General features: G+C 48.4%; 57 protein-coding genes and 1 pseudogene (1 of these 58 cut by a window edge). 32 read left to right on the forward strand and 26 right to left on the reverse strand.

Going from position 1 to position 56950, the window contains the following annotated elements; all coding sequences use genetic code 11:
• The 4 genes and pseudogenes from H6F93_RS23600 to H6F93_RS23615 all read left to right on the forward strand — a co-directional run.
• Positions 1–132: pseudogene (locus tag H6F93_RS23600) on the forward strand (IS1 family transposase); the annotation flags it as partial.
• Between the two features lie 85 nt (positions 133–217).
• Positions 218–481, forward strand: coding sequence for a hypothetical protein (locus H6F93_RS23605; RefSeq protein WP_190686186.1), 264 nt, complete (start codon positions 218–220; stop codon positions 479–481).
• Between the two features lie 252 nt (positions 482–733).
• Positions 734–1486, forward strand: a complete 753-nt coding sequence (locus H6F93_RS23610) for a glucose 1-dehydrogenase (protein WP_190686189.1) — start codon at positions 734–736, stop codon at positions 1484–1486.
• 134 nt (positions 1487–1620) lie between these two features.
• The gene (locus tag H6F93_RS23615) at positions 1621–2130 is read left to right on the forward strand and encodes a hypothetical protein (protein WP_190686192.1); all 510 of its coding nucleotides are present in this window, start codon (positions 1621–1623) and stop codon (positions 2128–2130) included.
• A gap of 24 nt (positions 2131–2154) precedes the next feature.
• Here the strand turns inward: H6F93_RS23615 and H6F93_RS23620 are convergent, their stop codons facing one another.
• Positions 2155–3294 carry a cytochrome P450 gene (locus tag H6F93_RS23620; RefSeq protein ID WP_190686195.1) on the reverse strand — a complete coding sequence of 380 codons (1140 nt, stop codon included), beginning with the start codon at positions 3292–3294 and terminating at the stop codon, positions 2155–2157.
• A gap of 109 nt (positions 3295–3403) precedes the next feature.
• Positions 3404–3982, reverse strand: coding sequence for a TetR/AcrR family transcriptional regulator (locus tag H6F93_RS23625; protein ID WP_190686198.1), 579 nt, complete (start codon positions 3980–3982; stop codon positions 3404–3406).
• A 396-nt stretch (positions 3983–4378) separates the two neighbouring features.
• Here H6F93_RS23625 and H6F93_RS23630 point away from each other — a divergent pair, with 396 nt between their 5' ends.
• Positions 4379–5464: a PLP-dependent cysteine synthase family protein gene (locus tag H6F93_RS23630; RefSeq protein ID WP_190686201.1), complete on the forward strand. Its 1086-nt coding sequence runs from the start codon at positions 4379–4381 to the stop codon at positions 5462–5464.
• A 196-nt stretch (positions 5465–5660) separates the two neighbouring features.
• Here the strand turns inward: H6F93_RS23630 and H6F93_RS23635 are convergent, their stop codons facing one another.
• A complete protein-coding gene (locus H6F93_RS23635) occupies positions 5661–7202 on the reverse strand; it encodes an alanine/glycine:cation symporter family protein (protein WP_190686204.1) in 1542 nt (513 codons plus the stop codon).
• Positions 7203–7641: 439 nt separating this feature from the next.
• On the opposite strand from H6F93_RS23635, the gene H6F93_RS23640 reads away from it, so the two are divergent.
• Positions 7642–8541, forward strand: a complete 900-nt coding sequence (locus H6F93_RS23640; RefSeq protein WP_190686207.1) for an AraC family transcriptional regulator — start codon at positions 7642–7644, stop codon at positions 8539–8541.
• Positions 8542–8576: 35 nt separating this feature from the next.
• Here the strand turns inward: H6F93_RS23640 and menH are convergent, their stop codons facing one another.
• The 5 genes from menH to H6F93_RS23665 all read right to left on the reverse strand — a co-directional run bounded on the left by menH (position 8577) and on the right by H6F93_RS23665 (position 12791).
• Positions 8577–9392, reverse strand: coding sequence for a 2-succinyl-6-hydroxy-2,4-cyclohexadiene-1-carboxylate synthase (gene menH, locus H6F93_RS23645; RefSeq protein WP_190686210.1), 816 nt, complete (start codon positions 9390–9392; stop codon positions 8577–8579).
• 64 nt (positions 9393–9456) lie between these two features.
• Positions 9457–10170 carry a carbonic anhydrase gene (locus H6F93_RS23650; protein ID WP_190686213.1) on the reverse strand — a complete coding sequence of 238 codons (714 nt, stop codon included), beginning with the start codon at positions 10168–10170 and terminating at the stop codon, positions 9457–9459.
• Positions 10171–10176: 6 nt separating this feature from the next.
• On the reverse strand, positions 10177–10488 hold the full coding sequence (locus H6F93_RS23655; RefSeq protein ID WP_190643670.1) for a P-II family nitrogen regulator: 312 nt from the start codon (positions 10486–10488) through the stop codon (positions 10177–10179).
• 4 nt (positions 10489–10492) lie between these two features.
• On the reverse strand, positions 10493–11461 hold the full coding sequence (locus tag H6F93_RS23660; protein WP_190643671.1) for a sodium-dependent bicarbonate transport family permease: 969 nt from the start codon (positions 11459–11461) through the stop codon (positions 10493–10495).
• Positions 11462–11957: 496 nt separating this feature from the next.
• Positions 11958–12791 carry an ABC transporter ATP-binding protein gene (locus tag H6F93_RS23665; protein WP_190686217.1) on the reverse strand — a complete coding sequence of 278 codons (834 nt, stop codon included), beginning with the start codon at positions 12789–12791 and terminating at the stop codon, positions 11958–11960.
• Between the two features lie 283 nt (positions 12792–13074).
• Between H6F93_RS23665 and H6F93_RS23670 the strand changes: the two genes are divergently transcribed.
• The 7 genes from H6F93_RS23670 to H6F93_RS23700 all read left to right on the forward strand — a co-directional run bounded on the left by H6F93_RS23670 (position 13075) and on the right by H6F93_RS23700 (position 19812).
• A complete protein-coding gene (locus H6F93_RS23670) occupies positions 13075–14232 on the forward strand; it encodes an SRPBCC family protein (RefSeq protein ID WP_190686220.1) in 1158 nt (385 codons plus the stop codon).
• 38 nt (positions 14233–14270) lie between these two features.
• A complete protein-coding gene (locus H6F93_RS23675) occupies positions 14271–15062 on the forward strand; it encodes a creatininase family protein (RefSeq protein WP_190686223.1) in 792 nt (263 codons plus the stop codon).
• A 131-nt stretch (positions 15063–15193) separates the two neighbouring features.
• On the forward strand, positions 15194–16555 hold the full coding sequence (glnT, locus tag H6F93_RS23680) for a type III glutamate--ammonia ligase (RefSeq protein WP_190686226.1): 1362 nt from the start codon (positions 15194–15196) through the stop codon (positions 16553–16555).
• A 12-nt stretch (positions 16556–16567) separates the two neighbouring features.
• Entirely contained in the window at positions 16568–17518 is a 951-nt protein-coding gene (locus tag H6F93_RS23685; RefSeq protein WP_190686230.1) for an EamA family transporter, read from the forward strand.
• A gap of 9 nt (positions 17519–17527) precedes the next feature.
• Positions 17528–18265, forward strand: coding sequence for an SDR family NAD(P)-dependent oxidoreductase (locus H6F93_RS23690; protein ID WP_190686234.1), 738 nt, complete (start codon positions 17528–17530; stop codon positions 18263–18265).
• Positions 18252–19109 carry an ABC transporter permease gene (locus H6F93_RS34785; protein WP_347277351.1) on the forward strand — a complete coding sequence of 286 codons (858 nt, stop codon included), beginning with the start codon at positions 18252–18254 and terminating at the stop codon, positions 19107–19109. Before H6F93_RS23690 ends, H6F93_RS34785 begins: the two co-directional genes overlap by 14 nt.
• An 88-nt stretch (positions 19110–19197) precedes the next feature.
• Positions 19198–19812, forward strand: a complete 615-nt coding sequence (locus tag H6F93_RS23700) for a cysteine hydrolase family protein (protein ID WP_190686241.1) — start codon at positions 19198–19200, stop codon at positions 19810–19812.
• Positions 19813–19992: 180 nt separating this feature from the next.
• On the opposite strand, the gene H6F93_RS23705 is transcribed toward H6F93_RS23700, so the two are convergent.
• Entirely contained in the window at positions 19993–20517 is a 525-nt protein-coding gene (locus H6F93_RS23705; protein ID WP_524538003.1) for a sterol desaturase family protein, read from the reverse strand.
• 489 nt (positions 20518–21006) lie between these two features.
• Between H6F93_RS23705 and thrC the strand changes: the two genes are divergently transcribed.
• Positions 21007–22314: a threonine synthase gene (thrC, locus tag H6F93_RS23710; RefSeq protein ID WP_190643680.1), complete on the forward strand. Its 1308-nt coding sequence runs from the start codon at positions 21007–21009 to the stop codon at positions 22312–22314.
• A 139-nt stretch (positions 22315–22453) separates the two neighbouring features.
• Positions 22454–22729, forward strand: coding sequence for a MoaD/ThiS family protein (locus H6F93_RS23715; RefSeq protein ID WP_190643681.1), 276 nt, complete (start codon positions 22454–22456; stop codon positions 22727–22729).
• 5 nt (positions 22730–22734) lie between these two features.
• On the opposite strand, the gene H6F93_RS23720 is transcribed toward H6F93_RS23715, so the two are convergent.
• Together H6F93_RS23720 and H6F93_RS23725 are read right to left on the reverse strand one after the other, a co-directional pair.
• Positions 22735–25068, reverse strand: coding sequence for a ComEC/Rec2 family competence protein (locus tag H6F93_RS23720; protein WP_190686247.1), 2334 nt, complete (start codon positions 25066–25068; stop codon positions 22735–22737).
• A 58-nt stretch (positions 25069–25126) separates the two neighbouring features.
• Positions 25127–25603: a DUF4079 domain-containing protein gene (locus tag H6F93_RS23725; RefSeq protein WP_190686250.1), complete on the reverse strand. Its 477-nt coding sequence runs from the start codon at positions 25601–25603 to the stop codon at positions 25127–25129.
• Between the two features lie 279 nt (positions 25604–25882).
• On the opposite strand from H6F93_RS23725, the gene H6F93_RS23730 reads away from it, so the two are divergent.
• The 3 genes from H6F93_RS23730 to H6F93_RS23740 all read left to right on the forward strand — a co-directional run bounded on the left by H6F93_RS23730 (position 25883) and on the right by H6F93_RS23740 (position 29306).
• The gene (locus H6F93_RS23730; RefSeq protein WP_190686253.1) at positions 25883–26224 is read left to right on the forward strand and encodes a hypothetical protein; all 342 of its coding nucleotides are present in this window, start codon (positions 25883–25885) and stop codon (positions 26222–26224) included.
• Positions 26225–26471: 247 nt separating this feature from the next.
• Positions 26472–27869, forward strand: a complete 1398-nt coding sequence (locus H6F93_RS23735) for a TldD/PmbA family protein (protein ID WP_190686256.1) — start codon at positions 26472–26474, stop codon at positions 27867–27869.
• Positions 27870–28214: 345 nt separating this feature from the next.
• Positions 28215–29306, forward strand: a complete 1092-nt coding sequence (locus tag H6F93_RS23740; protein ID WP_190686261.1) for a polysaccharide pyruvyl transferase family protein — start codon at positions 28215–28217, stop codon at positions 29304–29306.
• A 114-nt stretch (positions 29307–29420) separates the two neighbouring features.
• Here H6F93_RS23740 and H6F93_RS23745 read toward each other — a convergent pair whose 3' ends face one another.
• Positions 29421–30086 (reverse strand): HupE/UreJ family protein, encoded by a 666-nt coding sequence (locus H6F93_RS23745; RefSeq protein WP_190686264.1) that lies wholly within the window; start codon positions 30084–30086, stop codon positions 29421–29423.
• 37 nt (positions 30087–30123) lie between these two features.
• Between H6F93_RS23745 and H6F93_RS23750 the strand changes: the two genes are divergently transcribed.
• Positions 30124–30267: a hypothetical protein gene (locus tag H6F93_RS23750; RefSeq protein ID WP_190643688.1), complete on the forward strand. Its 144-nt coding sequence runs from the start codon at positions 30124–30126 to the stop codon at positions 30265–30267.
• Between the two features lie 191 nt (positions 30268–30458).
• Here the strand turns inward: H6F93_RS23750 and H6F93_RS23755 are convergent, their stop codons facing one another.
• Positions 30459–32207 carry an ABC transporter ATP-binding protein gene (locus H6F93_RS23755; RefSeq protein WP_190643689.1) on the reverse strand — a complete coding sequence of 583 codons (1749 nt, stop codon included), beginning with the start codon at positions 32205–32207 and terminating at the stop codon, positions 30459–30461.
• Positions 32208–32288: 81 nt separating this feature from the next.
• Entirely contained in the window at positions 32289–33296 is a 1008-nt protein-coding gene (locus H6F93_RS23760) for a YdcF family protein (RefSeq protein ID WP_190643690.1), read from the reverse strand.
• Between the two features lie 540 nt (positions 33297–33836).
• On the opposite strand from H6F93_RS23760, the gene H6F93_RS23765 reads away from it, so the two are divergent.
• On the forward strand, positions 33837–34298 hold the full coding sequence (locus H6F93_RS23765; RefSeq protein WP_190686267.1) for a hypothetical protein: 462 nt from the start codon (positions 33837–33839) through the stop codon (positions 34296–34298).
• A gap of 173 nt (positions 34299–34471) precedes the next feature.
• Here the strand turns inward: H6F93_RS23765 and H6F93_RS23770 are convergent, their stop codons facing one another.
• From H6F93_RS23770 to H6F93_RS23780, 3 genes are read right to left on the reverse strand one after another with little or no spacing between them, the layout of a single operon-like run.
• A complete protein-coding gene (locus H6F93_RS23770) occupies positions 34472–35569 on the reverse strand; it encodes a tetratricopeptide repeat protein (RefSeq protein ID WP_190686271.1) in 1098 nt (365 codons plus the stop codon).
• A 57-nt stretch (positions 35570–35626) separates the two neighbouring features.
• Positions 35627–36391 (reverse strand): 16S rRNA (uracil(1498)-N(3))-methyltransferase, encoded by a 765-nt coding sequence (locus H6F93_RS23775; RefSeq protein WP_190686274.1) that lies wholly within the window; start codon positions 36389–36391, stop codon positions 35627–35629.
• Entirely contained in the window at positions 36321–36524 is a 204-nt protein-coding gene (locus H6F93_RS23780) for a hypothetical protein (protein ID WP_190686278.1), read from the reverse strand. The genes H6F93_RS23775 and H6F93_RS23780 overlap by 71 nt, the downstream gene beginning before the upstream one ends.
• 108 nt (positions 36525–36632) lie before the next feature.
• Between H6F93_RS23780 and cobA the strand changes: the two genes are divergently transcribed.
• The 3 genes from cobA (at position 36633) to H6F93_RS23795 (ending at position 39661) form a co-directional block, all read left to right on the forward strand.
• Positions 36633–38219 (forward strand): uroporphyrinogen-III C-methyltransferase, encoded by a 1587-nt coding sequence (gene cobA / locus H6F93_RS23785; RefSeq protein WP_190686282.1) that lies wholly within the window; start codon positions 36633–36635, stop codon positions 38217–38219.
• Between the two features lie 4 nt (positions 38220–38223).
• The gene (gene coaE, locus H6F93_RS23790; protein ID WP_190686286.1) at positions 38224–38886 is read left to right on the forward strand and encodes a dephospho-CoA kinase; all 663 of its coding nucleotides are present in this window, start codon (positions 38224–38226) and stop codon (positions 38884–38886) included.
• A gap of 217 nt (positions 38887–39103) precedes the next feature.
• A complete protein-coding gene (locus H6F93_RS23795; protein ID WP_190643696.1) occupies positions 39104–39661 on the forward strand; it encodes a hypothetical protein in 558 nt (185 codons plus the stop codon).
• Positions 39662–39672: 11 nt separating this feature from the next.
• Here the strand turns inward: H6F93_RS23795 and H6F93_RS23800 are convergent, their stop codons facing one another.
• From H6F93_RS23800 to H6F93_RS23810, 3 genes are all read right to left on the reverse strand, one after another.
• Positions 39673–40707: a hypothetical protein gene (locus tag H6F93_RS23800; protein ID WP_190686289.1), complete on the reverse strand. Its 1035-nt coding sequence runs from the start codon at positions 40705–40707 to the stop codon at positions 39673–39675.
• A 62-nt stretch (positions 40708–40769) separates the two neighbouring features.
• On the reverse strand, positions 40770–41654 hold the full coding sequence (locus H6F93_RS23805) for a hypothetical protein (protein WP_190686293.1): 885 nt from the start codon (positions 41652–41654) through the stop codon (positions 40770–40772).
• Positions 41655–41904: 250 nt separating this feature from the next.
• Complete coding sequence (locus H6F93_RS23810; RefSeq protein ID WP_242043595.1) at positions 41905–42714, reverse strand: TIGR01548 family HAD-type hydrolase; 810 nt, start codon at positions 42712–42714, stop codon at positions 41905–41907.
• Between the two features lie 213 nt (positions 42715–42927).
• Between H6F93_RS23810 and H6F93_RS23815 the strand changes: the two genes are divergently transcribed.
• Positions 42928–43227: a 30S ribosomal protein PSRP-3 gene (locus H6F93_RS23815; protein ID WP_190643700.1), complete on the forward strand. Its 300-nt coding sequence runs from the start codon at positions 42928–42930 to the stop codon at positions 43225–43227.
• Between the two features lie 211 nt (positions 43228–43438).
• Here the strand turns inward: H6F93_RS23815 and H6F93_RS23820 are convergent, their stop codons facing one another.
• From H6F93_RS23820 to atpD, 3 genes are all read right to left on the reverse strand, one after another.
• Complete coding sequence (locus tag H6F93_RS23820; protein WP_199313968.1) at positions 43439–44725, reverse strand: glycosyltransferase family 4 protein; 1287 nt, start codon at positions 44723–44725, stop codon at positions 43439–43441.
• A 253-nt stretch (positions 44726–44978) separates the two neighbouring features.
• Positions 44979–45392, reverse strand: a complete 414-nt coding sequence (gene atpC / locus H6F93_RS23825) for an ATP synthase F1 subunit epsilon (RefSeq protein WP_190643702.1) — start codon at positions 45390–45392, stop codon at positions 44979–44981.
• A 9-nt stretch (positions 45393–45401) separates the two neighbouring features.
• Positions 45402–46859 carry a F0F1 ATP synthase subunit beta gene (atpD, locus tag H6F93_RS23830; protein WP_190643703.1) on the reverse strand — a complete coding sequence of 486 codons (1458 nt, stop codon included), beginning with the start codon at positions 46857–46859 and terminating at the stop codon, positions 45402–45404.
• 270 nt (positions 46860–47129) lie between these two features.
• Here atpD and miaB point away from each other — a divergent pair, with 270 nt between their 5' ends.
• Positions 47130–48494: a tRNA (N6-isopentenyl adenosine(37)-C2)-methylthiotransferase MiaB gene (gene miaB, locus H6F93_RS23835; RefSeq protein ID WP_190686299.1), complete on the forward strand. Its 1365-nt coding sequence runs from the start codon at positions 47130–47132 to the stop codon at positions 48492–48494.
• Between the two features lie 5 nt (positions 48495–48499).
• Here miaB and H6F93_RS23840 read toward each other — a convergent pair whose 3' ends face one another.
• The 3 genes from H6F93_RS23840 to H6F93_RS23850 form a co-directional block, all read right to left on the reverse strand.
• Positions 48500–48784 carry a hypothetical protein gene (locus H6F93_RS23840; RefSeq protein WP_190686302.1) on the reverse strand — a complete coding sequence of 95 codons (285 nt, stop codon included), beginning with the start codon at positions 48782–48784 and terminating at the stop codon, positions 48500–48502.
• Positions 48774–49070 carry a BrnT family toxin gene (locus tag H6F93_RS23845; RefSeq protein WP_190686305.1) on the reverse strand — a complete coding sequence of 99 codons (297 nt, stop codon included), beginning with the start codon at positions 49068–49070 and terminating at the stop codon, positions 48774–48776. Before H6F93_RS23845 ends, H6F93_RS23840 begins: the two co-directional genes overlap by 11 nt.
• 673 nt (positions 49071–49743) lie before the next feature.
• Positions 49744–50625 carry a calcium-binding protein gene (locus H6F93_RS23850; protein ID WP_190686308.1) on the reverse strand — a complete coding sequence of 294 codons (882 nt, stop codon included), beginning with the start codon at positions 50623–50625 and terminating at the stop codon, positions 49744–49746.
• Between the two features lie 292 nt (positions 50626–50917).
• Between H6F93_RS23850 and H6F93_RS33685 the strand changes: the two genes are divergently transcribed.
• The 7 genes from H6F93_RS33685 to H6F93_RS23885 form a co-directional block, all read left to right on the forward strand.
• Positions 50918–51136 (forward strand): hypothetical protein, encoded by a 219-nt coding sequence (locus tag H6F93_RS33685; RefSeq protein ID WP_190643709.1) that lies wholly within the window; start codon positions 50918–50920, stop codon positions 51134–51136.
• 124 nt (positions 51137–51260) lie between these two features.
• Positions 51261–51746 (forward strand): hypothetical protein, encoded by a 486-nt coding sequence (locus H6F93_RS23860; RefSeq protein ID WP_190686314.1) that lies wholly within the window; start codon positions 51261–51263, stop codon positions 51744–51746.
• 210 nt (positions 51747–51956) lie between these two features.
• Positions 51957–52655, forward strand: a complete 699-nt coding sequence (locus tag H6F93_RS23865; protein WP_190686317.1) for a hypothetical protein — start codon at positions 51957–51959, stop codon at positions 52653–52655.
• A gap of 12 nt (positions 52656–52667) precedes the next feature.
• Positions 52668–53342, forward strand: a complete 675-nt coding sequence (locus tag H6F93_RS23870; RefSeq protein ID WP_190686320.1) for a response regulator transcription factor — start codon at positions 52668–52670, stop codon at positions 53340–53342.
• Positions 53343–55253 carry a sensor histidine kinase gene (locus tag H6F93_RS23875; protein WP_190686324.1) on the forward strand — a complete coding sequence of 637 codons (1911 nt, stop codon included), beginning with the start codon at positions 53343–53345 and terminating at the stop codon, positions 55251–55253.
• 62 nt (positions 55254–55315) lie between these two features.
• The gene (locus tag H6F93_RS23880) at positions 55316–56770 is read left to right on the forward strand and encodes an ATP-binding protein (RefSeq protein ID WP_190686327.1); all 1455 of its coding nucleotides are present in this window, start codon (positions 55316–55318) and stop codon (positions 56768–56770) included.
• 5 nt (positions 56771–56775) lie between these two features.
• On the forward strand, positions 56776–56950 hold the beginning of the coding sequence (locus H6F93_RS23885; protein ID WP_190686330.1) for a 2'-5' RNA ligase family protein. The gene runs 335 nt beyond the window's last position; only the first 175 of its 510 coding nucleotides appear in the window; its start codon is at positions 56776–56778; the stop codon falls past the right edge of the window.

Genomic DNA, 56950 nt, shown 5'->3' on the forward strand with positions numbered 1-56950 from the left:
CGTCTACGGCATTACCTAGCACGGCTGCACCGTAAAACCTTGTGCTACTCCAAATCCCTTGAGATGTTGAAATGTTCACTCCGTTTGCTGCTTCACTATTTGAAGTATCGAGCTATTCCTCTACCTACTTAACCATTACGGTTTCAGCAACGCCGGAATTTTTACTCAGAAAGGTCTTGATAGGAACAATCTCCCGCTATCTCTGCTGCTTATTTTTTTGGGAGTTTACGGAGCGATCGGTGTTCGCAAATACCGAGAACGCATTCATTACAGTCTATCAATTATAAAACTTTATCGTGACAAGTTGGATAAGTTATATCCTGACGCACAGATTGAAGCACTGAGGATTCAAGCAAAAGAATTTCATGAAAAGCGTCACCCGTTTATGACAAAAATTTATCCCAATCAGCTTTGGGTGGCGCTTCATACATCAATTGCGATCGCTGGCTGCATTCTTACAATTTTCCTCTTAAGTTTGTGATGAAAAAGCGTAGGAATAATGCTGAAGATTGTTTAAACACCTAACAACCATGCTGCACTGGAATGTATTCAACATAATCAGTTAGGGTGTAAAGGTTATCTACATCCGGTAACCGCGATCGCTCGACCGCTAAATTACTAGTAATGTGCTTTTCAGGGGATATTTATGGAATGCGATCGCAAGAAGTTGATAGACAATCGTGGACATTTCTCCTAGCTTACTCACAAACAGTTGTAACTAGGAGCAAGCAGCATGGGTCTTGGGCTAAGTGGGAAGGTCGCGATCGTCACAGGTGGAAGCTCCGGAATCGGTCGAGCTACTGCGATTGAGTTGGCTAGACAAGGGGCGAAGGTCGTTGTTGCGGCTCGTAGAGAGTCAGAAGGCGAAGAAACAGTTCAGCAGGTCAAAGCGGCTGGCAGTGGTGGTTTTTTTATCAAGACTGACGTAACAAAGGCAGCAGATATTGATGCACTTATTAATCAGACTTTAGAGTCCTACAGTTGTCTCGACTGTGTTTTCAACAACGCTGGATTTGGCAAAGCTACACCACTCGTTGAACTGTCAGAGCCAGAGTGGGACTTAGAATTAAACGTCAACCTGAAAGCAGTGTGGCTATCGATGAAGTATGAGATTCCGGCGATGCTCAAAAGTGGGGGTGGGGCGATCGTCAATATGGCATCTCAAGGAGGTGGTGTAATTGGTGTGCCTAATTTTGGCAGCTACACTGCTGCCAAAGGAGGGGTAGTGGCTCTAACCCGAACTGCTGCAATGGAATACGGGAGACAAGGGATTCGGATCAACTGCGTCAGTCCAGGTTTAATTTTGACTGATTTATTGGCTGAGGTTCCTCAGGATACCTTGCAGCAAATGGAGGCAAGCGTCCCGCTCAAGCGAGGTGGAACGCCAGAGGAGGTTGCTAAAGCAGTTGTTTGGCTATGTTCTGACGATGCTTCTTACATCACTGGGCACAACTTAGTGATTGATGGCGGCTACACGGTACAGTAGGTTGCAGTCAAACATTCGCTTGGAGCGGACTGACGAAAGATTTAGGTGTATCGCAAAGGTTGTCTGCGTCCGCTCAAGTGCACCGTTAGCTAGTACCCATTTATATATTTAAGAAACACGTTTTTTAGGTTCTTATGTTGATTAGCAGTTCGTCCTTCTACTTTAAAAACATACTCTTAGCAAATGCTGGAATTCCACTATTCTCTCAGAGCCTTTTCTATCAGGTTCTCCTGCTAATCCCAATTATTGTGATTGAAGCCTACATTCATAGGAAACTGCTTAAAACTGGTGTTTTCAAAGCAGTTTGGGTTGCTTTTAGCACCAATGTTATATCAACTGTTGTCGGAGGGCTGCTTGTTATATTACCGATTGGAGCATTGACCGGAACCATACTTTTTGGATCGACTGTACCGGTGCAGCCGGGTTCCTTTCCGTTTCTACCACTGGAAATCATCTTCACACTCCTTCCTATGTTTTGGTTTTCTGTGGTTGTGGAATCATTTATAGGTTCTCTTAGCCTTAGAAAAGTTGATTACAGAAAGGTGAAGCAATCATTCTTGGTTGCCAATGTGTATACATACTTAATGCTTGAGATATTGGCTATTACCCAACTTATCAAGGGATACGTTGAAAGGCGCGGCTAATATAACCACCGTATTTTGAAACGTTTACAACAGGACGGGTAAGGATTTAACCCCATGCACTCCAGTCGAGGGAATAAACTCCAATGTGGCGTTTGGATCAATCCGTAAGTTGGACAGGCGTTCTAGCACCGCACTTAGTACAATTTTGCCTTCTAGACGAGCCAGGGGCGCACCCAGACAAAAGTGAATGCCATTGCCAAAGGCTAAGTGTGGATTGGGATCACGATCGACAATGAACTCATCTGGGCGATCGAACTTTGTCTCATCCCGGTTGGCTGACCCCATCCAAACGATGACCATTTGTCCTGCTGGAATGGTCTGTTCCCCCACCTGTACGTCAACTTTGGTAAACCGTTCTATTCCCTGCACCGAGGAGCGATAGCGCAAGACTTCCTCGACTGCCAGCGGCACCAGATCTGGCTCCCGCTTCAGCCGCTCGAAGGCTTCTGGATGTTCCTTGAAACAGAGAACAGCATTTCCCAGTAAGTTTGTTGTGGTTTCATTACCAGCGATTAACAGGATCATGCAGAAATCTACTAGCTCCTGAGCAGTCAGGGTTTCGGCTGCTTCGTGGGCGGCAAGTAAATCACTAATTAAGTCTTTGCCAGGATGCTGTCGCCGCTGTTCTAGCAAATGTCGAAAATAGTCAGCCATTGCTGTTATTGCCGTTGAGTCATACACCACAATTCCATCTGACCACCGCTTAAAGTCTTCGCGATCTGCAATGGGAATACCTAAAATTTCAGCAATCACAATGATAGGTAGGGGAATTGCCAGGTCACGCATAAAGTCAATCCGTTCCTGCCCCTGGACTTGATCAATCAGTTCATGGGTAATTTGAGTAATGCGCGGTGCTAATTCTTCTATCCGACGAGCCGTAAACACCTTTGCAACCAGCGATCGCAGTGATTGATGTTTGGGTGGGTCAGTATAGTTCAAGCTTTGAGTCAAATCAGTTTGCTCAGGTGGATGAGGAATTTTGGACGAAAATGTTTGCCAATCCGAAAATATCCGTTTTACATCCTCATAGCGAAACACCATCCAGACTTGCTGATTTGCGTCATACCACACAGGTGATTCACGGCGCATCTGGGCATACCAAGGATAAGGATTGCCAAATAGTTCGGAATTCAGTGTTGCTATTGATGGTTGATTGGTTTCCATGATGAATCTCGTATGTGAGCAATTATATGTGAGCAAAAATGTGCATTGGCAGGACAAACTAGCTGGATGAACTGGAGTCATCAGCATTCAGACAACAGATTGAGAAATATTAGCTAGCTGATTCGGGCGATCGCGTCATCGCCAGCAGTGTTTCCACCACTTGAGTCAGCTGAGGCTCCTCTAAAGTGCCAACTTGAAACACTTCTGAAAGCCACAAACCATCAGCCGCCAACAGAATAATTGTTGCCTTTATGGGATCAATTCCACTGGTTTCAATTCGCTGCCGTGACTGCTGTTCATAGACTTTGGCAGATTCAAACAAGTCGGGCGAGTTAGCCGCAATTGAAGAAAGACGGGCAACTAATGCCAGTGATTGTTTGCTAAACCGTAGCGTCGCTCGAATATATGCGCGCACCCACTGTCCGGGCGTTCCCGGTGCATCGTCCTGGTCAAACTCAGTCTGCAATACTGCTTCAAAATCTTGAATCAGTTGCTCCACCATGCTTGTCATCAGTGCGTCTTTGTTAGGAAAGTGATAAAGTAACCCTCCTTTACTGACTCCTGCTTGTTGAGCTACAGCATCCAGTGTTAATGCTTCAACTCCTTTGTCAATGACAACTTGACTAGCAGCCCGGAGCAGGGCTTCACGCGTGGCTGATCGAGATTTTGACCGTTTTGTATCAGCCATAGATATCAGCCACAGAAATGACCAGGAAACTATCACGAAATCTGGGGGCATTCGGCGTTTTAGCATCAAGCTTCAACAGGCAAAAGCTCGATTGCCAAACGCTTGTAAGTAACCATAAACTTACTGTACCGTCTGGACGGTTTTAATGTCAATGCCTGCCCTATTTCTATTTTTTGTTCTAATCTTTGAGGTTATAGCCTTTGAGGTTATAGCTACACTACAACCTTTGGCGATCGTTGCAGAGTCAGAGATATGGAGCAGCTACTTTATAAGTTTTGCGAAAAATAACGTTCTTTGACATTTTCGATGTCAACGCAACAATATTGTTCAATCAGAGGCATTAACGCAGTAATAATATGGCACGGACGATTACGGTTGATTGAGGAAAAAAATAACATGACTTCCAACAATTCACGTCAAACCCTTGGTCGTGGCCGTTTATACGAAAGCATTGTAGATACCATTGGAGACACGCCCTGCATTCGGGTCAATACCCTAGCCCCTGATCATGTTCGTCTGTATGTCAAAGCAGAGTTCTTTAATCCTGCCGCTTCGGTTAAAGACCGTCTCGCCATCAGCATTATTGAAGAAGCCGAGCGTCGTGGGGATCTCAAACCGGGTCAAACCGTTGTGGAGGCCACCAGCGGCAACACGGGCATTGGTCTAGCCATGGTTTGTGCGGCGAAGGGTTATCCTTTAGTGGTTACGATGGCGGATAGTTTCTCGATTGAACGACGCAAGCTGATGCGATTTCTCGGCGCTAAGGTGGTGCTCACCCCCCGAGCCGAAAAAGGCTATGGCATGTACCAAAAGGCAAAAGAATTAGCCGATACGAACGGTTGGTTTCTAGCTCATCAGTTTGAGACAGATGACAACGCAAAAATCCACGAAAACACAACCGCCCGTGAGATTCTGGCTGATTTTGCCGGAGAAAAGCTTGACTACTGGGTTACAGGCTATGGCACAGGTGGAACTGTATCGGGTGTAGCTCGGGTGCTGCGTAAAGAACGACCTGAGACAAAAATCATTCTCACCGAGCCCAGTAATGCGCCAGTGGTTGGGTCTAACATTCCTCAGGAACGCAACGCAGACCGTTCTCCTGCCGTGAGCCATCCAGCATTCCAACCTCATCCCATTCAGGGCTGGACTCCTGATTTTGTCCCCTATGTTTTACAAGAAGCCATTGATCACCACTACTTTGATGAGTTTGTTCCAGTCTCTGGAGCAGAGGGTATTGAGTGGTCTAATAAATTAGCTCGTCAAGAAGGAATTATCACCGGAATTTCCGGAGGTGCAACCTTTGCCGTTGCCATGCAGGTCGCTGAGAAGGCTGCTGCTGGCTCTGTCATCCTCTGTATGCTGCCCGATACGGGTGAGCGATATCTATCATCCCCTCTATTTGAAAAGATTGAGGAGTTCATGTCACCAGAGGAACTTGCTTTATCCCATTCGACCCCTCAATTTCAAATGTCTGCTACTTAAAGGCATGAATTCATCAAACTTTCTGCGTGAAGGGTTAGCGCTACCCTTCACGCTTCAAAAGTGATTCATGCAAAAGTTTTATTGATTGAAGGTTCGGAATCGGTGAGGTGAAGCAGGTGAGCCATGAGTTACGCTGCGCTAAGGCATCCTGCATGAGCCAAGTTCTAGGTTTCTGCCGCTACGCATAGTCTAAAGGTTAACGAACGGTAGGTTCTTCCACTCGTCTTACCTCAACCATTTGTCCCGAATTGAGGCGGGTCAAGTAATCTTCCAATGCTTCTACTACTTTGCCTGATAGGAGAAAACAGCCGAGTAAGTTGGGAAATGCCATTGCCAGAATCATCATGTCACCAAAGTTGAGAACAGACTGGAGGTTTACCACCGCTCCAACAAATACAAAGATGACGTAGATGATCTGATAGACCCTTAGCGATCGCTCCCCAAACAAAAATGTCCAGCTTCGTTCGCCATAATAGCCCCAGGAAATAATGGTGGAGAAGGCAAACAAAAAGACTGCAATCCCCAAAATTACAGGAAACCAGGGGATTGAGGTAGAAAAAGCCTCAAAGGTCATCTGAATGCCATCGGGTTCTCCGCCTGTCTGGTTTGCGTAAACTCCGGTGATTACAATAACCAGAGCGGTCATATTGCTGACTACAACGGTGTCAATAAACGGTTCCAGTAGAGCAACAATACCTTCGCGCACAGGTTCATCAGTCCGGGCAGCAGAGTGAGCGATGGGGGCTGAGCCGACTCCAGCTTCGTTGTCAAAAGCAGCCCGTCTCACACCTTGAACTAAGACTGCAACGAGTCCTCCTGTAATCGCTGCTTGAGGTGAAAAGGCTTCACGCACAATGGTGGCAGCGGCGGCTGGAATTTCGGTCAAGTTAGTGACGAGAATCCAAAGTGCTGCGACAAAGTAAGTGAGACACATCGCGGGTACCAGAAACCCGGCTACTGCTCCAATTCGCCGAATCCCACCGATAATAACTAAGCCTACCAGCGCCATGAGAACCAGCCCATAGAGCCAGTTGAAGCCCTCTAAGGCAGGAATAGCGGCAGTTAAGCCAGCAAAAGACTGGTTAACCTGAAACATGTTGCCACCACCAAACGCGCCACCAATACAAAATACACAGAAGACCCCTGCCAAAACTTTACCGAGAGGGCGCAACCCTTTTTCCGCTAAGCCACGGGAGAGATAATACATTGGCCCGCCAGAAACAGTGCCATCAGGACGAATGATGCGATACATCAAGCCCAAGGTACACTCAGCAAACTTGCTAGACATGCCTAGCAGCCCGACGATAGTCATCCAAAAGACGGCTCCGGGTCCACCAAGCTGAATAGCGATCGCCACTCCTGCAATGTTGCCCAGTCCAACGGTGGCAGAGAGCGCAGCAGAAAGTGCCTGAAAGTGAGAGACTTCTCCAGGTTCATCAGGGTTATCATAATTGCCCCTAACCACATCAATCGCATGACGAAACGCCCGAATATTAACAAACTTCATCCGAAACGTGAAGAAGATTGCTCCCGCCAGTAACCACAGGACAACCAGTGGCATACCACCAATACTGAGAAAGATCACTTTTTCTAGAGCTGCTACAACTGCACCAAAAACAGCGTCAATGCCAGCTAAGAACCCATTTGTATTTGCTGTATCAGAGGCTTGAGCGAATCCAGGCGCAGCTAAAACAAGCAAAACCAAAAATGTTAGAGCAATGTTTTTTATAGATCTCATAGAATCTTATTGCGGGAAATTAGTTGGTATTAAGAAATTACAATTTTTGCAGACTATTTTTGTTCTAAAGAAACACTTTCCCCCGGAAAAGCACACTACACAAGTTTTCTGTAGAAACCCGGTTTTCAAGCCCAGTCAAAAGTTTCAGGGTTTGCTCCACTTTAAGGAGTAGAAGAAAGATCTGTCTAATTAAGTAGATGACGTACTAGAAGTTGTAATCAGGAATGAGTGCTTATTCGTCATCAATGAATTTCAGCTTTTACTCACTAGAACCAGAATTTGCACTACTAGCAAAACCTGTAGGGTAATTCTGAATAATTTGTGGAAGTAGAGCGTTGAGCGATCGCCCCGACTCATCTGTAACCCTAGTTTTTGGAATTGGTATGACTTATTTCTCTTTACGTTAAATTATTAGGGTTGACGGCGTAGGTTCTTTGCTATGAGTTCTGTAGATGGGCTGCCGCTGGTTGATCTAACTAAACAGGTTCGTCCTGCGTTGTCCGAGTCGCCGGTCATTTCGAGTCAGCGATCGCAATGGCAAGGGATATTTTTTAACCATTACGATCATCCGGCGCACGAAAGTCCAGAATTTCAATACGTGCAGCACGTTATTGGAATCACGGGCAGCGGGCATCCCATTTCATCAGAGCATCGATTTGAGGGACAGGTGCAGACCTGTTATTGTCAGCCCGGTGAGGTGTTGTTTATTCCTGCTAAAGTCAGGTACTCATCGATTTGGCAGCAACCTGGTGAGTTTTCCTTAATTGGCTTTCTTCCAGCCTTCTTTGAGAAAATCGTCAACGAATCGATTCAGGTCAAGCAGATTGAACTGATTCCCAAAATTGGTGTGGCTGATCCATTCATTCAGCAAGTTGGGCTCGCTCTTAAAGCGGATGTAGAAGCAGACCATCCAGCAGGGCGAATGTTTGGGGAATCGTTAGCGACAGGATTAGCAATCCATTTGATTAAGCATTATTCAACGTGGCAGGTGAAACTGCCGCCGAGAGCATCAGGACATTTATCAAAGTCTCAACTGCAAAAAGTAACGGACTACATCCAAACTCATCTGGATCAGGATGTTTCTCTGGCTGACATGGCAGGGATACTAGGACTGAGCCAGTATCATTTCTGTCGGTTATTCAAGCAATTAACGGGTAAGACTCCCCATCAATATCTCACTCAATGCCGAATCGATAGAGCAGAGCAATTATTGTCAAAATCAGAATTGACGATTACCGAAATTGCCTTTGAAGTTGGCTTCACAAACCACAGTTCTTTTACTCGCCTCTTTCGTCAATATGTGGGTGTAACGCCAAAGATGTTTAGAGAACCCCGTTAAACATTACAGCAAGATCTGCATAGGTTCAGCAGATATCAAACATCTTTGCTTAAAAAAAATTGGATGTGCTCTGCAAAAATATGAGCATTTTCAAAGTGAATGTTATGTCCGCACCGCTCCACAATTCTGAGCTGCATGAGTTTTCCTAGCTGAGACATTTCATGATTGATCTGGACAAATTTAGGGTCTAATTCACCTGTTAGCAGACTGATTGGAACTGTGTTTTGTTGGATTTGTTGCCACAGTGAAGGCTGACAGCCTGTACTCAGATAGCAGAGAGACTTAGCAAGCTGTGCGGGACGATTTTTTAGACGTTGCTTTAGCAATTTCTCAAAGTCTGAGTGGTGTTGAAGTGAGTTAAATAGCGGCTGTTCGTACCATTTTGTTAAGAAGGAAGGAAAATTTGCTTTTAGTTTTTTGGCTAAAGTGAGATCCTGTTGAATTCGCTGCTCCCTCTCGGCTGAAGTCTTAAGCCCTGGAGAAGCAGACTCTAATACTGTTTTTAAGAACTTGTGTGGAAAGTGAAGCGTCAGGTATAGGGCAAGTCGTCCTCCCATCGAATAGCCAACGAGAGAGCAGAATTGAATCTTGAGAGCCTCCAAAAATTGGATTAACCCATGTGCGGTGCTTTCGATGGTATATGCTTGATCGCCAGTTTTGACTTGAGTTTTTCCATGTCCTGGTAGATCGATAGAGAGACAACAGTAGCGATTAGATAGAAGGGCGATCGCCTGGTCAAACTCATGACAATCCCCCATAAACCCGTGCAAAAACAAAATTACGGGATGAGCGGGCTGCCCTACCGCCTGATAGTTGAAACGATACTGATCAACGTTGACAAACTGCTCCATCGTGAACTGTTTGAACTAAGTTCCTCAAAACTCCGCTCAAGTCCAAATTTCGCCAAAGCTCAAGCTAAGCAACCATCGTTACTGTTCCTGTGTCCAGGTCATATCGACCGCCGACGATCTTGAGTTTGCCTAACTGTAATCGCTCTGTTAGGAGGGGCGATCGCTTCAACTGTTCAATCTGGTACTGCACATTCGCAGTTACAGCATTATCGACCGTATCACCTGCCTTGTCTTTGACCCGTTCAACCGCTGGCAAAATGGCTTTGACGAAGCTGCCAATCTCACCGGGTAGAGTCTCGTTTTGCACCGCAGCCGTGACAGCACCACAGCGCTCGTGCCCCAGCACCATTAGCACCGGCGTATCTAGTAAAACAACGGCATATTCAATGCTACCAAGCGCCTCTGGCGTAGCAATATTTCCGGCGATTCGCACGTCAAAAATGTCACCGATGCCCTGGTCAAAAAGGATTTCGGCTGGCACTCGTGAGTCTGCACAACTCAGTACAGTGGCAAAGGGATGCTGCACCTGAGCCACTTCCTGTAACCGTGCTGCTGACTGGTCTGGATATTGCGGCTGATGCTGGACAAACCGTTGATTGCCTTCCATCAGTTTTTGTAGAGCATCATCAGGACTGAGGGAAGGGGCGATCGCAGACAGTTCAGCAGCTTCAGCCTGCTTTACGCGCCCTAAGAAAGTGCCAGCTGCTAAACCCAAGGTTGTGATTGAAGCTCGTTTTAGCAGGTCACGCCGACCAATGAAACTATGGGTATGATTCATAGTGACTCACAATGATGCAATACATTTAACAGAGCGAATTTCCATTACATCTGAGACGTAACAGGTGCCACCAAACTTGTTGAGCAAAGGTCGAACATTTTCGACAACTGTTTTAATTTGCTCAGGCATACAGAAAGCAAGAATGTAAACATTATCTAGCATGGTCATGTCTAGATCTTCAGTGCCGTCTCGCAACCCTGTACCTGCAACATTACGAATTACAGCGTGACCGTGTATACCTGATTTATTTAAGCTATCCAAAATTTTGCCAAGCTCAAATGAATTGGCAATAATTTCTATTTTTTTAACAAGATGCATGAGATTATCTCCACAACAGGTCAATTCCGTACAGATAGAGTGGAATTCCTACAATGATGTTGAATGGGAATGTCACCGCTAGAGCAGTCGAAACATACAGGCTGGGGTTCGCTTCGGGCACCGTTATTCGCATCGCTGCTGGGACAGCAATATAAGAAGCACTTGCACACAAAACGGAGAACAAAAGTGCATCTCCTTGAGGCATGTTAATGAATCTGGCAATAAGCAGCCCAATGCCTGCATTGAGTATAGGAATCAGTATGGCAAACGAGATTAGAAAAAGGCCAGTTTTTTGTAAGTCTTTAAGTCTTCTAGCAGCAACGAGTCCCATGTCTAGCAAGAAGAAGGTCAAAACGCCGTAAAACATTCCCTGAGTAAAGGGTTCTAAGGCGTGCCAACCCCGCTCTCCCGTCAATACGCCGATCAATAAGCTACCTACCAGCAAGAAAACTGAACTGTTAAGAAATGCTTCTTTCAGCACTTCCGACCAGGCAAATTCTCGTGTCTCATCCACGGTAAATAAGTTGACTAAAATCAGACCTACAATAATTGCTGGGGACTCCATTAGGGCAAGAGCCGCAACCATATAGCCATCAAAATCGATGCCAAGTCCAGTCAAAAAAGTACTTGCAGTAATAAAGGTGACAGCGCTAATCGAGCCGTAGGTGGCCGCGATCGCAGCTGAGTCATAGGCATCCAGCTTTATCCTTAGAATAAAAAAGGTATAAAACGGCACAATACATGCCATCAGCATTGCCGCAAGAAGCGTCAACATGACTTCCTGAGTAATGCCACTTTTAACTAGCTCTACCCCTCCCTTAAAGCCGATCGCAAATAGCAGGTAGAGCGAAAAGAGTTTTGGAATAGGAGCAGGAATTTCCAGGTCAGATTTGACTAGAACAGCAGTTATGCCCAAGAAAAAGAACAGAATGGGTGGGTTCAGGATGTTGGATACGATTAAGCTGACATCCATGTCCGTCCCCCTTGCTGCTGATAAAACCGAAAGTTTAGAAAATGTTGCATTGTCAAAAAAGGATGTAACGGTTGAATCATGATTATCGCGTCCTGTCACCCCCTGTCAATGGAATCCTGCAGGACAAAGTCATTTGTACCTGCTAGAAACCGCAAAGATTCCTAAATTTGCTGAATAAACAAGATTTCATTCTTGTGAAACGGAAATTAGCGATCGCCTTAATTCCCTTATTCCCAGTCCTTCTCCCATAAAGCGCAAGGGATTGTTGCTACCGCTTACTCGTGCTGGTTGAGGGGTTGCTTATCGCCTGGACTTTAACCCTGAACCTATATTTCGCTCAGGCTGACACATGGCGAACTCGGCAAATCAAGTTGATTAACCAGGAACTCGACCTGCGAATTTTAGAACAGCAGCGTACTGAAGAAAATTTGCGAAGGAGTGAAGAGTGCTGGCAGCTAGCCCTGGGCGGCAACAATTGCGCGGCAACAATGTTAGCTCAATCTTGGTCTCGTAGAGCGTGCAGAACCTGCCGCTTAATGTCTACAAATTCGGGAGTGAGTTTTATTTCCAGGTCGCGTTGAGCAGGTAGGGTAATAGGTACTTCGAGCTTCAGTTGTCCTGGACAGCGGCTCATGACATAGACTCGCTGCGACAGGAAGATTGCTTCTTCAACATCGTGGGTAATCATCAAGATAGTAGTATGGGTTTGATCCCATAGTCTGAGCAAAAATTGCTGCATTTGCTCCTTGGTTTGGGCATCGAGCGCGCCAAAGGGTTCGTCCATCAGCAAGACTTCGGGTTCGTTGGCAAGGGCACGGGCGATCGCCACTCGCTGTTTCATGCCACCAGAGAGCTGCTTAGGATAAGCTTTGGCAAACTGAGTTAGCCCCACTACGTCCAGATAATAATTCACCCGCTCTTGCTGTTGTGCCCGTGATAGGCGGCGCAGCTTTAACCCAAAGGCAATATTTTCACTGACTGTCAGCCAGGGATAAAGCGTATAGCCCTGAAATACCATACCCCGGTCAGAGCCAGGACCAGCGACCATTTCTCCATCAACTAAAACTTGCCCTGCGGTTGGCGAATCCAGTCCAGCAACAATGTTGAGCAGCGTCGATTTGCCGCAACCGGATGCCCCAACCAGGCAGACAAACTCTCTCGCATGAAGCTGAAAGTTGATATTTTGCAGCACCATCAGCGGTTTGCCCTGAACCTGGAAGGTCTTGAACAGCCCGCGAACTTCCATCTTGGGCTGTGCGGTGGAGGAGGGGCTCACATCGAGTCCGGCTTCTTGTCCTCGCACATCGCTGGATGGGCGGGTGTTCAGCATGATCAAAATTCCTGAGTAGGGGTGGGCATCACTTTTGATATAGGTTTTCTCAGTTAAACCGATGATTGCGAGATGAAAAGTTAACTGAGATACAGTTCATCGCTACTTTCAATCAAAACAGTCCCGTCAGTCAAGATAGCTAGGAGCGGTAAAATCAAGAGGTTGGAAATCAATTGTTCACAACTATTCTCCGTATCTCTGGATACAAAAAGTCAACCGGGAATCTATAGACTGTCTGGAATAAAGCCTTCCACACTCCTCAATTCCAAACAGTACTTCAGCCGTGGTTAACCTGATTGGGACAGAACTAGATCAGAAGTCGAAGCAGCCTGCCTGGTTGCAGTCGTGGCAACCGCGATCGCTCTCCAGTGAAGCGGTTACGCTTCCGGCTGAGATGTACAGTTCACTAGAGATCTATCGCTTGGAACAAGAGCGCATCTTTGGCAAATATTGGTATTACGTGGGGCATGTCAGCCAGCTTGATGGTCCAAACTCTTACTTCACTGTTGAGATTGCCGAGCAGCCTCTGGTCATTCTGCGGAATAAGGCGGGCGAGTTACGCGCCTTTTTCAACATTTGTACCCATCGGGCTGGTCCAGTGGCCGTAGACAGCGGCAAGTGTAACCGTCTTACCTGTCTTTACCATGCCTGGAGCTTTGACTTGGAGGGCAACCTGCGCGGCATTCCTGATATGGAGGAGGCAGAGAATTTTGACCTGGTGGCTTACGGTTTGACGGCGGTGAAGGTGGACACCTGGGGTCCATTCATCTTTGTTAACCTGGACCCTAAATCAGATGCTTTGGCAGTTCAGTTAGGCGAATTGCCGGAGATGTTTAAGCGATACAAGCTAGAAACCTGGGCAAGGGCTCATTATATTGACTATTGGACGGATAGTAACTGGAAGCTGTACGTCGAAAATAATGCAGAAAACTATCACGAGCCAACAGTTCACCCGATTCTGGCCAAGTATTATCAGCACATAAAGGCTGAGGCGAGATATCACTATTACTTGCAATACACCCCTTTTGTGGGTCGAGACGAGTTGCCGTCTGAGAAAGACCCAGCCCTTTACGTTGATGGGCTGAATGAGTACGAGATGGCAGGTATTTCGACAATGAGTTTTTTCCCGAACTTTGCCTGGATTGTGGCACCCAACTGCGCCATCATTTACCTGATTGATCCTCAAGGGCCATGCCGTACCAGAGTTCGGTGGGATTGGCTGGTGCCGAATACGGATGCTGCTAAGTCACCAGCAAATCTGGAGCCGCTGATCGAGTTTTATGACGGCATTCAGCAAGAAGATTTACAGCTCTTGCCTGAAGTTCAAAAGCGAACTCAGTCCTTGGGGTATCGTCAGGGACGCTTATCCCCAACGCGTGAAATGGGCACACACCTGTTTCAAGAGCTGATTATGAGGGCGATCGCCACTCCCGCCAAATAGAAACCATCCTTTTCTCATACCACTACACTCTTCCCTCCATGCCTCTGCCTGCTTCCCTCCCTTCTCAATCCCCTATCCTCTGGGAAGAACTCACCTGGGAGGAAATTACTCACTTGCGCGATCGCGGCATGAATTTGGTAATTCTTCCTGTTGGCGCAACTGAGCAACATGCCCTGCATCTACCCGTTGGAGTTGATACTTTCTCAGCGACCGCAGTGGCTCATGGTGTTTCTGCCCAAACGGGAATTCCTGTTTTGCCGACTTTGCCCTACGGCTGCTCTCTAGGACATTCCAAAAAGTGGGCAGGCACGATTTCGCTGCGTCCCGAAACGCTAGCAACACTGGTGTTAGAAATTGCAGAATGGGTCTGTAGTGCAGGTTTTAGTCGCATTTTGCTGCTCAATGGACATGTCACAAATTGGGCACCTTTGCGCTGTGGTTTAGAAAATGTGCGTCACCAATATCCAGATCTAAGGATTGCACTGCGCTCAGTTTGGGAAATTTCGCCTAAGATCCATGAGTTTTATCACCGTGATGCGGCTAATTTTCACGCCAACTGTGCTGAAACATCGGTGATGTTAGCGCTACGTCCAGATCTAGTGCAGCTTGAGAAAGTCGTAGATGAACCCGATCGCTCCGTCGGTTGTTTCTTTGCCTACACAGTGAACAAAGAGAGCGTTCATGGCACAGTCGGTTCGCCCAGTAAGGCAGATGAAGCGTTTGGCAAACAAATTTTGGAGGTGGCAGTGAGTGAGCTGAGTGAGCAGTTGAAGAGGGCGATCGCCGAAGGAACTCCCCTAGAAGAAATGCCACCTCCTACGGTTTCATAACTCCTTCTAAAGCGTAGAAATACCGTAGGTTGGGTGAAGCAAAGCATAACCCAACAACCAGAATACTATCAAATGTTGGGTTTCGCGATGCTCCACCCAACCTACATTTTTAACTCATACACTTCCTTAAAATGGCTGAAACTCTTACGCCTGAGCTGCAATCTCTCAAAACCTCGCTGCAAGATAAAGGGGTTAAATATGCCCTTGCTAGTTTTGTCGATATTCACGGAATGTGTAAGGCAAAGGCAGTTCCCTTGTCTCACTTTGGGCAAATGATGGCAGGTTCAGAGCTGTTTACTGGAGCAGCTTTGGATGGCGTGCCGCAGGCTGTGAGTGATGAGGAAGTTTCTGCTCGTCCTGATCCCGATTCGGCAACTATTTTGCCCTGGAATTCTGAGATTGCTTGGTTTGCTAGTGATTTATATCTGCAAGGAAAACCCTTTGATGCCTGCTGTCGAAGCATTCTCAAGAAGGTGTTGGCAGAAGCGGCTGAAATGGGTTTCACCTTCAATATGGGGATTGAAACTGAGTTTTTTATCCTGAAGGAAACGGCAGATGGACGGGGGGCACCTGTCAGCGATCGCGACACTCTAGCAAAACCCTGCTACGACCTACCCGGACTGCTCGATAACTTTACCTGGGTGCAAGAGATTGTCGAAGCAATGAATCAGCTTGGTTGGGATGTCTACTCGTTTGACCATGAGGATGGCAACGGGCAGTTTGAGACGGATTTTACTTACTGCGATGCCCTCAAAATGTCCGATCGCCTCACCTTCTTCAAACTTATGGTGAAGGAAATTGCCAAAAAACACGGTTATTTCGCTACCTTCATGCCTAAGCCTTTCGCTGACCGCACAGGCAGTGGCGCACACTACAACATGTCGCTGGCAGATGTCAAAACGGGTGAAAACTTGTTTGTTGATGTTGATGATCCGCGTCGCTGTGGCTTGTCAAAGCTAGGCTATCAGTTCATTTCAGGCGTTCTCAGACATGCTCAGGCAATCTGTGCAGTGATTGCGCCCACCGTTAATAGCTATAAGCGCTTGGTGCCAAAGGGCAGTATGTCAGGCTTTACCTGGGCACCTGTGTACATCTGCTATGGCAATAATAATCGCACTAACATGTTGCGGATTCCGCTGGGTGGCGGGCGGGTGGAATGTCGGGCATCTGACATTTCTAGCAACCTATATTTAGGCGCGGCAATGATTCTGGCGGCAGGGCTGGAGGGAATTCGGGAAGGGCTTGATCCGGGTGAACCGCATACCGAAAACATGTACGAATATTCGCTCAAAGAATTGGAGGAGAAGGGAATTAAGTTTTTGCCACGCACGTTAGGAGGGGCGATCGCCGCCTTTGCCGCCGATCCGCTCAGCAAATTGGTAATGGGTGATCTAATGTATCAAACCTATGTTGACTTCAAAACTCAGGAATGGGAGGAATACCACAGTCACGTTTCTGATTGGGAAATTCAGCGTTACCTGAAATTTTTCTAGAGGAAAAATTGAATGCAGTCTGCTATCTATCCTCAACCCCGTGAAGCAGTTCCCAATCCCCATTTGTCGTCCTTCACTGCATTCATCGCGCAGAAAAACGGACAGTTACAGACGTGGTTTGGTTCAATTCCACCTAGCAGTTTGGTCTTACTTACCAGTTTTGCAGCACAGGCAGGAACGGCGACCTCTAAGCAGCTTTTTGATGTACTCAGTCCGATTGGAGCGGCATTTATCTGTAAGGCGATCGCCGCAGTATTGATGCTGCTCATCTGGCGACCCCGGCTGCAAAATCGAGGATGGGGAGATTATGTTTTGGTTGCAGGGTTGGGAGTGGCGATCGCTGGACTCAGTTTGGCATTTTATGGAGCGATCGCCCGCATTCCTCTAGGCATTGCCTCAGCTTTGGATTTTGTAGGTCCGCTGAGTGTGGCTGTCCTGGGTTCACGCCGCTTGCTCGATCTAGTATGGGTGATTTTAGCAGCAGCGGGAGTCCTGTTGCTCACGCCGCTTAGCGGTGCTTCTCTCGACCCACTGGGCGTTACTTTTGGATTACTCTCAGCTAGTTCTTGGGCTGGCTTTATTCTGCTCTCTGCTCCAGTTGGACGAGCTTTTTCAGGTGGGTCAGGACTATCGCTGGCAATGGCGATCGCCACTCTGCTCATGTTGCCCCTCGGCATTCATGCTGGTGGTAGCGCTCTGCTGAAACCTAGCATTCTCCTGTTGGGTCTTGGCATTGCTGTCCTCGGCGTTATATTGCCCTATTCTTTAGAATACAAAGCGCTCAAATGCTTACCGCCAAGAGTCTACGGCGTTTTGATCAGCATAGAACCTGCCATCGCTGCGTTGGTCGGACTGTTGTTTTTAGGGGAACAGTTGGAGCTTCGGAGTTTGGTGGCGATCGCAATGGTTACAACCGCAGCAATCGGTGTAACGCTGTTTGGCAGAAGTCCCAGGAATTCATAGCTTCCAATCATGGCGAAAGTTGCACTCATTACAGGCGGAAATTCGGGAATCGGCAAAGCAACAGCACTGTTGTTTGCTCAAAAAGGATATGCAGTGGCGATCGCCGCTCGTCGAATTGATTTGTCGGAAAAAGTGCAGCAAGAGATTGAGCTAGATGGGGGAATGGCGAAGGCGATCGCGGCTGATGTCGCCGTTTCCCAGGATGTGAAACAAATGGTAGAAACCGTTCTAGCAGAATGGGGACAAATTGATGTCCTGATACACGCTGCTGGCATCGCCCCCGCTGGTACGATTCTAGAAACCGACGAAGAAACCTGGGATCAGGTGATCAACACCAATCTGAAAGGAACCTTCCTCGTAAATCGACAGGTATTGCAGCACATGAGCGATCGCAGCACAGGTTCAATCGTAAATGTTGCTTCTGATGCCGGAATTTTGGGCTGCCGTGGACTAGCAGCCTACAGCGCCTCTAAAGGCGGAGTCATTCTATTGACCAAATCAACGGCAATGGATCATGCCCGTCAGGGTGTGCGGATTAATGCCCTCTGCCCTGGACCAGTCGATACGCCCTTAACAGCAGACCTTCCCGCAGAAGAAGTTGCACACTGGCAACAGGTGCTACCGATTCCCCGTATGGCAACCGCGCTCGAAGTCGCAGAAACCGCTTACTTTTTAGCCCATGCCGAGTACGCAATGGGCAGTTGTTTAGTTCTCGATGGAGGAAACACAGCCGGTGGCGCAATCTAGTCTTAGTACCCCCAACATTCAACCCTCTGCTGCACCTAGACGGTATCTTAAACCGTCTGTGTTTTGGAGCATTCGCCAGGGTTTTCCGCGTTGGTTAGCAATCTTACTTTCCGCTATTGCTTTAGCAATCCCACTGACTGCTTGGACGGTAATTAGCTATGCGGGATGGGTCACTCCGATCTTTTTGCCAACGCCTACGGCGGTCATTCAATCTGGGATTGCATTGTTCCAGGACGAACTCACTGTTGATGTTTTGGCAAGCTGCGGTCGGGTTGCGGCAGGCTTTCTGGCAGCGGCTGTGATTGGCGTACCGGTTGGAATTGCAATGGGTACTTTCTACAGCATGGAAAGTTTGTTTGCCCCCATTGTTGGCACTGTCCGCTACATGCCCGTCTTAGCATTTGTTCCATTAGTGATTATCTGGTTTGGCCTAGGCGAAACCTCCAAAACAGTCATCATCTTTATGGGAGTAGTGTTTTACAACGCCATCATGGTTGCAGATGCAGTCAAATTCATTCCCAACGAGATGATTAATGTAGCTTACACGTTGGGTGCAAATCGGTTAGATGTGTTGTTTAGAGTGATTGTTCCAGCCGCTTTCCCAAGTGTTTTAGACACGTTACGAGTCAATATTTCTGGGGCCTGGAACTTCTTAGTATATGCAGAATTGGTAGCGGCACAGAACGGTTTAGGCTTCAAAATTCTGCAGGCACAACGGTTTTTGCAAACTGAGAAAGTATTGTTTTGTATTGCCGTTATTGGCTTGATTGGTCTAATCACAGACTATCTGCTCAAGTGGCTCTCAAAGCTTTTAACTCCGTGGGCGGATGCAACTCGGCATTGAGAATTTAGTGAGATTTTTCTTGTGAGATCAATTCATTGTGTCTGTAGAAGTGGGTTGACAGATTAGATTTTTAAGGAGCGATCGCTTTATGACATTAAACTCGAATTTGAACAGCACTGCCTTAATCCTGGTAGACATGCAGGGGGGACCTGTTTTTGGCGACGGTACACTTCCCCATACAAGCACAAAAGAAACTTTGCCCAATGCAAAACAGGTACTAGCAGCGGCTCGTGCAGCCAAACTGCCAATCATTCACTTTAAAGAAGTGCATCGAAAAGAAATGGTGGACTTTGGACGAGAATTAGATGGTGCTGAACCTGTTCACTGCCTGGAAACCTGGGAAAGCACCAATTACTACTGGGAATTAGCACCGATTGACGGTGAGTTTGCCATCTCTAAACGTCGCTATAGTTGCTTCTTTGGCACTGACCTAGAAATTTTGCTGCGTGGCTTAAAGGTCGATACAGTGGTTTTAATGGGCGGCATGACGAATGTATGTGTGCATTACACTGCAGCAGATGCTCATCAGCGTGACTATCACTTTCATGTGATTGAAGACTGCTGCTCTGGCTCCGACTGGGATGCCCACTGGGCTGCCCTCACCGCAATGGAGTACTTGCAAACAGGTGCCCGTATTTTTCACACTGACTTTGTTGAAGCAGTGACGGGAGAGCGATCGCCAGCTTTACAAGAATCTCTCTAACTTTGAAAGTATTTGAAAGGCGATGCGTATTTCCTGTACGGGCGTAGCATTCGGGCAAGGATTTTTGGTTTATGCCAAGGTTTATTTGCCGAATGCTGCGCCCGTACGGGCGTTTGGCTAAAGTTGGCTTCTCAGGACTTTGTGGGTGCGATCGCTCCCTTCATCCCATTACCCAAATCTCTACCACCAGCGCAGTTGCAGATATCCTCGCTCTGGACGGCTCAGTTCTTCTTCAGTCATCCAGTCCACCAGTTTGTAAGTGCCGAAAACATGATCCCACCAATCGACCGCTAAGCCAAAGTTGTGGTGCCACATACCGTACTTGTGGTGGACATAGTGAACGGGCATTTTCATCCAAAAGCACTTTGTAGGGTTCTCGTGCTGGAGTTGGTGAGCATAGGCAGAAAATGCCGCATAAGCCAATGCACCTAAAAGCCAACCTATCCCCGCTTCAAGCGAGAAGAAGAAGAGCAGCAGCATGGCGATCGCGCTCCCCTTTATATAGTCTAAAAATTCCCACACCACGCCCTGCCCCTCATTGCGCTTGTGGTGATCGAGGTGACGCGCACCAATTTTTTGAGGTGAAAGATGCATGATCCGATGCATCCAGTACTCGACAAAGCTAGCAAAGATAAACGCCGCGACGAAAAAAGCGATCGCAACCATAAAACTCCTTTCCTGACACACCAATTCATAATTTGACACAACCTACAGCTAAATTGTGCCATCTCCACCCGAATTGACGCATCCGGACTAAGCAATCCCCTCGCTACTCACCGATGCGAAGCGCGTTACGCCACACATTCACAGTTCCTTGCGGAGGGGGCTTAGGGGACGCGCTTCGTCCTCCAATAGGGTCTGGGGGAAACCCCCAGGACAGACTGGAATTGAGAGACATAAAAATTGAGGATTAGAGATTGGCATCAGCCAAGGAGCAGAATTAAAGATCTACTCCTTGGCTGACTTATTCAGAGCAAAAGATTTCGCCTCGGAAACACAGCAAATTTTTAATGAACAAGCTCAAAGCCTTAAAAATCAAGAGTTTTCTTATACCCGACCTTTTTTGTCGGGTATGTTTGACGGGTTTTGTGGCCCATGTTACTATCAGACCAACATCAGGTGAGGAAAGCCTCTAGCCCTCGCCAGGACCGATTTCTACCGATGTCGAAAACTTGCTGTCGAGGACGCTAACTCATGACCCAGGCAATTCAAACCCAAACTGCTCTATCTTCTGCCGCTACCTTTACCGCTCTGAAGTGTAAAGAATGTGGCGAAGAGTACGAACTTAAGGCTACTCACGTTTGTGAGTTCTGTTTTGGTCCACTCGAAGTCACCTATGACTACAGCAAACTGAGCCAAACTGTTACTCGTGAAACCATTCAGGCGGGGCCAAACTCCATTTGGCGCTATCGTCCCTTCCTCCCGGTTGAAACCGACACCCCCATTGATGTGGGAACCGGGATGACTCCTTTGGTGCAGGCAAACCGCTTAGCCCGTCGCCTCGGTCTAAAGAAACTGTTCATCAAAAACGATGCGGTGAACATGCCCACCCTCAGCTTTAAGGATCGGGTGGTTTCAGTAGCGCTGACCCGTGCCCGCGAACTGGGTTTCTCAACGGTGTCCTGCGCCAGCACTGGAAACTTGGCAAATTCTACAGCGGCGATCGCTGCCCACGCAGGACTAGACTGCTGCGTCTTCATTCCCGCTGACCTGGAAGCCGGTAAAATTCTCGGCACCCTGATTTACGGACCTACTGTGATGGCGGTTCAGGGCAACTACGACCAGGTCAATCGCCTGTGCTGTGAAGTGGCTAACTCTCACGGTTGGGGCTTTGTCAACATCAATTTGCGCCCCTACTACTCTGAAGGTTCCAAGACCTTGGGTTACGAAGTTGCAGAGCAGTTAGGCTGGCAGTTGCCCGACCACATCGTCGCGCCCCTTGCTTCCGGTTCTCTGTTTAGCAAGATCTACAAAGGCTTCCAGGAATTCATCAAAGTCGGTCTGGTAGAAGAAAAAGCCGTTCGCTTTAGTGGTGCACAAGCTGAAGGCTGTTCCCCCATTGCTCAGGCATTCCGGGAAGGTCGGGATTTTGTCACGCCCGTGAAGCCCAACACGATCGCTAAGTCGATTGCGATTGGTAACCCTGCTGATGGCGTTTACGCAGTCGATATTGCTCGCAAAACCAACGGCAACATTGAGTCCGTCAACGACGCTGAAATCATCGAGGGAATTAAGCTACTAGCCGAAACCGAAGGTATCTTCACCGAAACCGCAGGCGGCACCACCATTGCTGTACTGAAGAAGCTGGTCGAAGCAGGCAAAATTGACCCTGAAGAAACTACCGTTACCTACATCACTGGCAACGGACTGAAAACCCAGGAAGCAGTACAGGGTTATATCGGTGAACCGCTCACGATTGAACCTAAGCTGGACAGCTTTGAGCGTGCTCTAGAGCGTTCTCACACGCTAGGTCGGTTGGAATGGCAACAGGTCTTGGTTTAAGCTAATTCCAAGCAAGGAAACTACTTCGTATTAGGGCAAAGCACTCAGCAGGTAGGCTGTTGAATTGAATGCGGAAATTTTCGCCTAATGCTTTGCCCCTATCACTCAATACTCATCATTCAAATCTCCAAATCTCATCATGGCTGTCAAAGTTCTCATCCCTACTCCATTGCAGAAGTTCACCAAAGATCAGGCAGCGATTGAATGCGATGGTGGCACAATCACAGAATTGCTTGATTCTTTAGAACAAAATTTCCCTGGCATCAAAGCACGACTGTGTGACGATCAGGGTGAACTGCGCCGTTTTGTTAATTTCTACGTCAACAGCGAAGACATTCGCTTTTTGGATGGCAAGCAAACTTCCCTAAGCGAAGGGGATGAAGTTAGTATCGTTCCAGCGGTGGCTGGTGGCTGAGACGTTTAGAAGGCAGAAGGGCTGTTCTCCAGGGGACTGAGAAACGGGGTAAAACCCTTTTCAGGTGTCCACTGGATTGCGCCATCATGTCCCGTCCAATAGGTGGCGATCGCCTGTTCGCGTAGTCGCAGTGCCGTATCGGGGTCGATGGAATAAGCAGAGGCGATCGCCACCCGATTATCAATTGCAGACAAAAGGTCAGGGCGCAGAAACTCACCTGACCACCACAAGACTTGTGCTGGAGCCAGAATCTTTTCGGTTAGCAGCCGTTGCTGTTCGGCAGATGGCTCCAGATTTTGCAGCAATAGCCACTGCTGCTCCCCAATATTTAGCTGAAGTGCAACGGGGTCGGCATTGAGCAGCATTGCAGAAACGGAACCCAGTGACACAGCCTGATCAATGGGTAGAGGCAATTTTGGTTGCGAGGTGACAAGACTGGGGGGAGTTTGACCTGCTAACGTTGTGTCTGAGGTTGCAGAGGGCACGCTAGCTGTTGTCTCCGGGCTTTGGTAGAAGTTTTGAATGGGTAGATCAGCTAAAATCCGATCCCACCCTGCTTCACCGGGATTGGGATCAGTTGAGATTGCCCAGTTAATCTGATTAACTCCCTGTTTTCTCAGGAAAGGCAAGACTGTGAAGTTGACGTTCTCCTCATCACCACTATTGATTAGTCCGACAGATCCCCGCTCTTGAACTACTAAGACGGGTGTTCCAGAGGTGGACAAAACAGTGACCTGAAACAGATTGGTATAGCGAAACCAGAGGGGAATCGCGACCAGGCTGAGTCCAAGGAGAAAGGCGATCCACCAAAACTTTTGTCCTCGTCTCCACGCCCAAACTACGACGATCAGGCTGTAAAGAGCGATCGCCTGAATGACTGAAATCGTCCCGGTTGCAAAAGAGTTTCCAGGGAGCTGATTGCAAAATTCTGCCAGAGTAACCAGTGCATGCAGCGGGTAGTAAAGCACTGCACCCAAAGCGCTTCCGGCAGTTGACCAGAATAGAGCAGCTACAGCACTGATCATGCCGCCAATGCTAATCAAGGTAATCAACGGCGTAGCCAGGACGTTCAGCAGAATGCTGTAAGGGGAAACTACGCCAAAAGCATAAAGCTGTAAGGGCAATGTCCAAAGATAGGCAGCAAGTGGAACGGCAATCAGAGTGGCGATCGCAGGTGGCAACCAATCCAGCCTTTGCGTCAGCGGTGGAACGGTAACAATCAGTCCTAGCGTTGCCAAAAAACTCAACTGAAAACCCAAATCCCAAATCCACAGCGGGTTTACTAGCAGCAAAATGGCAGCGGCAAGCAAAATGGAACTCAGCGGTCTGACCTTGCGCTCTGTAGTCAGAGCAATCAAGGCGGCCGTTCCCATTACAGCTGCTCGCAGGACAGAAGGCTGCATTCCGGTGAGTCCGGTATAGAGAATCAGAACTCCGAGTCCAAAGATCAGCCGCGCCCGGTTAGGCAGCTTTTGCGTCAGAGTTAGCATCACTCCGACCAACAGCGACACCTGAAAGCCAGAGGCCGCCAGCGCATGAGCTAGCCCCGCGCGAGAAAACTGATCTTGAACGCTGTAGGGCAAATCTACCCCGTTGCGCCCCATTACCATTGCGCTGAGCAGTGGACCTTCGGGTACACCCAGCCATCGTACCTGTGACTGTACAATTCTTTCGCGGATCAGCCACCATCCCCAGGGCGATCGCCCCTCTCCTTCAGGAAAGTCAATCTGTGTACCAGTCAGTCCAGCAAAGCCGCCCTGTCGTGCCAAATATTGCTCAAAGTTAAAGCCGCCAGGGTTCTCGGCAGGTTTGGGTTTGTACGGAGTGCCCGTAACAGCGACCACCTGTCCCGTCGTTAACCCAGTCCCTTGCAGCAGCGGTACAGTAACGTAAAGTTTTCCTGTAACGGGCTTTCCGGCGTTTGCACTGGTTTCATCGCTAGTAATTTCGCTCACCTGAGTGACGTTTAGCCAAAACCGTACCTTTTGCTTACGGGTGAGTTGAGGTGGCGTATCAATCTTTCCTTGAACGGTGAGAAGTTGGGCAGGAGCCGTAGGGTCAAAGTCGCTGATCTGGTTGCTGATGTCTGACTCTTTCACATCTGGCAAGCGTAACTGAAAGTAAAACGTTGCCAGCAGTCCAACTAGTCCCGCCACTAGCCAGAGCCGCGATCGTGGGCCAGTCTTCCAAAAGCGGGGCAATGTGAATGAGGCGATCGCACCCGTTAAGAGGAGAGCGATCGCCCCTAAAGGAATTCCCCCAAACTGACCCGGTAGTGCAGTTAACAGCAATCCCAGAATGTACGCCAGACTAAGAACAGCACCATTTACAGCAGCCATAGATGCTGACCCCCACAACTCTTCCGCTAGTTAACCCAAAACCATTTGGGAATCTAGCTCAAATGGACAAACCCAACTTTAAGCCAAAAACGGCATGGAGAAACAGCACACAGAGAGCCGCACTGCCCAAGTAGGCATGGAGGGTGCGAAGGGAAGTTTTCTTGGCAAACCCAGTGGCAGCGATCGCCCCATTCAACCCCAACAACAGTACGGCGGCCGAACCAGTCCAAAAATGTGGGCTTTCAAAGATCGGTTGATTCTGCATCACTAAGGACAAAACACCACCTGTGTAGCCTGCCGCAATGAAGGCAAACATCAGCGGAGCCAGCTTACGGTGGTCAGAACGGCTCTTCACGGCTGTAGCTTCATCGGTGGCAGCCCTACCACGCCAACCTGTCAAGCCAACAAAGCTACCCATTACAAATACAACAATCCCCATCATTAAGGGATGCCCCCAATGCACAATCGGCTCAGGCATTCCAAAGTCGCGAAACCAGGCGGCGATCGGCTCTAACAGATCTCTGATACCTGACATCCAGTTCTCCTCTATTGCTCAAACTACGGCTTTAACGAGCATTGCCTTAATATTTCTTAAAGACATTCTATGGGATCTATCTTGTCAGAAGGAAGCTAATTGATAGAGCAATCCAACCTGTAGGAACGTGAAATTTCGCCTGGAAACTCAATAATCCTTACCTTTGTAAAAACTGTGATTTTTGGGTCTTGGGATGCATCTCGTTTTTAGAGCGATCGCCTGTTCAACAGGAGTTCACATCTCCAATCGTGATTCCCAGTTAAAGCCGATGGAGTTCGTTTGTATCATCAAGAAATAGCACTTTTGCAGCAGAGAATTTCTAGCTCTACTACCACGCCTACTTCTAATCGAATAGAAAACAGCGATGACGAAAGTAACTTACCTGACCGTGTGACTCGCTTAGAAACAATAGCTGAAGTGACCCTGCTAGCCGTTCAGCAGCTAGGCATACAGCAGCGTGAAATGCAAAAAACCTTAACAGATAGCATTCAAGATTTACTTGGCATGATGAATGAGCAGCGAGGAGACATCGCTGAAATGCAGTCGAAGATACGAGGTCTACAGCGAGAAAATCGCCACATTCTGGACATTCTGCTAAACCGACAAAATCTTAATGTGTAGTTAGCGATCGCCACAAAATAAATGTCTTCTGTAGGGGCTTAGCATTCGGGCAATAACTTCCGACGCATCCAGCTGACATTTGCCGAATGCTAAGCCCACGAGGAACCGAGCTACAAATCAGACTTCATCAAATCTTCCCTAACACCCTTCATCCAGATTCTCAGTCTCACTCTTTATCGAGCCGTAAACAGGAAAGGTGTTGCACAATAGAAGTCAGCTTCCTCGTTTAATTCATTTAAAAGCTCCTATGTCTACTGCGCTGACTGATGCTCAAAACCTGCTGTCTGATCTGATTGGGCGCTATCGCTCTCAGGTCGATTACTTGTCAGTTCGGTTAGAAGAGGCAGAAGGGACAGATATTCTCCTGCGCGGCGACAAGGTAGAAACGTTGAGCGAAGGAATTTCGGTGGGCGGGCAAGTTCGAGCTTGCTTCAAAGGGGGTTGGGGTTTTGCTAGCTTCAATCAGCTTTCGACTTTGGCAGAGCGCATTGAAGAGGCGATCGCCGCTGCTCGTCTAGTCGGGGATGAAGAAACGCTGCTAGCGCCAATTGAGGCCATTCAAGACACTCGCCAACTACCGCTCACGGGAACCGATCCTCGTCACATTTCATTGGCTCAAAAGAAAGCACTGTGCAATCACTATGCTGAAATTCTCAGAAGCTTTGACAGCCGCATCGCTACCACTTCAGTACGGTATGGAGATAGTGCTCAGCGGGTGATTCTAGCAACTTCAGAAGGCACCCTGATCGAGCAATCTTGGGTTGATTTAGAAATGCGCTTTGCTGCAACTGCCCGGAACGGTGAAACGGTGCAAACGGGGCGTGAAACCACAGGCTCTCGTAAAGCCTATGAAGATCTGGAAAATCTGGACGAGCAGGTTACAAGTGCTGCACAGCGGGCAGTAGATGCATTAGTGTTGCCTGCGGTGAAAGGCAATACTTACACCGTGGTAATTGACCCTATTCTGTCAGGGCTGTTTGTGCATGAAGCCTTTGGACATTTGTCAGAAGCCGATATGGCTTACGAAAATCCTGATCTGCTGGAAGTGATGACGTTGGGACGGCGGTTTGGTCCAGCAGGGCTACAAATTTTCGATGGGGCAGCACCAGGTGGTCATCGGGGCAGCTATTTTTATGATGATGAAGGCGTTCCGGCGACCACAACTCAATTGATTGAGGATGGCGTGTTAGTCGGTCGGCTGCACTCACGAGAAACAGCGGGCAAGCTGGATGAGGCTCCAACAGGTAACGCACGCTGTTTGAGCTATCACTATCCACCCATTGTGCGAATGACGAATACCTGGATTGAGCGAGGTGATACGCCCGTCGCCGATCTATTTAACGGCATTCAAGAAGGCGTGTACGCCCGCAACTGGCTGGGTGGCATGACCAATGGTGAGATGTTTACCTTCACCGCTGGGGAAGCCTGGATGATTCGGAATGGGGCGATCGCCGAACCCGTTCGAGATGTCACGCTTTCTGGCAATGTGTTTAGCACTCTGAGCGATATCGAGGCGATCGGTGACGACTTTTACTGGGATGAGTCGGGTGGCTGCGGCAAAGGTGGACAAAGCGGGCTTGCGGTGGGCTGTGGTGGTCCCAGCCTGCGAATTCGTGATGTTGTGGTAGGTGGCGAAGCAGAATAGCTGGCTACTGCTCTTATTGATAAGTTCTTAAGCTCTACACTTACAGCCATTCTCCGATAGGTGAGCCATAGCGTAGGGGCAGTTCGCGAACTGCCCCTGCAGGGATTTGTGGTTCATCCAAGTGGAAATTGCTGCAAGGTTCAAACTCTTATTTCTAATATTTCTAAACTCTCAGTACTTATTTTTCAGATCTCAGAGCTTAGGTTTAAGTCCTGTACTTCTATTCTTAAGTATCCGGACTTAAATCTAGTACCTGCTCAAAATCTGCTTTTTCCCGGTATATTAAGTTGTTCCTCAAAAGAACGCCTTCTGAAAGAGTAACGGTGTGTTATTAACAAAATACAAATGAAAGTAGGAATTTTAACCTATCATCACACAACAAACTATGGTGCAACTTTACAGGCATACGCTCTGCAAAAGGCTGTTAAAAGTAGGGGACATAGCGGTGAGTTAATCGACTATCGACCCGTTGCCGCCGTTAGGTTTTATCGAAAAGATATTTATCCTATTCGCGCTAGCAAACATTGGCTAAGATGTGTAGCAAAATCTTGGAAGATGGCAAGATTTCTGCGATCTCAAACTCAGTTAAGCAGAGATAAGGCTTACACCAGAGATAATATAAGAGCCAAATTTCAACATTATGATGCTGTCATTGCAGGTAGCGATGAAGTTTGGAAGATCAAATCAGTCCGTGGTTACGATCCCTCATATTTCTTAGATTTTATTTATAAACCAAATACTCTTAAAATCAGCTATGCCCCTAGTTTTGGGAATTTAGATGCGCTAGGTGCAGAACGAGAGGAAATTTGTCGTCTCATTCATGATTTTGACTCACTCTCGGTGCGAGATACAAACAGCTTGCAGTTGCTTAAGAATGAATGTAACAAGCAGGCAACACGAGTGCTTGATCCTACCTTTTTAACCCATTACGAAGACATTCTTCTTAAGCCTCGTCTTAAGAAGGATTATCTGTTGATTTATTATGAAACTAGACTAAAGAAAGAACAGGAAACGTTTATCAAGAAAGTGGCTCGCAACAAGAAGTTGACCATTGTCTCTATCGGGTATTACAACCAGGTTGCTGACATCAATTTGGTTGGTGTTAGCCCGCAGGAGTGGTTAGGTTATTTTGCTAATGCCTCTTACGTCATTACAAACTTCTTCCACGGAACGGTATTCTCTATTATTTTTAGGAAACCGTTCACCGTATTTAGCAATAAATACAAAGTGCGTAAAGTATTGGATTTGTTGAATCACTTAGGGTTGGGCGATCGCATTATTTTGGCTGAAGCCGAGTCTGAACTAGTTCCGGACAATTACTTAGAGATTGATTACTCTCCTATAATCCCTAAGCTGGACTTAGAGATTCAGAAATCTCAAGACTTTTTGTCTACCGCCTTAAGTTCAAACTCTGCATCAACGGTTCAGGAGCTTTGAAGTGCGATCGCCAGCTAACCCTTGTGTGTACTGAATGGAATAGCGGAGCTAGTCTCAGTTCAGAAATATCTGTCGCCGGTGACGCTCACCGTTAGACAGACACTTTTCTGCCTGTTAACCCACGAGCGAGGTTGTCAGAAATACCAGTCCGGCTGCACAGATGGCTAAACCAGAAAAGCGGATGGCTGTCGGTTGACCGGGAGTTCTTTGAAGAATGGCTTTGCCGATTTGCTGAGCAACTGCGGCGATGCCGAACTGAATTAGCGTGAAGCCTACCAGGTAGGACAGGATAGGAGCCATTTCTGCACCGATGACTGCTTCACCGTAGGCATAACCGTGGAAGAGTCCGGCGATCGCCCCTAGTTGCACCATCATCAGCAAATTCAGATTCTTCTCAAATAGCAGCATTGCGCCAAATGCCACGACTGAACCAGCAATCACTAACTCAGAAGCAGGCAGGTTCACTGATGCCAGGTGCAGACTGGTTCCTAGCATTGCAGTAAGCAAAAACGCGGCAACGACAAAAATTCCCCGTGCTTGTCTGGCAGCAATCAAACCAATTGCAATAACAAAAATGAAATGATCCAGCCCAATCACGGGGTGCCCCAGCCCTGAGAGAAATCCTTCTACAAAATTAGTTGGAGCCTTGCCGCCAAAAGGGTGGTGAGCCATTGCCGGAAGCGTTGTGGCTAACCAACTCAACCCGGTGAGTGAAACAACAGCCCACAGACGATTTAAACTTTGAGTCGATTGAGTGGATGTAGAACGCAGAATTGCCATAATCTGTACCTCGCAGATAAACAAAGGCAGATCATCGATGGGTATTCTGGCTGGAAGTCAAAAGCTGGCTTCTTCACAGTTGCGAGACAGCGACGGATTTGCACCGTTGCCTGGTGCGATCGCAGGCATGACTTTCCCCAAACCCGGTATTTCCAATAAGGGCAAAACCTTAAGAATTTAACCGATGGCTTCCAGGAGGTGATTCCCCCTTAGATCGATGAAGCGAAGCAATCATATCACTGTTCATTTGCTGAAAAGGACAGCTTTAAAATTCTTGTTCAATCTGCAACAGTTCTAACCCAGCTTTAGAGTGAGTGATCGGTGGGAGGCGCATTTCTCTAGAATGCGCCTCCCACAAGCTGTCTGGGCTTGCTATTGCAGGATCTCCTCTAGTTTGTGCTGCTCCCAAAGGGTCTGGTATAAACCTGATTGTGCTAGCAGTTCAGAGTGCTTGCCCGATTGAACGATCCGTCCCCGATCCATTACCAGAATGCGATCGGCAGTTGCTGCTGCCGAAAGCTGATGGGAAATGAAAATGACGGTTTTGCGACGGGTGCCTTCAGAGAGATTTTTGAGAATTTCGGTGGCGGTCTGGTTATCTACGCTGGAGAGCGAATCATCCAGGATGAGAATGGGGGAATCGACTAACAGCGCTCGGCTTAGAGCTGTGCGCTGGCGTTGTCCACCGGAGAGCGTGATTCCACGCTCTCCCACGACGGTTTTGTACTGCTGCGGGAAGTTGAGGATTTCGGGGTGAATTTGGGCTTGTTTAGCAGCGTATTCAACGTCGTCTTGTTCGGCTAGCGGGTCGCCATAGCGGACGTTGTTTTTGATGGTAGTGCTAAACAGGAAGCTATCTTGAGGGACGTAGGCGATCGCCGCCCGCAAGTCTTTGAGCCGCACCTGGGTGATGTCATAGCCATCGACAAACAGTTGCCCAGGCGCAATGTCGAGCAGGCGGGGCAGAGCATTTGCCAGAGTGCTTTTGCCAGAACCGATTGGCCCCACTACTGCGACCGTTTCTCCAGGTTTAATCGCAAAGCTAACCGCCTCCAAAGCTGGAACTTTGGCACCGGGGTAGGTATAAGTTAAGTTTTGAGCGCTCAACCAGCCTTTCACCTCAGATCGAGGGAGTGAGATTGCGCCTGGTGCATCCTGCACTTTTGGCTCAACCGTGAGAATCGATTCGATGCGGTCAATGCTGACCTCGCCTCTCTGGTAAGCGGTGATCGTGAAACCTAGCAGAGCAGTGGGAAACACGAGCCGCTCAACGTAAAGCAGCAGCGCGATAAAGTCCCCGATGCTAATAATGCCATCCGCGATCGCCCCTGCCCCTGCTCCCAAAATCACCAGCAAACTGATGCTAGCCAATCCACCCAGCAAGGGAAATAACGTATTTCGAGTTTTGGCTAACTTCAGGTTTGCCATCAAAAGCTGTTGGTTAAACTCCTGAAAGGCACGACGTTCATTGTCTTCCTGAGCGTAAATCTTGATCAGCGCCATGCCGCTCATGTCTTCCTGAATCAGTTCGCTGAGGCTAGATGTTTCTTCCTGCACCTGAAGCTGCTCGTTGCGAAGGCGATTACTAAAACTCTGGACGAGAAACAGCATGATAGGGTAAACGGCGATCGCTAACAAGGTCAACCGCACATTGATCCCCAACATCACGGGCAGCGTGAGTGCATAGGCAAAAACCGTATTTGCCAAACTCAATACGGCAAACCCTAACAGCCGCCGAATGTTATCTACATCACTAGTGGCACGACTAATTAAATCTCCAACCGTGTTGTTTGCAAAGTAGGCAGGCTCCAGCTTGAGCAGGTGATTAAAAATCTTTTGCTTCAGGTCAAACTCCACTTGCCTCCCCACCCCAAATAGGAGAATGCGCGAGGACATTCGCACCACCCACATTCCTGATGCCAGCACCAAAATCAAAATGACGTAGTTCAAGATTTGTCTGAAACTGAACGTCACCTGAAGATCGTCAATGCCGTTACTAATCAGGATGGGAATATAAACTCCCAGCGCATTAACGACTAGCAGCGCCAAAATTCCTAAAGTAGCCTGTCGCCAGTGAGGGCGCAGGTAAGCAGACAGTTTGCTGAGTTGAGAACGAGCCATTGTAGAGCGCAAGGTAGAGCAAGGCACAGCCCGCCCAAAAGCGAGCTACTGCTTCAACCATCGTAACCGAGTCAGCGCTGACTAGATTCCCATTGGGTTAGACAACCAGCCTCGTAAGAAGTAGTAAATCGAAGTCAAGTATTCATCGACAACGCGAGTTGTGAGAGCCAGCGCATCGACACTGGGAACAAAATCTGCAATTCTCAACGTAAAGTCATCGCTACCTGGCAAGGAAAGGGCAGAAAATTCTGTTGGTCTGGGAATTACTGCCACATCTAACCGCCCAAAAGTGGAACTAGCTCGACGAATGCTCACAGCAGAACCAACTAGGACAACCGAAGCATCATCGTTGTTGATTCCCCGGTCTTCTAAAATCTCCACCACTGCCTCAGCACTGGTGCGGGCACCGGCACTCTCTGAATCGATCACAATCCGGTTGCTAGGTACTCCCGTGCCCGCCAGCAGGTTGGTAATGGACTGCACTTCATTCGTATCTTCCCCTTCACGGTCTTGTAGCCCAGCACTGACGATTACCAGTGGGTTACTTCCTGCTTCCTGATAAAGCCTTGCTGCATAGAGTAATCGAGGGGTCAAGTTAGTACTGATGCCATCCTCATCTAGCTCAGTTCGAGTCCGGTAGGAGGAGTCGAGCAAGCCTGAGCTGTCTCCTAATACGACGATTGCCTGGGCTGAAGTCAAAGCAGGAATATTGTCATTAGTAGCAAATGCCTCGGCAGACCGCTCAGATTGGGAAGTTAACCAGTAGGCTGTCAGGGGCAGACTGGAAAAGAGCAAAATTAACGCTGCTGCCAAAACCAGGTTTCCTGCAACTGCTTTGATCCCTGAGCGCATTGCACTGAGCAATAGTAGAAGCGATAGCCCAAGGGGTTTTAGCGGAATTGACAAAATTTGCCAGACAGCCCCTACCGTATCGTCAGTTGGGTTGAGAAAAGCCAGGATGACAAAAGTAAAAATCAACAGTCCTCCCAGCCAGGTCAAATAGATTCTGGGAATGACGTTGAGAAAAATGCGCCAGAGAATGATACCAATCAGTGCCCAAAGTAAAATTCGGGTTAGCAGTTCGAACATTGCTGCCTTATCCTTATGTCATCTTGCGTAATCGTCTGGTTACTGCTTTACCTGAGATGAATTTGAGCATCGAGGTGAAGTTCCCTGACTTCAGTTCATCCTGTTAATCAGTAACACTGCTGTCTGTCAAGCAATTATGGCAATAGATAGCCATAGACTGCTTCAAATATGCAGAATTTTACTCAAAACCTACTCAAACCATACAGTTAATTTCTAGAGAATTAACAGCTCTGAAGCTAGTAGTTGCGTTCGTTTTGAGAGATTAGACTCAAAAGTAGCAGAGCAAGGAAACGGGCGGTTATTAAAGTGAGTTAAGACTGACTTAATACAGCTCAGGATCAATAAGTGAATTTTTGTAACAAAATATTAAAATTCTTTGTAAGAGGGATTGAGAAAGTCTCATAATTCTCTGATAGAGATTGCTTGAGTTCTATTAAAGTCTTGATTTGGATCTGTTTTTGACTCTCAAGACAGTCTCAAGTTTAGTGTTGAGCTATTAAAGTAAACTCGATAAGGTAACGATTAGGAGCGATCGCGGCAATGGGTTTCATCAAAAAAATTATCGGCAACCTCCTGGCCTTTCTGGGTGGTTTATTTGGTTCCTTTAGCAAAGTTTTGGGGTTAAAAAAATCTGGTTATTTCCTTGAACTGGATGAGTCCAAGGAGGAGCCACAACCCTCTGCACCTGCGAATACTGTTTCTACTGTTTCTACTGCTGCCTCCAATGGCGCTTCTCCTAAGCCGGAACCTGCCAAGTTAGAACCTGCCAAGGTACAGCCTACGCAGCCTGCAACTAAAACTGCTCAGATCAACGCGGTTGAGCAAAAGGCACCTGATACTTCTGTGCCTGAGTCTAAGCCTGCAGTTCCACTCAATACTCCTCAGCCTGTACCTACTTTTGCGCCTGAGTTTCTCATGCCTACTGCCAGTCAAAACGGTCGCCGTCGTCCTGGTCCTAGCATGGGCTACTTCTTGGACATGGCAAAGAAAGTGAAAGCCTGACCGCAGTATTGAGAAACTTTTGTTGACAAAATAATTTGAAGATGGAGGGCTGAGCACTGTTCAGTCCTCTTTTTTAAACTCATTTAGGCGATACCGTTTCTACACGAAGCCGCCTATTTGGGAGACATGCGGACTGCAGAAGAATTGGTATTAGTAAGCTTTAATAGCCTGTTTCATGAAGAATGGGCTGTTTCATGCAGGAAAATCAGGCTGCTGTAGAGTTGAAAAGCTGGATCCCAATTGCTTTCAGCTTTGCGCAGTAATCCAACATGGGCATTAAGACCACCTACCAGATCGAGAGGGTCAAGGGCTGTTTCAGCGAAAGGAGTAAAATCAGCCCAAAGGGGAACTTCTGTCAGGTTGTGATCTAGAAAACCAAGCAGACTGTTCCAGTTGATCCGATTTGTGACCTGAAGTTTTTTTACCTGAGTTTGATCAGCCTGAAAAGGAATACCCTGCTGAAAATGATAAGTGGTGTCACAGATTCGCAAAATACAATTGCGCCCCGGTAAGTGCAGGTCACAAATTTGAGCATAATCTTGAGTTTGCTCTTTGCGCTTGAGCCGATTACGGGCATCGAGATCGACCACATCTTCAAAAATCGGCAGTCGTCCTTCAACTCGTCGCGTCACCTCAGACCAGTTGAACGTAAGAGCGCCAAGTTGATCTGCCTCATTTTGGCAAACTACCGTAGGTTGGGGATCAGCCGTTTTGAAATAGTGGACGCGAAATACCCGAATCTTAGCGATCGCCTGCAAATTCATCCAGAAAACTGGAATTCCACTTTGCCGTAGCTCCTGCCCATAGACTTGAATTTCAGCCGCAGAGCCAACTCGATAAAGCCGCCAGCCTCGGCTCGGCAAATGCAGCTGAGCCGTGTAGGGGTCAAGCTTCATAATGCGAGCAAAATTGCGAACTGCAGGTGGTCTAGTTGCGCCATTGATTGGCTCTAGCACCAAAAAGGCTGATCCTGTATTCGTCGGATCTGCCTTTGCCTGAGCGATCGCTTCCTGTCTGCTTTCCTGATTAGCTGCCTGCAAGCGCTGTAACCCTTGACGAGCTTGAATTGCAAGTTTAGGATTCGTCGTTTCCTTTAGCAGTTTCCGATAAATCGCCTCAGCAGACTCTGATTCTCCAGAAACCTCGTGCAGCCGAGCCGCATAGAACAGCACCCCCGGATGATTAGGAGACTGTTGCAACAGTGGTTTCAGTAAACGAGTAGCCGTTTGATAGTCCTGCCGGTCAAAAGCAGCAGCGATTTGCTCAAGCATGGCTATTGGGCCAGTGGGGTGTGTTTTTAGCTTAGTACAGGGATTATGGGTTGGGGACTAGCGGTTGGGGATTTGGGAAGATTCGGCTGTGGCGGTGATTAGGGATAGGGCAGCAAGGGGCGCTGTCACAGCCCTGAGGATGCGTTGTCCCAGAGAAACAGGCTGGTAGCCAGAGGCGATCGCCTGCTCCACTTCCGATTCTGTCCAGCCACCCTCGGGCCCAGTTGCCACCACCAATCGAGGATTATGAGAATGATTAGATGCTGGTTGAGCCTGCAAACGGGTTAGTAAATGAGGAGGGTTTCCCCGTGCCGCGCAGAGATAGCAGACTGCATTCGTAGAATTCCAGATTTTCAAAGCTTGCTCAAACGATAGGGGTGCAGAAACTTCAGGTACGACTTGCCGTTCAGACTGCTCAGCCGCCTCCTGAACAATCCGCCGCCAGCGTTCCAATTTCTGGGCACTAGGGTTTAGCAGCGTGCGATCGCTAATGACGGGCAGAATTTGGTTAACCCCCAACTCCGTTGCCTGTCGCACCACCTCATCCATACCGCTTCCCTTCGGCAGCGCCACCAGCAAAATTACCGCCAGCGGCAGTTCAACCGGATCTTCCTGCATCAATTGCTCAACCACCACCGCCTCAGACACAGACGGCCCTAGCTCAGCCAACCAGGAGTTTCCTTGCCCATCCATCGCAATAAAGCGATTGCCCCCCCGCAGCCGCAACACCCGCGTCAAATAATGCTGCTGCTCAGCCGTCAGCATCACCCGTCGATCCAAAACCTGATGAGGGGCGATCGCTACCCGCTGCAACTGAGCCATACCAAGAACCCATACCCCAAAAGAGCAAAGAACCCTTGCCTCCCACCGATGCGAAGCGCGTCCCGCTACCCACCGATCGCCCCTTGCGGAGGGGGGCTGGGGGACGTGCTTCCCAGTGGGGGCTTGGGGGCAAAGCCCCCAAAGAAGATTCAGCAATGAACCCACAGTTCAGTACACATAGGATTATAGGAATAGAGAAGGGGCTAGGGGCTAGAAATGCAGGAGAGATGGGAGATGAAAGATGAGAGGTAAGGTTTACTTAGTAGGTTCTGGACCAGGCAGCATTGATTATTTAACCGTGCGAGCGCAGCAAATCTTAGCCCAGGCAGAAGTACTAATTTACGACGCACTGGTTGATGCTGCCCTATTGCAGCTTGTGTCAAACACCTGCTTCAAAATCGACGTAGGCAAACGCGGCGGAGAACCTAGCGTCGCACAAACCGAAATCAACCAACTGCTCGTCGAGCATTGTCAGCAAAACAAACAAGTTGTGCGGCTCAAGAGCGGCGATCCCTTCATCTTTGGGCGATGCACCGCAGAAATTGAAGCACTTAAAGCCGCAGATTGTGCCTTTGAAGTCATACCAGGGCTCTCCTCTGCACTCGTAGCTCCCCTATTAGCAGGCATTCCCTTAACCGATCCCGTGTTAAGCCGCTGCTTTACCATCCTCAGCGCCCACGACCCAGACCTACTCAATTGGGAAGCCCTGGCACAAATCGAAACACTCGTCATCTTGATGGGGACAAAACACCTGCCCGAAATCGTGGAGCAGCTACAGCGTCGAGGGCGATCGCCCCAGACCCCAGTTGCGATCATTCGTTGGGCCGGACAACCTCAACAGCAAACTTGGTTTGGCACTCTTGCCAACATCGTCCACCAAACTGCTCGTCAGTCCCTTTCCCCCGCTGTAATTACGATTGGCGAAGTCGTTGCACTACACCCCTATTTTCAACCCACCCCTGAAAGTGACTTACAGCGTGACTCAAAACAAGCATCTATCCCTGTGACTTCTCAACCCTCAACCCCCAACCCCCAATCCCCAACCCCCAATCTCCTGACTGACAAGACCGTCCTCATTACTCGCTCTGCCGGACAGTCGAGCCAATTTGCCAAACTGCTTCAGCAAACTGGAGCAACCGTCCTCGAAATGCCTGCCCTAGAAATTGTCCCGCCCTCCAGTTGGGATGGCTTGGATCAAGCGATCGCCCACCTGAGGGACTTTGACTGGCTCATTCTGACCTCCACCAACGGCGTAGATTACTTCTTTGAACGACTTACTGCCCAAGGCAAAGATGCCCGATCCCTGGCAGGTGTAAACATTGCGGTCGTTGGTAAAAAGACTGCTAACAGTCTGTCCCAGCGAGGACTACAGCCCGACTTTATTCCACCCGACTTCGTTGCAGACTCGCTCATCACGCATTTCCCAGACGTGGATCATCTAACAGGCAAAAAAATTCTGTTTCCCAGAGTCGAGAGCGGTGGGCGAGACGTTTTAGTAAAAGAATTTACAGACAAAGGGGCAGTCGTTACTGAAGTCGCAGCTTATCAATCCCGCTGTCCAGAAGCGATCGCCCCTGAAACGCTCACAGCGCTTAAACAAGGCAAAGTAGACATCATTACTTTTGCGAGTTCAAAAACCGTGCAATGCTTCCATCAGATGCTAGGAGTAGAAGCCAACCAGCTCAACAACATTTGCATCGCCTCTATTGGACCCCAAACTTCAGCAGCCTGCGATCGCCTATTAGGACGCGTTGACATCGAGGCAGAAGAGTATACTTTGGAGGGGTTAGTTCAAGCGATCGTACAGTGGGCTAGGGTTTCTGGCTAGACAGATGAGCGACCAGCAACAGCAGTATGCCTCCGACCGACAGCGCATCATTGGCTTAACAGGCGGAATTGGCATGGGTAAAACCACCATTTCAGATTATCTAGGCAACGTTCACAAACTGCCCGTCTTAGATACTGACCTCTATGCACGAGAAGCCGTAGAGCCAGGATCTACAGTTTTGACAGAGATTGCAGAGCGCTATGGTTCAGGCATATTGCTCCCAAACGGCTACTTAGACCGAAAACGACTAGGTGAAATCATCTTTGATAGCCCAGCAGAGCGGCTTTGGCTAGAGCAACGAGTTCACCCCTATGTGCGCGATCGCCTGGAGAAAAACCTGCAAACTCTCCTGACTCAGCATCATTCCACCGTCGTGTTAGTGATCCCGCTGCTATTTGAAGCTCGCATGACCGACCTCGTCACCGAGATTTGGGTTGTGTGCTGTCCTGAAGCCAGGCAGATCGAGCATCTGATGCAGCGCGATCGCCTCACACTAGCGCAAGTCCAATCCAGAATCAGCAGCCAGATGCCAATTGAGCAAAAAGTTGGTCGGGCTGATATCGTGATTGAGAACTCAGCCGATCTGGAATCCCTCTTTCACCAAGTGGATCTAGCCTTAGCTCAGTCCGTTCCACCCAATGTTGTTGCATCCCAGCAGCACCCTTAGACCTACCAAAAGCCTAATCAGGCAGAAAATTAGAGTTCGCCTTCAAACAGCCCCCGCTTAGCGAGTCGCCTAATTTGCCAGAAGTCTAATGATAGATTGGATGAACGACTGACAGCACTGAGACAATCAGTGCTCTTACTGGTGAAATATCTTTAAGTTGAAATAGCTTTTAGGTAGCTTGTTTTGGATACCCTACTGTTGACCTAGAGAGAATTTCATGGGCGCAACACTTCAGCAAATTGCTTCCTATCTGGATAAATCAGGCTGGAAATATCGAGTAGATGAAGAAGAAAGCCGTATCCTCACAGGCGTATACGCCGACAACATAGAAGATTTCTTAATTGTCGTCGAGTTAGATGAGGATGGAGATTTCTTTAAGCTTTTTGCACCCAGAGTCCTGTCTGGCATTCAAGACCACCCTCACAAAGGGGCAATCTTGCAAACGATGCTGAGCATTTCCTGGGAAACCAAGATGCTGCAATGGGAATATGACCCCTCCGACGGTGAAATCAGAGCAATCATCGAGTTTCCGCTAGAAGACTCCACCTTGACCGAAAAGCAGTTCAACCGTTGTTTGCACGGACTGGTACAGATCGTTGACGAAATGGCAATGCCTCGGCTCAACGTGGTGATGGAGACAGGCAAAGATCCGGGCGACCTGGAAGCAGGAGAGCGACTGCTGTTGACGCTGCAAGAAGAAGCACCTGGGCTATTAGAAATGCTGGAGCGGGCAATGGAAGCCCGCAAACAACGAGGGCGATTTCCATCTAACTGACTGCTTTCCGTCTAGTTAACTGCTTTTGATTTGCGATGTAGCCATTCGTCCAGGAGTTGCTTGCTGCCGCGCTCCTGTAACTCCCTCAACCGCAGCACAACATAACGACGCAGGTAAAAGGTTTTTCGGCTAAGTTGCGATGCAGACTGCCACCGCTGATAAGCTGGCACTGCGGTGTCCTTGAAGAAATTTTGCCATTCTTGCACAAGCTGTGCAGGCTTGGTCGCTTCGGCCCGTATTTTGCCGTTCTCAACCATAGCTCGACGCAGCTCTGGATTATCTCGAAGCCGCTTGAGTGCCTGTAGAGCCTGTTCTGGAGAAGTGATCTCGATGTAATCTAGCTCATTCTGGCGTTCTGCTTGAAAGGAGGTTTCCTCACCCAAAATGGCAGGAACGTGAGCGTGCCACGCATTGTAGAGCTTTAGCGCAGGTTTATGGGTAAAATCCTTGCGTTTGAAGTTGCGTACCGCTACAACTGCATCTGTGTCTCGATAGTCATTCCACTGCTCTGGTTCGACAATGCGCCAGGACAGCCCCAAATCTTTTAGTTGGTTCTGCCAATGCTCAGTTCGCAGTTCAGGTGCGAGATTCCAAAATAGTCCGAAATAGGCCACGTTTTCAAAGCGATCGCCTCGTGCTGGATCGCGTGGAATTAAACCCGTTTGCCGCCAGTGAGGAATGTAGTAGTGCGTGTACAGCGATTTAGGCTCCCTAGAATTCAGCACAACGTGAATCTGAGCATAGGGGTGAAAATCATAATTTGCCTTGTAGCAAATAAATAGCTGTTTAGGATTGGGGCGAAGGTGAAACGGAAAAGAGCGCCGATGGGCAACAACAATACCTTCACTTGGAATCTTTGTGACCAATTCACAAGGAAAACCAGACTCTTTTAAGTGTAAGTAAGTTTGAATGATGCTGGAGTACATACCAAACGTTACCTGATTCTCAACGTGGTAGTACCAATACTTATCGGCAACCATTGGCATGTCTTCGTGCCATGCATCCTTAGGGTAAAAGAAGTAAATCGGGGGCAGACTGTTGTTCATAAGTATTGTTTACCTGAGATGTGCAATATAGCTGGTCTGAAACCAATTGATAAAATCATGGTTTAGTGCTGATAAAAGTCAGAATCACTCACATACGTTGTAATTTTTAAGCGAGTCGTGTGATAGTGATGGCGAAAAAAACGAGATATTTTATCTATTGCTTTATGAGGCAATGAACGGTAGCGTTGCTCAACTTTTTGTTGCGTTTCAAAGTACTTCTGCTTGGCGGCTGGATCAGATTGCCCATTGGCAATTCTGACCTTCTCAATTCGATCATCAAAAAAGTCAAGTCCTTCCATTACATCGTGACGAATATGTAAGCCCGTTTTGACAGCAGCTAAGCCCATTGCATAGGTTGGATGTTTGTGCATTCCAAGTAGTTCTGCATACAGTGCTAGCCGCCCCCATAGGTCAAGAAACTCTATCTCTCGACCAGAATCTTTCGTAATCACAAATAGAAATTCATTAATAAACCTGATCCGGTCATCCTCTGGGTCGACGCCAACCTTGTGAGCCATTTTTTTATAAGTTTCAACAACTTTAACGGCTTTGGGGTCGGGTGGATTGGTTTTGTTCAAGCGTTCTTGAATATGCTTGTTCATTGAGCTACAGCTTCTAGCAGTTAAGCCCGGAAGCCACTGTATATTCCTTGGAACCGGGGCACAAATCCGTACATCTGCATCTAAATACATGCAGGAATTTGCCATTGTTAAGGCTTTGGCGATCGCAAATCGCCGCTCATGATAGAGCAAAACACCTCGCCTTCTATGTCCAAAAGCCAGAACATTTTTGTGAGCCTTGAACTCGCTTACTTTGTCAGTAAAAAGTACAAAGGGAACATTAGGGGCGTATTGCTCCAGATCTTTAGCAAGCTCCTTAGCTAAAGAACGGTAGGTATCACCAAATGCCAACGTGCAAAAGCAGAGATCAAGTTCATTCTGAGTCATAGCTTCTCAAACATTGCATTAAGTAACTACGAGTGAATGAAAAGTTTCAGAAGAAACATTCACTCATTGGTTCAGCTTATTGAGCGGCGTAACAATCTTTCGAGAAGAGGAAGAATCTTGCTCTTATTTTTCCTATTTATATCCGACGTTCTTTAGGTGGTCTATAAAAATACTGAACTTTACCTTCTCTTCATAAAGAATCCGGTTTTTTTGTTTTTACTTAAATCCAACGAGCAGCGAAAGTTTTATTTTATACCTCTGAGCTGACAAGTTTCTTTATGTAATCCAGTGTCAGGTTCTTGACGTTGGCTAATACGACTGCTGCACCTGCATTGTTCAGATTTGTAGTGTAGGTTACAGAGTATTCGGCAGTGGCTTGGGCGTGAGGGGGCAAAATACCCACGCCAATCCAACGGCGAGACAAATCTATTCGACTGGCGTTTTGTACTGTGTGGAGGTCAGCAACCGTATCACCCAAATAGAGGACAGGGGTAGAGGATGCGCCAAAAGGTTCTAGCTGCTGCACGACTTCTATCAACCCAGTAGGGTCGGGCTTGCCAGGAGCATCTTCCATTGCAACTAGAACGGGCGATCGCAACCCCAACCGCTTTTCCAGCACATAGGAAGCTGATCCCCGCGTAGCACCACTAAAAAAGCCCCAGGGAATGCCAGCTTGGGTCAGCAGATCAAAATAGTCTGCATTTAATAACAATGGCTCCTGGCAGATATAGCCTGTCCAGTGTTGCGAATCGGGTCCGCGATAGCGGCTTTGAAAGAAGGCAACGATGTCGCCGTAGTTGAGATTGAGGTGCGATCGCTCTACCCCCTGTGCCTCAAAATGGCGGTAGACCAATTCTTGTGACCCTTCCCAGTCGTTATTCCAGTGTCCTTCTGCTTTCAACGCATCAATATCGGTCGCCGAAGGGCGATAGGCACCTTGAGTGAACTGCTCCACCGTGTCCGCCAGTGCCCGCCGATAAGACCCGCCCACGTCTCGAATTACGCCGTCAATGTCAAATACTACAATCGCGGGGGGAAATGCCTGATTCTGCTTAGCCAACGACTGCGCCTCCTGTAATTTTGTGTTGGGGAAAAGGAAGGGGGAGAAAGGGTATGGAGCTATAGACCAGAACATATTTATAAGACTATGCACTGTCAAGCATCTACTATTACTCTTTTCTCCTCGCCCAATTTGGTTATCTGTGAATCCATGCATTACCATAGTGGATTGTGGAGTTATCAGAAAACTGTTAGGAATTGTGGAGGTTGGCGTTTGTCAAAGTTTATTTTGAAGGTTCTCTGGCTTGAGAACGATGTGGCGTTAGCGGTTGACCAGGTGGTCGGCAAGGGCACCAGTCCGCTTACGTCCTATTTCTTCTGGCCCCGGAATGATGCCTGGGAACAGCTCAAGACTGAAATGGAGAAAAAGCACTGGATTGCTGAAGCAGACCGGATTGAACTGCTCAACAAAGCGACTGAGGTGATCAACTACTGGCAAGAGGAAGGCAAGCGCCGCCCTATGTCTGAGGCTCAAGTGAAGTTTCCCGAAGTGGTTTTCACAGGTAGCGCTTAGTTGCACTCAGAGCGTAGTTGAACATCAGCGATAAAGGGTTTCAACCGAATGGCACTGAGATAAGGATTCAGCGATCGCCAGAAGCTTTGAAAAACTGTAAGGTGGGCGCTGCCCATCGCTCTTAAGTCAGTGCCATTCAGCTCAAGCCCTTTGTCCCAAAAATATATTCATACCTATATAACTGTGTAGATATGCAAAAACGGTATAAGCCTTATTGCAGCAGCACAGGACGCATTGAATCTTTTACATAGCTAAGCAGTTTAGCAGCACGATTTTCCCAAGAAAATTGCTGAACATAGTCAATCATATGGCTGTAGCCCTCTGATTTTCTGGGGTAAGTTTCTAAAACCTGCTGAATACATCTAGCAAACGAATCTGGGTTATCCGGCTCACACCAACCCGCAATAGCATTACAAGACTTGAACTCTACCAAAGAAGTAATTTCAGTCGCAACAATTGGCGTTCCTGATGCTAGGTAGTCAAACAGCTTAAGAGGAGACGTAAACGTTGAGGCTGGTCCAGAACAATGAGGATGAGCGAGCACATCGGCCGCCTGAAGCAACCCAGGAAGGCTAGTGTGTGAGAGGTGCCCTAAAAACGTGACGTTTCTAAGCTGTTTTTCAATTGCTAATTGCTTGTAAGCGGTTACTTGTGTTTCATCTCCGCCTGCAAATGCAAAATGGGCATGGGTAAGCTGTTGAGCCACATCTAGCAATAGGTCAACGCCTTTGAAGGGCAGTAGTGCCCCCGCATAAACGACTAGATATTGCTCATTGGTTAACAATTGCTTACGCCAGGTTGCAGCTTGTTCAGGTTGCCTGTTCAGAAACACACTGTTAAAGCCACTGTGAAGCTTAACGATCTTGTCGGCGGGCAGCCCATTTTGAATCATGCTCTCACGAACTGAATCTGCGACAGTTACAGCAACTTGCAGCAGCGGATTTTGGACAATTTCAGGATCAAACTGTTTCTCTTCGTGATGATGATGTTCATAAATTGCTGGAACTCCACATTTAATTGCTGATTCAACAAAATTCCAATCTCGTGAATGGACAATTTGAGCCGCAGGGCGAATGTGAATGGGGAAATAGTATTTTGCAATCAGTGTGCTGGGATGAGTTGCTTTCTTGAGTAGTTTGCTGGTTGATTTCAGTTTTGGGGTAGGAAGAGCAGCAACTTTAAGTTTTCCACGAAGATTGTAGAGGTTGATTAATTCTTCTGAAGGGGCTTGTGGTTGAAAGGGGCGCAGGAGATTCGTAAGGTTCAGTGCGCTTGGCTCTTTACTGAGATGAATTAACAGACTGGGATACCCTAAATTTGCCATTCCGTCAGCTGAGTTTGCAGCGTGAACAAGATGAGCCGCACCGGGCTGTGGCATCACGTTTCGAGTGAAGAATATATAGTGTTTCAGCATAATTAAATTGGTAGATAGTGTTTTTGAGTTAGCTGTTTCCTCAGATGCTCTGCCCACCTGAACCATAATGCCGACCTTACTCATATCGGGTAGAAAGACAGTTCGGTTGAGCTCGCAACTCGAAGAGCATTGCTCCTTCGTTGCTTAGAAGTTGCTCACGCTTTATTTATATCTACTTATGCCCTTTATGCCCTGATTAATGCCATTAAAATTTAAGCCTGAGTAGCTCAGGTTTTTCCTGGTAGAGACGCAATGAGTTTTGTCTCCGCTCGGAAAAAATAGAAAAGAGCCTCTCACATTGTGAGAGGCTCTTTTTCGTATAGCTCTATACCTAGCTTTAAGCCTGTCCCGTTCCTCCAGAAGCCTGGAAGCGGGCACGGGCACGCTTTAGCGCTTGGGTCGCTTGAATCTGCTGCTGTCGGTTGCCTGCTTCAACTTTGTTGAGGCGGGCTTCTGCTTCGCTGTAGGCAGTGCGAGCAGCTTCCCGGTCGATGGTGTCGCCACGCTCGGCTGCATTCACCAGGATGGTGACTTCGTTGGCTTCGACTTCAGCAAACCCACCCATGAGGGCGATCGCCACCCAGTCTTTGTTTGCCCGAACCCGCATCACGCCTGTATCTAAAGCAGTCAAAAGCGGTGCGTGTCCTGGCAAGATGCCCAGTTGGCCAGTCGTGCTAGGAAGAATTACCTCTTCAGCATCAGAATCCCAAACGGTCTTGTCTGGGGCAATTACACGAACAGTTAGTGCCATGACTTTATCCTACTTACCTTCAGCCTTCATCTTCTCGGCTTTGGCGATCGCCTCATCAATGCCACCTACCAGGTAGAAAGCTTGCTCTGGCAGATCATCCAACTGACCCGACAGGATCATTTGGAAGCCCTTGATTGTCTCGCTTAGAGTGACGTACTTACCAGGAGAACCAGTAAATACCTCAGCTACGAAGAAGGGCTGAGAGAGGAAGCGCTCGATTTTACGGGCACGTGCAACGGTCAGACGGTCATCTTCGGACAATTCATCCAGACCGAGAATTGCAATGATGTCTTGCAGTTCTTTGTAGCGCTGGAGGGTAGACTGCACCGCACGAGCAGTGCTGTAGTGCTCATCGCCAACCACACTGGGCTGAAGCATTGTGGAAGTAGAATCGAGTGGGTCTACCGCTGGATAAATTCCTTTAGCTGCCAGACCCCGAGAAAGTACGGTGGTTGCGTCCAGGTGAGCAAACGTGGTTGCTGGAGCGGGGTCGGTCAAGTCATCCGCAGGGACGTAGACTGCCTGGATGGAGGTGATTGAACCCTCGGTGGTCGAGGTGATGCGCTCTTGCAGGTCACCCATCTCTGTTGCCAGGGTGGGCTGATATCCTACCGCAGAGGGCATCCGTCCGAGCAGCGCTGACACTTCAGAACCCGCCTGCACAAACCGGAAGATGTTGTCGATGAACAGCAGCACGTCCTGCTTGTTGACATCTCGGAAATATTCAGCCATCGTCAGCGCCGACAGACCTACGCGCATTCTGGCTCCCGGTGGCTCGTTCATCTGCCCGTACACTAGCGCCACTTTGGACTCGCTAATGTTGTTAGCGTTGATCACGCCCGACTCTTTAAATTCGTTATAAAGGTCGTTTCCTTCACGGGTGCGCTCACCCACGCCACCAAACACCGACACTCCGCCATGCTCTTTTGCGATGTTGTTGATTAGCTCTTGAATCAACACAGTCTTGCCAACTCCTGCACCGCCAAACAGACCCACTTTGCCACCCCGACGATAGGGAGCCAGCAGGTCAATCACCTTAATTCCAGTCTCGAAAACTGAAGGTTTGGTTTCTAATTCTGTGAATTTAGGTGCAGCACGATGAATCGGGAAGAACTCTTCGTTATTGACTGGACCCAGTTCGTCTACGGGTTCACCCAAGACGTTAAAAATTCTTCCCAAGGTTGCTAGCCCGACTGGAACCTTGATAGCAGCGCCCGTATCAAGGACTTCCATGCCTCGAACCAAACCATCTGTGGAACTCATTGCCACAGCCCGAATTTGGTTGTCTCCTAGAAGCTGCTGCACTTCACAGGTAACCGAAACCTCTTGCCCGTTTGAGTTTGTGCCGCTGACTTTCAGGGCGTTGTAAATCTTAGGTAATTGACCATTGGGAAATCGAGCGTCGATAACCGGGCCAATGATCTGGGTAATGAAGCCAACGTTTGTCTTTTCTGCTGTAGTGACCATGCTTGCGCCTATTCTGTGATCAGCTTTTCTAGAAACTTGAAGACAGTCTTAAGAATTAAAATTTCCATCTCTCAGATTATCACTGAATGTAAATCTTTAACGAAAGCAAACTGCTGAAAAATCTGACGGATGGTGCGATCGCCCAAAATCTATAATAAAGTGCAGGCTTACTGCATTTTGCTTCTTCCTTCCCAAGGGCGAACAGCCGCTCGTCCCTACCAGCGATACAAATTTCCAAATCTCTTCTACGACAAAAAACGACTGCTCACTATGACCCATTCTTCGCATCGCTATCACATCACCACCTTCGGCTGCCAGATGAACAAAGCCGACTCCGAACGCATGGCAGGCGTTTTAGAAGAAATGGGGTTTGAGTGGTCAGAGGCTCCAGACGATGCCGATGTAATCCTCTACAATACCTGCACGATTCGGGACAATGCCGAGCAAAAGGTTTATTCCTACCTGGGTCGGCAGGCAAGACGTAAGCATGAGCAGCCCAACTTGACGCTGATCGTGGCAGGCTGCGTTGCCCAGCAGGAAGGGGAGGCGTTGCTGCGGCGGGTGCCCGAACTCGATCTGGTGATGGGTCCTCAGCACGCAAACCGACTGCGCGATTTGCTGGAGCAGGTGTTTAATGGCAATCAGATTGTGGCGACTGAACCCATTCATATCGTCGAAGACATTACCAAACCGAGACGAGACAGCAACGTTAGTGCTTGGGTAAATGTAATTTATGGCTGCAATGAGCGCTGCACCTATTGCGTTGTGCCAAATGTGCGCGGAGTCGAGCAATCCCGCACACCCGAAGCAATTCGGGCAGAGATGGAGGAATTGGGGCGGCAGGGCTACCGGGAGGTGACGCTGTTAGGGCAAAACATTGATGCCTACGGGCGCGACTTACCAGGCGCAACGGCAGAAGGTCGCCATAAGCACACCCTGACTGATTTGCTCTACTTCGTTCATGACGTGCCCGGAGTCGAGCGAATTCGCTTTGCCACCAGCCATCCCCGCTATTTTACCGAGCGACTGATTCGCGCCTGTGCTGAATTGCCCAAAGTGTGTGAGCATTTTCACATTCCCTTTCAGTCGGGCGACAACGAGGTGCTAAAGGCGATGAGTCGCGGCTACACCCAGGAAAAGTACCGTCGAATTATTGATACGATTCGCCGTTACATGCCCGATGCTTCGATTAGTGCGGATGCGATCGCCGGATTCCCCGGAGAAACCGAAGCCCAGTTCGAAAACACGCTAAAGCTGGTGGAGGACATCGGCTTTGACCAACTCAACACCGCTGCCTATTCTCCCCGCCCTGGCACACCCGCTGCGCTCTGGGAAAATCAGTTAAGCGAAGAGGTGAAGCGCGATCGCCTCCAACGTCTTAACCATTTAGTGTCTGTCAAAGCGGCGGAGCGATCGCTCCGCTACCAGGGACGCATTGAAGAAGTGCTAGTTGAAGACCAGAATCCCAAAGATCCGAATCAGGTGATGGGGCGTACACGCGGTAACAGACTAACCTTTTTTGAGGGAGCGATCGCTGACCTCAAGGGGCAAACCGTGCCTGTCAAAATTACCGAAGTTCGAGCGTTTAGCCTGACAGGTGAGCAAGTCCAACTTGCAGCAACTTGCGGTAACTGAAACTGTTAATGCTGAGTGACTTCACCTAATGCTTCCTGAATCACTTCATCACTAACCCCGTGACGCTTCAAACTAGCAATTAGAGCAGAAACGGTATCTCCCTCTAAACGCTCCAGGTCAGCTCGAAGTCCTTGTCCGATATAGGCGCGTACTAATGGTTGATAACCGGAAAAACCTAGCAATGGTGCAATTCGCTTCAAATCCTCAATTACATCTTCGGGAATACGAATTGTAATTGCTGTCATGGGACGGTTCTTGTCTAGACGCTTTTTTAGTGCTTCAATTTTCATAATATTCTCGCTCCTCACGTGTTGCTTTACGAGCTGAAATAATCCGAATGATGTCGTTTTCACGCTCCATGTAGACAACGAACAAGAGATTCCACCGCCTATCTAAACCAATCACAGCATCCCGTGCCTCATCATTGCGACTCGCATCAACCACTACAAGCAGTGGATCGAAGAAAGCTTCTGTGGCTTGTTGAAACGTAACACCGTCGTGGTTTATCGGGTTAATCCTGGCTTTCTCATCATTCCAAACAAAGGTAATGCCATTGAGTACGAAATGCACATCCATACTCTGTAGCCTAAGAAATCGTATTTACATTGTCAATACGATTTGCCTTGTCGGTATATCGATTCCTAGGCGTTGGAATGCGATACTTTCAATTTAACTTTGATGCGATCGCCCCTTCAGCAAGTTGAAGCAGCTTGAAGCACTAAATACCTGACCGAGATAGATTCGTTGATTCCAACCAAGCGCTCAGTGTTTTGTTGTTCCTACAGTGATTTTCGGATGGGTAAGCCATAGCGTAGGGGCAGTTCGCGAACTGCCCTTACAGGAATTTGTGGTCTATCCAAGTGGAAATTGCTGTATATCGAGTGAAGTGCAAATTTGTTGAATGAACCTCTCTGGAGAATTATTAGACTTGTCGGGTAATAACGGAAAAAATGGCTGAAAGCTTTGTTCTGCAAAGGTTACGGCGATTTCCAATGAAAACAGTGAAAAAGCTTGCTACGTAAAGCTTTCAGGGATTTTTCGCTCTATTTCCCGACAACTCTATTGATCTTCTCCAGAAAGGATAAGGATTGCTTGCTCAGGAGTAAATGCGATCGCTCCCAATGCTAAAACTGGCTCGCCACTTCATTCAGTCATTAACCAGGCTCTATTTAGGCTTCTCAAACTAATGCAGAACTACCGCTTGAACGTTTCATTGCAGGACTCTACAAAATAATTGAATTGAAGCTATCTAAGCGCCATAGAAACCACCAAGTACCTGACCAGAGGCCAGGCGAAATGGCCCAGAGGGTAGCGATACAAAGGAAGTCGTGCGAACATCGGCAACCAAGTCTGCCACACCGCCACGAAATACAAACAGGTCAAAGCCAAAGGAGTCTCGACGGGTTTGATAAGTTTCACCTGCGCCCAGTTGAATTAGATCTCCACGGGTGAAATCCCTGATCAAGGCATAGTCGCTGGAACCATTGAATCGATAGTATGAACCAGAGCGATCGCCTACTATAAAGCCATCGTTGTTGCTTCCACCCGTGAGGCTGTCAACTTCGAGGAAGCCTCTATAGAAATTGTCAGCACCATTAAGAAGGTCGATGCCACTGCCGCCTACTATCGTGTCACTGCCAGCACTTCCTGTGAGCGTATCATTACCGCCCTGACCATCCAGGAAATTTCCTTTGCCGCTGCCGGTAATCCGGTCGGCGGAGGGAGTGCCACGCACATGCATAAAGTTATGTACCGAGAAGTTTAATGTTCCTAAAAATGGAACATTATTCACTGTGAGTCTTTTGGCTCCCAAGTCTACGTTGAAGGATGCACTGCCGCTGCCGCTTGCCCCATCAATCGAGTTGTTTAACCCGGCTGTGCCAACGATTCGCTCAATGCTGTTCATCTGATCGACTCCCAACCCACCTTTGCTTACCCGTCCACCGGGTAAGAGGGTGACTGCACGTCCCAGACGGCTATAGTCTGCGGTGTCGTAGCCGGTACCACCTGCCATCAGGTCATCCCCTGCAAACCCTGTCAGTCTGTCGTTTCCTCCTAGCCCAAATAAGTCATCGTTGTCATTCGTACCAAATACGCGCTCGGATAAATTGCTACCGACGACTTGAGCCATGATTCTCTCCTGATTGATGAATTGAAAATTGCTATAAACACAAGTTGCAAAGGCTAAATGCTGTGATTCATTGCCCTGTGTTAAATGCCTTGTGGTTTTCATCATGCAAGGAGAAAAGATGGAATTCATGTAGGTTTTCGGTCAATTCAATCGTCGTTTCTGGTACAACCTGGTGTTGTTTGAAGCCATGAGGATTGCCGAAAACTGCATTCAACTTGACTGGAACTAACCGTGATTTCGTGAAATTGCTTCGGTATTGTTGGAAGTATCAACCGCTAAGAGGGTTTGCCTCATGAAAACACTTACACTTTCCGGTGCTGCACCATCCTTAGCTTCGATGCCTTCTCTGGAGCGATCGCTCTTTAACTGGACACTCACTACCCTCGCCACCAGCACAATTTTCTTTGGACTCATTGGCTGGGCAGTTTCTCAACAAGCTAATGCTGTTGAAACTAACGCAAATGGTGCAACCCAAACCCAACTTCAGTCTGAAACCATTGCTCAACAATGATGTGATAGCGATCGCCCATGAGCAAATTGATGGCGATCGCGTGTAGTCCCTCCATTTAACTCAACTCACATCTATTACTTTCTTAGTCACAAGTTCAACCTAACAGTATCTCAAGGAGACAATCATGCTTCACCATATTTCTGTCGCAGTTATCGATCCGCTGTATGTTGCCGAAGTTCTCGCTGAAATTCTTCATGGGCGAGTAGTTCCTTTCCCTCCTAACCCAGGTAGTTACATTGTTTTGGCAGGGGATGAGTTTGGCACGATGTTTGAGTTTTATCCACTCGGAACTGAACTGATTCCAGACAGCTATCAGGGGCAAGCCGGATTTCAACTGAATCAGAAACCGAGTCACTACACCTCTGTTCATGCTGCAATTTCTGTTCCTGCCAGCCTGGAAGAGATTGAGCGAATCGGTGAGAAGGAAGGATGGCGCGTATTTCTTGCCAATCGAGATGGATTATTTGATGTGGTTGAGTTTTGGGTTGAGAACCGCTTGATGCTGGAGCTTTTGACTCCCTCCCTCACTCCCCGCTATCTCAGTGTTCTCAGCCCTCAACAGTTGCCAGGATTGATCGATCAGCTTGCTTTGGCAGATGCCCGTAGATGACGAAAAAGGTTTGCAGAAAAGTGCAATCAAGTTTTCAGTTTTCGGACAGCTATTGAAGAGGAATGTGAGTTTTATAAGAGGTAGCCTCAATGCATCAATCAATTTGCATTGTCTACTGACCGTAGGAGTTTGGCTGAACCGTAGGGGTTTGGCATTGCCAAACCCCTACTCAAATAATTTCCACTTTACTCATTCCCACCCATTTAATTTGTGCTTTCCCTGTTGTTAGTGAGTGGTTTAGTGTGGCTAGCTGTGGTTCACTGGCAAACCCAGCAGGCTCTACGGTGGTGGTTTGAGCAGCGGCAGCGATGGCTGTGTCGAGAGGCAGAGCAGGTTCGCAACGGGCTGTTGCAGGAAACATTTGTAATGCGACGACGGCTGGAGCTGAGCCTGGACGAAGATGGCGTGCAGCACTGGATCGAGCAGATGAAGTATCTGGACGGGCATCTGGTGCAACTAAGTGATAATCTGGCTCCACCCTATGGAGAGGTTAGCTTACCGCTGGCAATTCGCGACTGGGCAAAACGGTTTGAGGCGATCGCCACTGAGGGGGCACAACGGGCGATCGCCCTGACCCTGCCAGATTCCTGGCATTCCGAACCGCTGATTCGCAGCCAGATACTTTTGACTGCACTCGATCAGTTGTTACATCTGGTTGCAACCCAGAACAATGCTGATGCGGAGATGCCAATATCAATTGAGTTACGAAACCGTCAGCACTGGGGAGAATTAATGGTGCAAATTCACTACGCTTCGGTCGAGGCGGCTCAACAGGCGGGGCGATCGCCAGAACTGAAGTATTTGCCGCGAACCTTTCAGGTACTTGCTTCGGGACGCTGTTCTCATCGACAGCAACAGCAGACCGTTTCCTGGTGTTTTCGATGGCGGTACGCTCACGATAAGGTATAAACGAATGCAACGATGGATCGATCCGGAGGGGAAAGGGTGGCTGGGCTAAAAATCGTCGTGGTGGACGACCACGAACTGGTGTTAGACAGCACCGTCACGGTGCTTCAGCGCCAATATCCCGATGCAAAAATCAGCACGGCCCAGGCGACTGCAACAGCGCTGACGCTGATTGAGCAAACTCAGCCTGACCTGGTTGTGGTAGACCTGGCGCTGCCAGAGCAATCGGGACAGGTTTCTCGCACTGAGACAGGTCTACAATTGTTGAGAACTTTGCTCCAACGCTTCCCAACGCTAAATATTGTGGTGCAAAGTGCCAATGCAAAATCATTGGTGCGGCTCAAACCTTCTATTAATACTCATGAGGGCGGTTTCACCATTGCCGAGAAAAGTTTGCCGCTGAAGGAAATGCTCACCAAAGTGGACTGGGCGATTCAAGGAGTCGTCTACACGCCAAGGGAGATGCGAACCGGACTGGAGATTAAGCCAGAATGGCTGGAGGTGCTGCGGCTAGCGTTTCAGGAAGGCTTGCAAGATAAGGCGATCGCCGAACGCATGAGAGTCGCCGAACGCACTGTGCGCCATTACTGGACACAGGTACAGGATGCTCTGGGCGTTTATCCTGATGCGGGCAAGAATAACCGGATTCAAACTGAGATTCGCGCTCGTGAAGAAGGATTGATTGACTAAATGCGGACAGGGCAGGGCATTTGGGCAGTTCTTCAACGTGAACTGCAACTTTGGCGATCGGGCGCACTGCCAGGGCTAGCGGTGATCGGGCTGGTTGTGGCGCTGCGGCTGGTTGGCGGACTACAAATGCTGGAATGGTTTGCGTTGGACTACCTGCTGCGATTGCGTCCACCTGAATCCACCGACGAACATATCCTCATCGTTGGGATCGATGAAGATGACATTCAAGCAGTAGGACAGTACCCTATCCCCGATGGTGAACTGGCAGACCTGATTCAAACCCTTAACCAGTCTGAACCTGCGGTAATTGGGCTGGACATTTTTCGAGATTTGCCCCAAGAGCCAGGACATCAGCAGCTTGCAGACTTGTTTCGCACTACACCTAACTTGATTGGCATCGAGCGAATCTTTCCTCGCACGATCGCCCCTCCTCCCGCCTTGCCTGCCGAACAGGTGGGCTTTGCCGACCTGCAATCTGATCCAGACGGTAAGCTACGGCGTAACCTATTAGGGGCTTACGATGCCCAGGAAGAATTTAGCTTTTCGTTAGCCATTCGAGTGGCAGGGAAGTTTTTGGGCGATCGCAACCTCCCCCTGGAGTCTGGACTCCGTGACCCCTATGCGCTGCGCTTTGGCAAGGCTGAACTGCCCCGAATTCAGCCCAACACAGGCGGATACCGCAATTTAGAAAAACCAACGGATGAGGTCGATACATTCATCAACTATCGCAGCGGCGGACATCCGTTTGAAATGGTGTCGCTGCGGGCGGTATTGGCAGGTGAAGTGCCTGATGAGTTGGTGCGCGATCGCATTGTCCTCATCGGTGTAGTCGCACCTAGTGTCAAAGATATTATCAACACCGTTGCTGTTTCCAGTATGGCTCCCAATCCAGCACCGGGAATTGTTTACGGCGTAGAAGTGCAGGCACACACAATTAGCCAAATTGTGCAGGCAGCGCTCTATCAGCGTCCGCTACTCAACAGTTGGGGCGAGAGTTGGGAATATTTGTGGATCGCCGCCTGGGGAATTTTAGGGATTAGCCTGGGACGATTTTTAGGCACCCCCTGGCGCGTCTTTGCGGGGCTGAGTGTAAGCTGTGCTGTATTTTTGGGCGTATCCTACTGGCTCTTAGTGATGGGCTGGTGGGTGCCACTGGTGCCACCGCTGATAATTCTCCTGGTAAATGGGGCGGGGCTGACGACCGCTTTGTTTTATCGATATCAGCAGGATTTAAAACAGCAGTTACGCGATCGCCAATACGTGATCGACCACACCTTTAACGCTATTCACAACGGTCCACTGCAAACGCTATCTCTGTTGCTTAGAAAGACGCAATCGGGTGATCTGGAACTTCCCCAGATTGAGGCAAGACTCAAAGATCTCAACCAGGAACTACGAGCCGTGTACGAACTGGTGCGCCAGGAAGTGTTGACCCGTGACGAAAACCTGCACCTGGCAGAGGATCAGGCGATCGCCCTCACCGAATCACTCGATGAAGTGCTTTATGAAGTGTACAGCTACACCCTCAAGCGAGAATTTGACTACTTTAAAGCACTTAAATTTAGCGTCACCACCTTTGAGCCACTCGACACTACAGGGCTAACCCTAGAACACAAGCGCAACCTGGGACGGTTTCTAGAAGAAAGTTTGTGTAACGTTGGCAAATACGCAGCAGGCGCAACTCGACTAGATGTCACCTGTAAGCAAGAAGAGGGCTGGAATGTGATTCGAGTGATGGACAATGGCAAAGGATTTGACCCCACACAACCCACCACAGGCGGACGTGGCACTCAACTTGCCAAGAATCTAGAACAGCAGTTAGGCGGACAGTTTCGGCGAGAGTTCGTCAAACCTAAAGGCACCCTGTGTGAGCTGAAATGGAAGGCTGCCAAGATAAAATCGCATTCTTAAACCATCCTGTTCACGAATCACATTAGGATGGCTATAGCCAATTTCTGTGCGAGGACTGTTGGATGGGCTGGTTGTCTAGCATCAAGTGGAACTCCATCCACACTAAGCTGTTAGTGACTTATTGGATGCTAACCGCAATCGGGACATCATTGATGTCAGGCTACATCTTGTGGTCTTGCTACAACTATTTTATTGAAACCAGACAAGCCGACCTAGAAAACTGGAGTGGCGCTTTGGCTGAGAGTGTGGCAGATGCTCTAGAAGAGGAGGATCTTGACCGTGTGGACGTGATAATGCAGCGTTATGGGGCACCAGAGGCTATTACCCTTCGCATTTTAGATGTAAATGGACAACTGATTGCCACCTCTAGTCCTGAGTTAGACTCTCAAATCGAGAACTGGCTGGAAGTGAGTGGGGTCAATGAGGCGTTGCAAAATCAAGTTGATCAAGGTCTAACCAAAGGACTGCTATCCAATGACGATCGCCTCTATATTTCTCGTCCGATCTCGCGCAATGGGCAAATGCTGGGCGTGTTGCGGATGTCGATTACGCTGGAACAACTGCAAAATCAGTTTGCTAACATCATCTGGACCGTATTAGGAGCATTGTTTCTCACAGTTCTGCTGTGTACTTTGATTAGCGAATGGTTGGCTCGCAGTTTGTCCAGACCCATTCAAACCATGCAGGCTTTTGCAATTCGGCTAGGCAGCGGTCACTTTGGCGATCGCCTCACTATCCGTCAGAGCAATGAGTTAGATCAGCTTGCGATCGAGCTAAACCGCATGAGCCAACGTTTGGAGTCTCTCGATCAGGAAAGGCGCTCTTTTCTAGCCGATGTGTCCCATGAGTTACGCACTCCGATTAGTAATGTTCAGTTAACGGTAGAAGCGCTCAGAAGCGGTGCTGATGCCGAACCAGATCTGCGCGATCGCTTCTTTCAAACGGTTGAAGATGAGATCAAACGCTTATCTCAGCTAGTCTATGACCTGCTTGATCTGGGAAGACTCGAAGCCGGAGTCACATCTTTGGAGAAACGGGCGATCGCCCTTCCAGATTTAATTGAGCGAGCTGTACGAGCAATGGAAACTCGACTCAAAGCGCTAGAAATTACAATTCAGCAAGACGTAGCAAATCTGCAAATTCAGGGTGACCCAGAGCGACTGTTACAGGCTCTGCTCAACATCCTGGACAATGCAATCAAACATTCTCAACCCAACTCCCAAATTGCAATCACAGGGCAGCGTGAAGGAAAGCAGATTGTGATCAAAATTAGCGACCAGGGAGCGGGTATCAGGGAGCGGGATCTGCCCCGTATTTTTGAACAGTTTTATACTGCCGATCCTTCCCGCAAAGGCAGCAGTACAGGCTTAGGACTGGCGATTGCCAAACGCATCATAGAAGCTCATGGCGGCAACATCACTGCAAACAGTACATTTGGACATGGGACAACCCTGACCATCGGTTTGCCCCTGCAAAAGAGTGGGCATGAAGAGTCTCTTGCTAAGTTTGAAGTGTGAATCTTATGTCTGACCTATCTCCGTTGATCTTGACTCTAAAGCTAGATCAGAAAACCTTTAGCTATTTTGATCAGTTACGTCAGCAGCACTTCCCACCCGAAAGGAATTTTTTATCTGCCCACGTTACCCTGTTTCACGCACTTCCGAGGGAACAGAAATCGAGTATTCAACAGACGTTGC

Origin of the sequence: Leptolyngbya sp. FACHB-671 (genome assembly GCF_014695745.1) — a bacterium.
Classification (GTDB): Bacteria; Cyanobacteriota; Cyanobacteriia; order Elainellales; family Elainellaceae; genus JAAUTN01.

Bases quoted from the DNA above. Each gene is read 5' to 3' on its own strand.
- H6F93_RS33685 (WP_190643709.1), top strand. From the start codon at position 50,918: ATGAAAACACTTACACTTTCCGGTGCTGCACCATCCTTAGCTTCGATG.
- menH (WP_190686210.1), bottom strand. From the start codon at position 9,392: ATGGAGCAGTTTGTCAACGTTGATCAGTATCGTTTCAACTATCAGGCG.
- H6F93_RS23755 (WP_190643689.1), bottom strand. From the start codon at position 32,207: ATGGCTCGTTCTCAACTCAGCAAACTGTCTGCTTACCTGCGCCCTCAC.
- H6F93_RS23725 (WP_190686250.1), bottom strand. From the start codon at position 25,603: ATGTCAGGTATCAGAGATCTGTTAGAGCCGATCGCCGCCTGGTTTCGC.
- H6F93_RS23675 (WP_190686223.1), top strand. From the start codon at position 14,271: ATGCCTCTGCCTGCTTCCCTCCCTTCTCAATCCCCTATCCTCTGGGAA.
- H6F93_RS23800 (WP_190686289.1), bottom strand. From the start codon at position 40,707: ATGAACAACAGTCTGCCCCCGATTTACTTCTTTTACCCTAAGGATGCA.
- H6F93_RS23775 (WP_190686274.1), bottom strand. From the start codon at position 36,391: ATGGCTCAGTTGCAGCGGGTAGCGATCGCCCCTCATCAGGTTTTGGAT.
- atpC (WP_190643702.1), bottom strand. From the start codon at position 45,392: ATGGCACTAACTGTTCGTGTAATTGCCCCAGACAAGACCGTTTGGGAT.
- H6F93_RS23880 (WP_190686327.1), top strand. From the start codon at position 55,316: ATGGGCTGGTTGTCTAGCATCAAGTGGAACTCCATCCACACTAAGCTG.
- thrC (WP_190643680.1), top strand. From the start codon at position 21,007: ATGACCCAGGCAATTCAAACCCAAACTGCTCTATCTTCTGCCGCTACC.
- H6F93_RS23850 (WP_190686308.1), bottom strand. From the start codon at position 50,625: ATGGCTCAAGTCGTCGGTAGCAATTTATCCGAGCGCGTATTTGGTACG.
- H6F93_RS23620 (WP_190686195.1), bottom strand. From the start codon at position 3,294: ATGGAAACCAATCAACCATCAATAGCAACACTGAATTCCGAACTATTT.
- H6F93_RS23820 (WP_199313968.1), bottom strand. From the start codon at position 44,725: ATGAGTAAGGTCGGCATTATGGTTCAGGTGGGCAGAGCATCTGAGGAA.
- H6F93_RS23750 (WP_190643688.1), top strand. From the start codon at position 30,124: ATGGGTATTCTGGCTGGAAGTCAAAAGCTGGCTTCTTCACAGTTGCGA.
- H6F93_RS23640 (WP_190686207.1), top strand. From the start codon at position 7,642: ATGAGTTCTGTAGATGGGCTGCCGCTGGTTGATCTAACTAAACAGGTT.
- H6F93_RS23625 (WP_190686198.1), bottom strand. From the start codon at position 3,982: ATGGCTGATACAAAACGGTCAAAATCTCGATCAGCCACGCGTGAAGCC.
- coaE (WP_190686286.1), top strand. From the start codon at position 38,224: ATGAGCGACCAGCAACAGCAGTATGCCTCCGACCGACAGCGCATCATT.
- H6F93_RS23685 (WP_190686230.1), top strand. From the start codon at position 16,568: ATGCAGTCTGCTATCTATCCTCAACCCCGTGAAGCAGTTCCCAATCCC.
- H6F93_RS23765 (WP_190686267.1), top strand. From the start codon at position 33,837: ATGGGTTTCATCAAAAAAATTATCGGCAACCTCCTGGCCTTTCTGGGT.
- H6F93_RS23660 (WP_190643671.1), bottom strand. From the start codon at position 11,461: ATGGATGTCAGCTTAATCGTATCCAACATCCTGAACCCACCCATTCTG.
- H6F93_RS23870 (WP_190686320.1), top strand. From the start codon at position 52,668: ATGGATCGATCCGGAGGGGAAAGGGTGGCTGGGCTAAAAATCGTCGTG.
- H6F93_RS23860 (WP_190686314.1), top strand. From the start codon at position 51,261: ATGCTTCACCATATTTCTGTCGCAGTTATCGATCCGCTGTATGTTGCC.
- H6F93_RS23700 (WP_190686241.1), top strand. From the start codon at position 19,198: ATGACATTAAACTCGAATTTGAACAGCACTGCCTTAATCCTGGTAGAC.
- glnT (WP_190686226.1), top strand. From the start codon at position 15,194: ATGGCTGAAACTCTTACGCCTGAGCTGCAATCTCTCAAAACCTCGCTG.
- H6F93_RS23845 (WP_190686305.1), bottom strand. From the start codon at position 49,070: ATGGATGTGCATTTCGTACTCAATGGCATTACCTTTGTTTGGAATGAT.
- H6F93_RS23630 (WP_190686201.1), top strand. From the start codon at position 4,379: ATGACTTCCAACAATTCACGTCAAACCCTTGGTCGTGGCCGTTTATAC.
- H6F93_RS23735 (WP_190686256.1), top strand. From the start codon at position 26,472: ATGTCTACTGCGCTGACTGATGCTCAAAACCTGCTGTCTGATCTGATT.
- H6F93_RS23665 (WP_190686217.1), bottom strand. From the start codon at position 12,791: ATGCTGAACACCCGCCCATCCAGCGATGTGCGAGGACAAGAAGCCGGA.
- H6F93_RS23610 (WP_190686189.1), top strand. From the start codon at position 734: ATGGGTCTTGGGCTAAGTGGGAAGGTCGCGATCGTCACAGGTGGAAGC.
- H6F93_RS23770 (WP_190686271.1), bottom strand. From the start codon at position 35,569: ATGCTTGAGCAAATCGCTGCTGCTTTTGACCGGCAGGACTATCAAACG.
- H6F93_RS23615 (WP_190686192.1), top strand. From the start codon at position 1,621: ATGTTGATTAGCAGTTCGTCCTTCTACTTTAAAAACATACTCTTAGCA.
- H6F93_RS23720 (WP_190686247.1), bottom strand. From the start codon at position 25,068: ATGGCTGCTGTAAATGGTGCTGTTCTTAGTCTGGCGTACATTCTGGGA.
- H6F93_RS23655 (WP_190643670.1), bottom strand. From the start codon at position 10,488: ATGCATCTTGTTAAAAAAATAGAAATTATTGCCAATTCATTTGAGCTT.
- miaB (WP_190686299.1), top strand. From the start codon at position 47,130: ATGACCCATTCTTCGCATCGCTATCACATCACCACCTTCGGCTGCCAG.
- H6F93_RS23795 (WP_190643696.1), top strand. From the start codon at position 39,104: ATGGGCGCAACACTTCAGCAAATTGCTTCCTATCTGGATAAATCAGGC.
- H6F93_RS23715 (WP_190643681.1), top strand. From the start codon at position 22,454: ATGGCTGTCAAAGTTCTCATCCCTACTCCATTGCAGAAGTTCACCAAA.
- H6F93_RS23840 (WP_190686302.1), bottom strand. From the start codon at position 48,784: ATGAAAATTGAAGCACTAAAAAAGCGTCTAGACAAGAACCGTCCCATG.
- H6F93_RS23650 (WP_190686213.1), bottom strand. From the start codon at position 10,170: ATGAATCATACCCATAGTTTCATTGGTCGGCGTGACCTGCTAAAACGA.
- H6F93_RS23745 (WP_190686264.1), bottom strand. From the start codon at position 30,086: ATGGCAATTCTGCGTTCTACATCCACTCAATCGACTCAAAGTTTAAAT.
- H6F93_RS23805 (WP_190686293.1), bottom strand. From the start codon at position 41,654: ATGACTCAGAATGAACTTGATCTCTGCTTTTGCACGTTGGCATTTGGT.
- H6F93_RS23760 (WP_190643690.1), bottom strand. From the start codon at position 33,296: ATGTTCGAACTGCTAACCCGAATTTTACTTTGGGCACTGATTGGTATC.
- H6F93_RS23635 (WP_190686204.1), bottom strand. From the start codon at position 7,202: ATGAGATCTATAAAAAACATTGCTCTAACATTTTTGGTTTTGCTTGTT.
- H6F93_RS23690 (WP_190686234.1), top strand. From the start codon at position 17,528: ATGGCGAAAGTTGCACTCATTACAGGCGGAAATTCGGGAATCGGCAAA.
- H6F93_RS23875 (WP_190686324.1), top strand. From the start codon at position 53,343: ATGCGGACAGGGCAGGGCATTTGGGCAGTTCTTCAACGTGAACTGCAA.
- atpD (WP_190643703.1), bottom strand. From the start codon at position 46,859: ATGGTCACTACAGCAGAAAAGACAAACGTTGGCTTCATTACCCAGATC.
- cobA (WP_190686282.1), top strand. From the start codon at position 36,633: ATGAGAGGTAAGGTTTACTTAGTAGGTTCTGGACCAGGCAGCATTGAT.
- H6F93_RS23740 (WP_190686261.1), top strand. From the start codon at position 28,215: ATGAAAGTAGGAATTTTAACCTATCATCACACAACAAACTATGGTGCA.